Below are 56,507 nucleotides of genomic sequence, written 5' to 3'. Positions count from 1 at the left end.
CACCGCGCTCATCGGTGTGGTGGTGAATCTGATCGCGACGGTCATGATCAGCCGCGCCAATCGGACCAGCCTCAATGTCGAAGGCGCGTTCCAGCACCTGCTCACCGATCTCTACGGGTTCATCGCCACGGCCATCGCGGGCGCGATCATCATGTTCACCGGCTGGGTGCAGGCCGACGTGATCGCCACCCTGATCGTGGTCGTGCTCATGGTGAAGGCCGGTATCAGCCTGGTCCGCGCCTCCAGCCGCATCTTCCTCGAGGCGGCCCCGGAGAACCTGGATCCCACCGTGATCGGCGCGGCCATGGCCGGCCGCGATCACGTGGTCGAGGTGCACGATCTGCACATCTGGGAGATCACCTCCGGCTCCCCCGCGCTGTCCGCGCACGTCCTGGTCGAACCCGGCTACGACTGCCACGCCGTCCGAGAAGACCTCGCCCACTTCCTCTCCCACGAGCACCACATCGACCACGCCACCCTCCAGGTCGACCACGCCCAATCGGACCTGCTCACCCTGGGCCGCGACACCGAATCGCACTGCGAACAGTCACACGGCGAAACCCACAAGACCCTGCGCTGAGGCTTTCCGTCGCCCGAGGCGACGACTGATCTCGCACCGTTCGGGTAACTCGCCGGGGACGGGCGAACTCGCCCACACACCCAACCGGAGACGGCCGACGCGACGAGCGCGGCACCTGAGTCGGGCTCGATGGCGCGGAGAGGCGGAAGAGCATACTGGCGGTCGTGTTTGGTATCGATACACCGTTGACCGTTGGTTCGCTGCTGACGTCGTGGCGGTGGGATACCTCGACCGTGGTGATCACCGCGGTCATCGGGGCCGGGTATCTGCTGGCCTGGACGGCGGCGCGGCGTAAGGGCGTAGAGCTTCCGGTTCGCGGGCGGGCCATCTGTTTCGGTGTCGTCGGGCTCGCGCTGTGGCTTTATACCGGGGTCGGGGCGCTCGGGGTGTACTCGGACACCCTGTTCTGGGTTCGGGCGTTGCAGACGCTGCTGCTGCTCTATCTGGTGTCGTTCGGGTTGGCGGCGGGGACGCCGTTGACGGTGCTGCGCGGTGCGCTCGGGGACACCGGTCGGGCGCGGATGGATCGAATCCTGAACAGCCGCTTGGTGACCGGGCTGACCTTCCCGCTGGTCCCGTCCGCCGCGATGCTGCTGACGCCGTGGCTGCTGTATTTCTCGCCCTGGTACGAAGCGGTGCTGCGCAATGGCGTGATCGACGCGGTGACGCGAATTGCCCTGGTGGGCATCGGATTCCTGTATTTCTATTCGCGCCTGCAGGCGGATCCGGTGCCGCGCCGGTACTCGCAGGCGGTATCACTGCTGATCACGGTGGTCGAATCGCTGGCGGACGGCATTCTCGGCATCGTGGTGTGGCTGGGCCCGATTCTGGCGGCCGGGTATTACGCGGAGGTCGGCCGCACCTGGGGGCCGAGCCAGCGCATGGATCAAACCGCGGGCGCGGGCATTCTGTGGCTGCTCGGCGATGTGCTCGGAATTCCATTCGCGCTCATGCTCATGCGCGCCTGGTCCGATGACGAGAAGCGCAAGGCCGCGCAGGTCGACGCCGAACTCGACGCCGTCGCCGCACAGGCCCAAGCACCCGCGAACCGCACCGATGCGCCCGCGCATACGGCGGACGCCCCGCCGAGCACCGGCCTGTGGTGGGAGAACGATCCGCAATTGAGTCAGCGGTTCCGCCGCCGCTGAACGCGCAACCCCGTTCTGTGCCATCGTTGTTCGGGTGTTCGGCACGCGGGTGACAAGAATTCGATGGCGTCCCGAGGCAGGCCGGTTGGTCACCGTGATGGCCGTCTGCTTCGGCGTGACCGTGGTGATCACGCGCCTGTATCTGATGGCGGCGGGCTATCCGAAGATCGGTGGCAGCACCTATCGCATCGCGCACGCGCTGTTCGGTGGGTTGCTGCTGGTCATCGCCTGTCTGATGCTGCTGCTCACCTCCTCCCGATCATCCCTGACCACCGCGGCGGCGCTGGCGGGCGTCGGGCTGGGCCTGTTCATCGACGAGGTCGGCAAATTCATCACCGCCGACAACAATTACTTCTTCCCGCTCGCCGCCCCGATCATCTACCTGGCGTTTCTGCTGATCACCGCGGTAGCCCTGTTCGCCGCACGACACCGGCATCGCCCGCCGCTGCTGGTGCTCGGTGAAGTGACGGTCGCGATCGGCCAGCTGACCGGCGACCGCATGAGCGCCGATGAGCGCACCACCCTGCTCACCGAGCTGAAGTCGGTGGACCGCACCGGTTTCAGTCCCGATCTGTGCAAGCTCACGGACGCGCTGACCAGCTATCTGAACACCGCGCATCCGGATACGCGGCCCGAACCGCAAATTCGCCGGGAGGCCAGGCTGGAATGGCTGGAACGCCATCTGCTCCCGCTGCCGCTGCTCCGCATCGTTTTGATCATCGTGCTGCTCGGTCACGCGGTGTGGACGCTGGTGCACCTGGTGCTCGCGGTCGTCATCATCTCCGGCCGCCATATGCCGTGGACCGAACTCGATCATCTGCTGGACGTTTCGCAGCATCGCGGCTGGAAGTCGCTGTCCGGCCTGGGTATTGCCGCGGTGGCCGAAATACTGGTCGGTGTCGGCTGCGCGGTGGGCGCGGTGCTGTGGCTGCGCGGACGCGAGGAACTCGGTGTGCGCCTGGGCATCTGGTCCAGTGTCATCTCGCTGACCGTGGTCAATGTGATGGCCAGTTATTTCAGTCAATTCCTGACCGTATTCACCGCGCTGGCGGAGGCGCTGCTGCTCTGGTTGCTCATCCGCTACCGCACCCGCGCCGGAGTCGGCGCGGTCGCCGACCGGAACGACCTACTCGCTGCGCGCACCTGACCGACCGCGTTACTGTTGGGCGTGAACAGGTTTCGGCAGAGTTCGCATGCGGCCGGCTCGCGCGGGCGCGCCTTCCGAGGCGCGGAAGCGGCGCTCTGCGCCGGTGCGGTGGCCATTACCGCACTCGCGGCACTGATCCTGTCGGCCTCGGCCGGAAGCGGTGCGACCACCATCAGCACCCTCGGCATATTCGCCGGGCTCACCCTCGCCGCGCATCTGGCGGTGCGCCGGTGGGCGCCCAGCGCGGATCCGGTGCTGCTGCCGTGCGTGGTGCTGCTGAACGGGCTGGGGCTGGTGCTCATCGACCGGCTCGATCATGAGAATCCGCTGGAGAACGGTGCGCAATCCAGCGATGCCGCGCACCAATTGATCTGGACCGGAATCGGAATCGTGCTCTTCGCGGGAGTGCTGCTGGTGGTGCGCGATCACACCCGGCCCGCCGAATACGGTTACACCTGCGGGCTCGCGGGCCTGGGCGCACTGCTCATCCCGGCGCTGCTGCCCGCGCAGTACAGCGAGGTAAACGGCGGTAAGAGCTGGATTCTGCTGCACGGCTTCTCGATTCAGCCCGGTGAGTTCGCCAAGGTGCTGCTGCTCATCTTCGTCGCCTCGTTCCTGGTGGCGAATCGGGAGCTGTTCACCACGGCGGGACATCAATTCCTGGGTATGACCTTCCCGCGACTGCGCGATCTGGGCCCGCTGCTGCTGGTGACGGCCATGTCGCTGCTGGTGCTCATGTACGAGAAGAATCTGGGCTTCTCACTGCTGGTGTTCGGGACCGTGCTGGCGATGATCTATATCGCCACCGATCGGGTGTCCTGGCTGGTCATCGGTTTCAGCATGTTCGCGGTGGGCGCGACCATCGCGTATATGGCGTTCCCGCACGTGCGGGTGCGCGTGGAGGTGTGGCAGGACCCGTTCGCCACGTATTACACCTCCGGATACCAGATTTCGCAGGCGCTGTTCGGCATGGCGACCGGCGGGCTGCTCGGCACCGGAATCGGCGCGGGGCGGCCGCAGGAGGTGCCGTTCGCCAAGACCGACTTCATCATCTCGACCATCGGCGAGGAACTCGGGCTGATCGGATTGGCCGCGGTGATCTCGGTTTTCGCGATCCTCACCGTGCGCGGTTTCGTGGCGGCTCTCGCCACGAGGGACGCGTTCGGCAAACTACTCGGCGGCGGACTGGCGTTCTCCATCGGCTGGCAGCTGTTCGTGGTGGTGGGCGGAGTGACCAAGTTGATTCCGCTGACCGGTCTGACCACGCCGTTCATGTCGTACGGCGGTTCGTCGCTGCTGGCGAACTACATCATCGTGGCGCTGCTGATCCGGATCTCGCACGATGCGCGCACGGCTCCCCCGCCGCCCGCGCCCCGGCCGCCGGTGGCGATCGCCGAGGCGCAGACCCAGCATGTCTCGCGGCGGTGGCTGGGGAAGGCGCAGTGAGTTATTCGCCGGAGGGTTCGTCGTAGGACGAGGTGCCCTCGTCCAGTAGTGGCTCCTGCTTGTAATGCGCGGGGGCGAGCAGGCGCAGCACGTGGTACCCGGTGATCACCACGAGCGTGCCCAGCGCGATACCGCTGAGTGTGAAGGTATCGGTGAATTTCATGCTCACATTGCCGATGCCGATGATCAGCCCGGCGGCCGCGGGCACCAGATTGAGTGGATTGCGAAGGTCCACACCGGCATTGGTCCAGATCTGCGCGCCCAGCAGGCCGATCATGCCGTACAGGATGACGGTGATACCGCCGAGCACACCGCCCGGAATGGCCGCGACCACCGCACCGAATTTCGGGCACAGGCCGAACAGCAGCGCGAAACCGGCTGCGGCCCAATAGGCCGCGGTCGAATAGACGCGGGTGGCGGCCATGACGCCGATATTCTCCGAATAGGTGGTGTTGGGCGGACCGCCCACCGCGGTGGACAGCATCGAGGCCGCACCGTCGGCGGCGATGGCGGTGCCCAGCTTGCCGTCCAGATTGTCGCCGGTCATCTCGCCGACGGCCTTCACATGTCCGGCGTTCTCGGCGACCAGTGCGATCACCACGGGTAGCGCGACCAGGACCGCCGACCATTCGAACGAGGGCGCGTGCAGTTGCGGCAGGCCGATCCAATCCGCGTGCGCGACACCGGACAGGTCCAGCCGCCAGTGATCGGTGATCGCACCGGTGCCATCGGCGGAGTGGATCTTGCCGAATATCCGGTCCAGCAGCCAGGAGAAGACGTAGCCGAACACCAGGCCCAGGAAGATCGCGATGCGCGAGAAGAATCCGCGCAGTGCGACGACCGCCAGCCCGGTGAACAGCATGACCAGCAATGCCGTCCACTGATCCTGCGGCCAGTAGGTGGACGCGGTCACCGGTGCGAGATTGAAACCGATGAGCATGACCACGGCGCCGGTCACCACCGGCGGCATGGCCGCGTGAATGATGCGCGCCCCGAACCGCTGCACCGCCAGGCCGATGAGAAACAGCACCGCACCGACCGCGAGGCAGGCTCCGGTAACCGTCGCGCTATCGCCGCCCTGTGCCCGAATGACCGCCGCGACACCCACGAACGACAGCGAGCACCCGAGATAACTCGGCACCCGGCCCTTGGTCGCGAGCAGGAAGATGGCCGTGGCCACCCCGGACATCATGATCGCGAGATTCGGGTCCAGGCCCATCAGGATCGGGGCCACGAAACTGGCCCCGAACATGGCCACCACATGCTGTGCGCCCAGCCCCAATGTCCGAGGCCAGGACAAACGCTCATCGGGCCGGACCACCGCACCCGGTGCGGGCGTGCGCCCGTCCCCGTGCACGCGCCAGCGGACACCCAAATCCATGAACAGCCCGCTTTCTACCTAGGCCGGAAACCAATTCGGGCAAATAGTAATCCGAGCAAACCCCCAGCTGACACCACACGCGCCCGCGCGGCCCTACCTCAGCCCGTACCGCCGCGCCACCGCCCGAGGCAGGGCATAGGGATTGGCGTCCGGCCGCTCATCGGCCGGACGACCGGCGTCCACCGATCGCGGGGATGCGGCGGCGGCATCGGAGGGCGCGGCAATGAGGGTGCGGCGCAGCAGGTCGGCCACGGCCGGATCCTGGATCAGTTCGCGGCGTTGTTCGGCCGCCCGCGCCAGAGCCTTCCGGTGCGCTAGATCGTGAGTGGTCGAAATGGCTTGGGCCAGGGCTTGATCGGCTAGGTGCAGGGCGGTGATGCGGCCGTCGGCGGTGACCTCGATGCGCACGTCCGGTGCGGATGCGGTGGCGCGGATGAGTTCGACGGACTGCTGTACGCGCCGGGCCTTGCGCGCTATCTCCTCGAACCGGCCCTCCCCTGACCTGGACATGATCACCACGGTAGGCGCGGAAACAGGGCAGCGCATCGGCTCAGCCGACTTCGCACCCCAACACGCCGTAGGGTTTTTCGGATGCGAATCAGCGTGGCATTGAGTGGGGAGCGGCTGGACTCGCGGCTGGCGGGGAAGTTCGCCGGGGTGGGTTTGGTGCGCGGGGAGTATGTGTTCCGGCGGGCGGGTCGGTATCCGGGGGCGGAATCGGTGCGCGAGCTGTTGACGCCGTATCTGCGCGAGGTGGTGGCTCAGGCTGCGGGGCAACCGGTTTGGTATCGGTTCACCGAGGTCACCACCATCGAGGCGAATGTACTCGCGGGGGTGGAGGAGGTCGTCGACGATGAGACTTTCCCGCTGCTCGGCATGCGCGGCATCCGGCGGGCGCGGCGGTTTCCGGAGCACTTCCGCGCGGAGATCACCGGGGTGGCCGCGGCGAACGATGGGCTCGGGGTGCTGCTGCCCTTCGTGACCGATCCCGAAGAGGTCGACTGGGCGGTGGCGGAGATCCGCGAACGCGCGGCCGGATTGCGCATCGGCTCCATGATCGAAACCCCTTCGGCGCTCTTGCAATTGGATCGCCTCATCGACGCGGGCGTACAGCACGCGCTGATCGGGGTGAACGATCTGTCCTCGCTCGTCGACGCTCGGCTGCGCGCCCGGGGCGTCGCGCCCACCGGCGGCCTGATGTCGGCGATAACGCTGGCGCGCAAGGTAACCGAGCAGCGCGGCGTGGAACTGTCGGTGGCCGGATACCTGTCGGCCGAGCTGATCGACGGCTGCCGCGCGGCCGGTGTGGACGAATGCGTGGTGCACTATCACGATCTGCCGCGCCTGTTCGGCGCGGAGTGGGCGGACCTGCCCGAGCTCGAATTGCTCACGGAGATAAAGGCGAAGACGCAGCGCGATATCGCCGAGCGGCCGCGCACCGTCACGGCATGACGCGAATGCGCTGCATCATGTCGTGATCGGCGTGGTCGAGATTGTGGCAGTGCCAGACGTAGCCGCGAATCTCGCCCGCGCCCGAACCATGGTCCATACCGGCCATTTCCGCGGGCGCGATGGCTTCGGCCCCCGGCGGGACGGTCAGTGCGACGTCCGGGTCGAAGCCCAGCTCATCGACCGCGGGCCAGTGCACCAGCACCCGGGTAATGGTGTCGGTGGGGCATTCGACGGTGTCCTTCCAGCCGAATTCCCAAGGCGGCGGCGCCTGTTGCGGTCCGATGGCGTACGCATCGGCCGACGGGGCCCACCGGATGCCGAACGTGGGCGGCAGATTGGCGAACCAGTAGGCCGAGGTCAGGATGGGCTGGCGGCCGATCACCCGCATTCGCGCCAGATGCAGGTGAATGGGGTGGTCGAACGGAGTCGTATTGACGATGTCCCACTGCTCGACCGCACCCGCCGCCGCCATATCGACATCGTCGCTCAGGAACGCGAGATTGTTGAGCGACATGAGGGTCGGGAACACCGCCGCCGCCCGCGAATCGTCATTGAGCCCGATGAGCGTCACCGTGCGCACCGATTCCGGCGGCCCGAGCGGGGGCAGCGCGTCGGGCAGTCCCGCGCCACCGCGCAGCCGCGCCGGAATCGCGGCGGCCGGTCCGTCCCCCGCCACCGTGAACCGCATGATGGGCCGCAGCTCCGGCACCATGAAAACGGTGTTGCCCAAATCATTTCGGGCGGTATTGATCAGATCGACGGTCGTCCCGTCACCGAAGGCACTGAAGTCGACCAGCAGATCCACCCGCTCCCCCGGGCTCACCCGAATGGACGGTGTGGGCACGGGGGCGTCCAGCAGCCCCAGATCGGTCCCGATGGCCCAGCACGGCATGCCATTGGAGAACTCGAAAATGTATGGGCGCGAATTGGATCCGTTCAACAGCCGGAACCGATAGAGCGTCCGCCGCACCTGGAGCCGGGGCCAAGCCATACCGTTCACGCAGCCCACATCCCCGACCTGCCCGGACTGATTGAACCCCTGCGGAATATAGGTGCCGACCATGGGTTGCAGACTGCCGTCGGCATTGAAGGTCCGGTCCTGCACGATCAGCGGTAGCTCGAACTCGCCGCTGGGCAACCCGAGCGGGTTGTCCGCGCGACCGGTATCGAATTCGTCCCGCAGGTAATACATTCCGGCCAGTCCGGCCTGAATGTTCAACCGCGTGATGCCCATCGCATGGTCGTGGTACCAGAGTGTCGCGGCCTCTTGCCGATTGGCGTAACTAAATGTGGGCCCGCCCCCATTGCGCCAGGCGATGAGCGGATGCCCGTCGTCATCGGGCGCGTTCGCCCCGCCGTGCAGGTGCACGGTGAATCGCGGATCGGTGCGATCCAGTTCGGTCACCCCGTGCATGGTCAGATCGACGTGCGGGGCGAGCACATGGGTGCCGAGTTCATTGCGGAACGCGATGCGCGCCACCCGATCCCGTCGCGCCTCCAGATTCGGTCCGAGCACCGGCCGACCGAAACCCCAACTGCGCGTTTCCGGTAGATCCCGGTGATAACGATGCACACCGGAAACGGCCGCCAATTCCCCTGCGGCCGCACGCGTCTCGGGTATCGGCAGCTCGTCCACGAACGGCTGCAACGCGGGCGAGTGATAGTTGAGCGGTGTGACGACCGGTGCGGGCAGCGGTGGAATCGGGACGGGCGGCGGTGGCAGCGGCGACGGAGCGGCCGCCGCCTTCGCCATCAGGCCGAAGCCCACCGCACCGAGAGTCCCGAGTAGGAACCCCCGTCTCGGCAGGTTCTCGTTCATATCCTCGTCGATCCGCCCGGCCCGGCGGGTGCGCCGGGCTCGTTTTCGACTATCCCGATTCTTCGGCGTGAATCCTCGAGATTGCCGCGTCCGCGTCGCTTTCGTTACGCAACGGGACTATCGGCCGGATCGGAGCGGGTATTAGCCCAGCCGCTCGATAATGGTGACGTTGGCGGTGCCACCACCCTCGCAGATGGTGAGCAGGCCGTAGCGCCCGTTCACCCGCTCCAGCTCATTGAGCAGCGAGGCGAACAGCTTCGCGCCGGTCGCGCCGAGCGGATGGCCCAGCGCGATCGCGCCGCCGTTGACATTGACCTTGTCCGGGTTGGCGCCGGTCTCCTTGATCCAGGCCAGCACCACCGAGGCGAAGGCCTCGTTGATCTCGATGACATCCATATCGTCGATGGTCAGACCGGTCTTCTCCAGCGCCCACTTGGTGGCCGGAATCGGTGCGGTGAGCATGTAGATCGGATCCGCGCCGCGCGCGCTGACATGGTGGATGCGGGCGCGCGGGGTGAGCCCGTACTCCTGCACCGCCCAATCCGAGGCGAGCAGCGTGGCGGCCGCGCCGTCGGAGATCTGGCTGGCGAGCGCGGCGGTGACGCGGCTGCCCTCGGCGAGCGGCTTGAGCCCGGCCATCTTCTCCATGGTGGTCTCGCGCGGGCACTCGTCGATCCAGAAATCGCCGACCGGCACGATCTCGCGATCGAAGCGGCCGTCGACGATGGCCTTGCGGGCGCGCTCATTGCTGCGCAGCGCCCACTCCTCCATGTCCACCCGGGAGATATCCCACTTCTCGGCGATCATGTGGGCCGAATTGAACTGCGACACTTCACCGGTGCCGTAGCGGTGATCCCAGCCCTGCGCACCGACGAACGGGGAGTCGAACCCGTACGCCTGGCCCGCGAGCATGGCCGCCGAGATCGGGATGGCGCTCATATTCTGAATGCCGCCCGCCACAATGATTTCCGAGGTGCCGGACATGATGGCCTGCGCGCCGAAGGTGATGGCCTGCTGCGAGGAACCGCACTGCCGGTCCACGGTCACACCGGGCACCGATTCGGGGTAGCCCGCCGCCAACCATGAAGTGCGAGCGATATTTCCGGCCTGCGGTCCGATGGTGTCGCAGCAGCCGAACACCACATCGTCCACGGCCACCGGATCGAGATCGGTGCGGCCCATCAGCCCGCGCAGCGCCGCCGCGCCCAGATCGGCCGGGTGCACGGCGGCGAGCGAACCGCCCCGCTTACCCACCGGGGTGCGCACGGAATCGATCACATACGCCTCACGCATGGGCGAATACTGGCGGCGGGACGGTGCTGACATGATCTGCTCCTACTGCTGACTGCGGGCTGTGCTGTGGCTCGGGAGAGCCTGTGGCGGTGGGACTAGCGCGCGTCGGGGCTGGTGAGCCCGTCGAGCACGATGGTCAGGTATTGCTTGGCGAGGTTGTCGACGGTGATCCGGCCGCCGGGCTGGTACCAGCGCACCGAGACCCATACGGTGTCGCGCAGGAACCGGTAGGCCAGTTCGATATCCATTTCCGGGCGGAAACTGCCGTCGGCCACGCCATTGGTGAGCACCTGGTACCAGAGTTCGCGGAACTCACGGTTGTACTCGTCGATATATTCGAATCGTGGTGTGCCGCTGAGCCGTTTGGCCTCGGCCTGGTAAATGGCGACGGCGGCGTGCCACTGGTCGAACGATTCGTAGGACGCGATCACCAGGGCTTCGAGGGTGTCGCGGGCGCTCAGGCCGGAGCCGACGATCTCGCGGTAGCGGCCGAAGAGGTCGTCGAGGAAACCGCGCAGAATTTCGTCCACCATCGCTTCTTTGGAATCGAAGTGGTGGTAGAGACTCCCGGATAGAATCCCCGCGGCGTCGGCGATATCGCGAACCGTGGTGGCGCGCAGACCTCGTTCGGCGAACAGGCTGGCGGCCAGGCCGAGCAGCTCGCTACGACGTGCCGACTTCGAAGGCTCCTGGGGTGGGGTCACGAAGCCCAATATACAACCAAGCATTTGCTTGGTCGAGTCCGGGTTTATCTGACGGAGTACCGCAGTGGTGAGGAGACGGAGAGGTCCGCCAATAATCGGTCGCAGATGATTATCGGGGAGATTCCGGCGCGGGCCATGCGGGCTACGAGGGCCAATCTTCGTTCGGGGCTGTCCCATTCGACGGTGAGGGGTTCGAGGCCGGGGCCGGCGTCGACGGTGGCCATGACGCGGGCCGGGGTGTCGTCGTGGGCGGGTTCCTCGGTGATTTTCAGGACCATTCCCCGCTGCCATGCCTGATATGTCTCCATATCTGCGCCTTCCACCAGCTTGTCGGTGGCGGCGCACAGGCCCTTGGCTATGCCGTCGGCGAAGGTGGTGCGGTCGTAATGCACGCGGCCGCAGGTGCGCACCACCTCGAGGAGGTCGGAGCGCACTTCGCGCAGGAGCTCGGTCTGTTTTCGGCGGTGCTGTTCGGCCTCGGACAGCGGATGCCAGGATTCGCGGGCCAATCCGATGCGACGGGCTCGCTCCCGATCGCGGATCAGGTCCCGGCGCAGGGCGGCTCGCGGATCCCGCAGAATCTCGCCCTCGTCGACGGCATGCTGTTCGAGTATCTGCGCCGCGCGCATGGCGGTGGCGCGTTCGGAATCGTGGTCGAGTAATTCCGCGCCCAGGGTGAGCGCGGCCATAACGACATTGTCGAGTCGGCGGCGCGCGAGAACCACCTCGCGCACCAACTCGAGTTCCTCGGGATTGGGTTCTTCTGTGGCTTGTTGTTGTCGGCGATCCGGACCCATGGGTCGCGCCCTTCGACTATGCGGAACCGGCCTAAACCAGGATTGCACAACGGGCCGATCCGCGCCCCAGCCATTTTGCGCCGCCGATAATTCAGGCAGCGTTCAGACCCCGAAAAACGCACCGGCACGCCCATATCTGGCGTGCCGGTGAAAAATACCGCAACCGGGTGACACGGCTTTCCACATCACCGCGGATATCCGAATTGGTTGCGTTCAACCGAAATCGGAAGCACCGCGCCTAATCAGGCACGCTGACTGGAAATGGAAACCACTTCACCCGTCAGGTAGGTGGTGTAATCGCTGGCCAGCATGGCGATGGTGGCGGCCACCTCCCACGGTTCGGCGGCCCGGCCGAAGGCCTCACCGGCGGCCAGGCGATCCAGCAGATCACCCGAGGTGACCTTGTCCAGGAACGCGTGCCGGGCGATGCTCGGCGCGACCGCATTGATGCGCACGCCGTATTCGGCGGCCTCGACGGCCGAGCAGCGGGTCAGCGCCATCACGCCCGCCTTGGCGGCGGCATAGTGCGCCTGCCCGTGCTGCGCGCGCCAGCCGAGCACGCTGGCGTTATTGACGATGACGCCGCCGTGGCCCGCCTCGCGGAAGTACTTGAGCGCGGCCCGAGTAGCGCGGAACGTGCCGTTCAGCGTGATGTCGATGACCTTGTCCCACTGCTCGTCGGTCATATCGACGACGGGGGTCTCACCACCGAGCCCGGCATTGTTGACCATCACGTCGATCCGCCCGAACGCGGCGACCGCACCGGTGATGAGCTGATCGACCTGTTCGGTCGAGCTGACATCGCAGGGCACGGAAGCGACTCTGCGGTCCGGGAATTCGGCCTGGAGCGCTTCCTCGGTCTCCTTCAGACGACGCTCGTGCCAGTCGGAGACGACGACGTCCGCGCCCTCGGACAGCAGGCGGCGCGCGGTGGCCGAGCCGATACCGGTTCCGGCGGCGGCGGTCACCACGGCGACCTTCCCGGCCAGCAGGTTGTGGCCCGGGGTGATTTCAGGAGCGATGGACAGGTCGGTCACGGACGAGCCTCTCGGGGAAGTCCGAGCACACGCTCGGAGATGATGTTGCGCTGCACCTCGTTCGAACCGCCGTAAATGGTGTCCGCGCGGGTGAAGAGGAAGAGCCGCTGCCAGGCATTGAGGTCATCGCCCTCGGCATCGGCGATCAGGCCGGGCGCACCGAGTACGTCCATGGCGAGTTCGCCGAGATCGCGATGCCAATTGGCCCACAGCAGTTTGGTCACCGAGGCCGAACCGGCGGCGGTGCGGGCATCGACGGTCGCACCGTCGTGACCGGACTCCAGGGTGCGCAGCACGTGTGCGCGCAGCACCCGCAGTCCGACCCACGCCTTGTCGAAACGGTCTGCGATGACGGCGTTTTCGAGTGCGCCGTTCTTGCGGGCGACGGCCTCGAGGTCGGCGAGTTCGCGGGCGTACCGGATCTGCTGGCCGACGGTGGAGATGCCGCGCTCGAAGGTCAGCGTGCCCATGGCGACCTTCCAGCCGTCGCCGGGCGCGCCGACCACCAGATCGGCGGCGGTGCGGGCATTGTCGAAGTAGACCTCGTTGAATTCCGCGGTCCCGGTGAGCTGGATGATCGGCCGCACCTCGACGCCCGGCTGCTTCATCGGCACCAGGAGGTAGGACAGGCCGTGATGGCGGGTCGAACCCTTCTCGGTGCGCGCGACCACGAAGCACCAGTCGGACAGGTGCGCGAGCGAGGTCCACACCTTCTGTCCGGTGATGGACCATTCGTCGCCATCGAGGTACGCCGAGGTGCTCACCGCGGCGAGATCGGAGCCCGCGCCGGGTTCGGAGTAGCCCTGGCACCAGAGTTCGGTGACATTGCGGATACCGGGCAGGAAGCGGCGCTTCTGCTCCTCGGTGCCGAAGGCCAGCACGGTCGGGCCGAGCAGTTCCTCGCCGAGGTGCGAGACGCGGCTGGGTGCGTCGGCCTTGGCGTATTCCTCGTGGAAGATGACCTGCTGCGCGAGGGTGGCGTCGCGGCCGCCCCATTCCTTGGGCCAGCCCAGGCAGGTCAGTCCGGCGGCGGCGAGGGCGCGGTCCCATTCGAGACGCTCCTCGAAAGCCTCGTGCTCGCGCCCGGGACCACCCAGACCGCGCAGTTCGCGGAACTGTCCGTTCAGGTTCTCGGCCAGCCATTCCCGCACTTCGGTGCGGAATGCGGCGTCCTCGTGAGAGGTGTTCCCACTGGCCGGTTCGGGGGTCTGGATCATGCTCACCTCCGTAGAGTAACCTACCAAGCACTTGCTTTGTTAGACCCATTCCCGGACGCTCGGAGACGCCGTGACATCCCCACCGCAGACCACTCCGCTCGCGCTGCACGCCGCCGCGAACGCATACGGTTCCGCACCCGCCGTGTCCGACGGTGCCGTGCGATTGAGCTGGGCACAACTGCTCGACTCGGTCCGCGAGACCGCACGCGTGCTGATCGCGCGCGGTGTGCAACGCGGCGACAAGATCGGCATCTGGGCTCCGAACACGCACCACTGGGTGACCGCGGTGCTGGCCACCCACTACGTGGGCGCGGTGATCGTGCCGTTGAACACGCGTTACGTGGCCGATGAGGCCGCCGATGTGCTCGGCCGGGTGGAGGCCAAGGCGCTGTTCATCGCCGGCACCTTCCTGGGCCGCGACCGCCTCGCCGAACTGCGCGCGGACGCACCGGAATTGGTCATCGACACCGTCATCGTGATTCCCGCTGAGCGGGAAGAGACCGTCGAGAACGCCATCGCGTGGTCCGAACTGCCGAAGCTGGCCGCGGCGGTCAGCCTCGAGGATGCCATCGCGCGCGCGGAATCGATTCGGGCGGAAGATCTTTCGGACATCCTGTTCACCTCCGGCACCACCGGGCGCAGCAAGGGCGTGCTGATCTCGCACGGTAAGGCGCTCACCAGCGCCCGCGCCTGGGCCGACTGCGCCACCCTGAGCAGCGATGACCGCTATCTGGTGGTGCCGCCGTTCTTCCACAGCTTCGGATACAAGGCGGGCATTCTCGCCGCGCTGGTCACCGGCGCGCACATCATTCCGCAGGCCACCTTCGATGTGCCCGAGACCATGCGACTGATCCACGATGAGCGGATCAGCGTGCTGACCGGACCGCCGACGATTTTCCAGACCATTCTCGAACATCCGGCGCGCGCCGAGGCGGACCTGTCCACGCTGCGGGTCGCGGTCACCGGCGCGGCCACCGTACCGGTCGTGCTGATCGAGAGAATGCGCAGCGAGCTGAAATTCGATGTGGTGCTGACCGCGTACGGGCAGACCGAATCCGGCGGCTTCGGGCTCATGTGCCGTCCCGAGGATTCGGCCGAGACCATCGCCAATACCTGCGGTCGCGCCATCGACGGTTTCGAGGTGAACCTGGCCGACAATGGTGAACTGCTGCTGCGCAGTTCACAGATCATGGTCGGCTACCTCGATGACGCGCAGGCCACCGCCGACACCATCGATCGGGACGGCTGGCTGCACACCGGCGATGTCGCGGTGATCGACGACCGCGGCTATGTGAAGATCACCGACCGGCTCAAGGACATGTACATCTCCGGCGGCTTCAATGTGTATCCCGCCGAGGTGGAGCAGGCCATGGCGCGGTTGAACGGGGTCGCCGAGACCGCCGTCATCGGTGTGCCGGACGAGCGCATGGGCGAGGTCGGCAAGGTGTTCGTGGTGCGCAAGCCCGGCGCCGAACTGACCGCCGAAGACGTACTGGCGCATGCCAAGACGCTGCTCGCCAATTTCAAGGTTCCGCGGTTCGTCGAGTTCCGCGATCAGCTGCCCTACAGCGCCGCGGGCAAGGTCCTCAAGCGGCAACTACGTGAGGAGAAGGCGTGAGCGCACACGACAGTGTGGATCCGGGGCCCATTCCCGATGAGGGCGAGGTCGTCCTCTACGAGAAGCGGGGGCCGGTCGCGGTCGTCACGCTGAATCGGCCGGACTACCGCAACGCGCAGAACTCGGTCATGACCTACGCGCTGGACGCCGCCTTCGTGCGCGCGGTCGAGGACGCCGAGGTCAAGGTGATCGTATTGGCCGGGGCCGGAAAGCATTTCAGCGCCGGGCACGATATCGGGACGCCGGGGCGCGATCACCACATCAAGTACGAGAACCAGGCGGCGCTGTGGTGGGACCACACCGATCGGCCCGGCGGTGATCAGCGGTTCGCGCGCGAGTCCGAGGTGTACCTGGGCATGTGCCGGCGCTGGCGGGAGATCCCCAAGCCGACCATCGCCATGGTGCAGGGCGCGTGCATCGCGGGCGCGCTCATGCTGGCCTGGTCGTGCGACATGATCGTCGCCTCCGAGGACGCGTTCTTCTCCGATCCGGTGGTGCGCATGGGTATTCCGGGTGTCGAGTACTTCGCGCACCCGTGGGTGCTCGGCCCGCGCCGCGCCAAGGAGATCCTGTTCACCGGTGACCGCTTCACCGCCGCACAGGCTTACGAGTGGGGCATGGTGAATCGCGTTGTCGCACGCGAGGATCTGGAGACCGAGACCTTCGCGCTGGCCGAGAAGATCTCGGCCATGCCGCAATTCGGCCTGGCGCTGACCAAGAAGGCCGTCAACCAGTGCGAGGACCTGATGGGTATGCGCGCGGGCATGGATTCGGTGTTCGGGCTGCACCACTTCGCGCACGCGCACAATGCCGAGGTCGGCGCGGACTCGCTGGGCGGGATGAACGCCAAGTCCATGAAGGCCACCGCCACAACCACAGATGCCGCAGGAAAGAACGGGGCGAAGTAAGTGGATCTCGAATTCGACGCCAAGACAGAGGAATTCCGCACCGAGGTGCGCGAGTTCCTGGCCGCCAACGTGCCCGCGACGCCACTGCCGTCGATGGACACCGAGGAGGGCTTCGAGGCGCACCGGGCGTGGGAGGCCAAGCTGGCCGAGGCTCGGTTGTCCTGTGTCGCCTGGCCCGCCGAATACGGCGGCCGGGACGCGTCACTGACCGAATGGGTGGTCTTCGAGGAGGAGTACTACGCCTCCGGAGCGCCCGGCCGGGTATCGCAGAACGGCATCTTCCTGCTCGCGCCGACGCTGTTCGAGCACGGTTCGCCGGAGCAGCTGGCCCGGATTCTGCCGAGAATGGCTCGCGCGGATGACATCTGGGCGCAGGCCTGGTCGGAGCCGGAGGCCGGTAGCGATCTCGCCGGTATCCGCTCCAGCGCCAAGCGCACCGAGGGCGGCTGGATTCTCAACGGCCAGAAGACCTGGAGCTCGCGGGCCTCGTTCGCGGACTGGGGTTTCGGGCTGTTCCGCTCCGATCCGGAAGCGCAGCGGCATAAGGGACTCACCTACCTGATGTTCCCGCTGACCGCCGAAGGCATTACGGTGCGGCCGATTCCGCAGCTGGACGGCGAGCCCGGATTCGCGGAGATCTTCCTCGACAATGTGTTCGTGCCGGACGCCGATGTCATCGGTGAGGCCAATAACGGCTGGAAGGTCGCCATGGCGACCTCCAGCAATGAGCGCGGGCTCTCACTGCGCTCCCCCGGCCGGTTCAATGCCACCGCCGATAAGCTGATCGACCTGTGGCGCACCGTCGCCGACGAATCCGATACCGCGCTGCGCGATCAGGTCGTCGACGCCTGGGTCGGCGCGGAGGCGTACCGCCTGAATACCTGGGCCACCGTCACCCGGCTCGCCGACGGCGGTCAGCTGGGCGCGGAATCGTCGGTGAACAAGGTCTTCTGGTCCGACCTCGATATCGCCATGCACGAGACCGCACTGGATCTGCACGGTGCCGCGGCCGAACAGGAATCGGCCTGGACCGACGGTTTCCTGTTCTCGCTGGCGGGTCCGATCTACGCCGGTACCAATGAGATCCAGCGCAATATCATCGCCGAACGCCTGCTCGGGCTGCCGCGCTAGTCACCCGGAGGACGACATGCGATTCGCACTTACCGCCGAACAAATCGATTTCGCCGCCAGCCTGCGCAAAATGGGCGAGGCGGCCAAGACGCCCGGCGTCGTACGCGCCTGGGGCGCGGGCGATTCCGCGTCCGGCCGGGCACTGCTGAGCCAGCTCGCCGAGGCCGGTGCGCTGGGCCTGACCATCACCGAGGACAACGGCGGCTTCGGCGCGGGCCCGGTCGAGTTGATCGTGGCCTTCACCGAAATCGGCCGGGCCGCCGTGCCGGGACCGCTGGTGGAGACCGCCGCCGCGATTCCCGCACTGCTGCAGGCACTTCCGGATGCGGCCGCAGCGGCGGAATGGCTGCCGCAGTTCGCCGAGGGCGCGAAGCTGGGCACCATCGCCATCGGTCCAGACGCGGGTGGCTCGGCCGCCGCGACGGCCGGAGCCAGCGCGCTCGCCGCCTCCGGCACGCCGGTCGCACTGGACGCCGATATCGCCGACCTGGTGCTGCTCGCCGCGGGTGATCGGGTTTCCCTCGCCACCGCCGGTGCGCAGGCCAAGTCTGTCGACGCGGCCCGCCGCCTGTTCCCAGTGACCGCCGAGTCGGTGCTCGCCGAGGGCGAAGGCGTCGGCGCCGCAATCGATCTCGCTTTCGATTCCGCCGCCCTGGCCGCCGCCGCGCAGCTGCTCGGCGCGGGCCGCGCGCTGCTCGACACCAGCGTCGACTACGTCAAGCAGCGCCAGCAGTTCGGCAAGCCGATCGGCCAGTACCAGGCCATCAAGCATCACCTGGCCAATGTCTCCATCGCCCTGGAGATGGCGCAGCCGCTGCTCTACCGCGCCGCCCTCACCCTCGAGGCCGGAGCGGACGCCGGCACTCGCGCCCGCGATATCTCCGCGGCCAAACTGGCCTGCGGTGAGGCGGCGTACCAGGCGGCGCGCATCGGCTTGCAGGTGCACGGCGCGATCGGCTACACCGCCGAATTCGATCTGTCGCTGTGGCTGACCAAGGTCACCGCGCTCCGTTCCGCCTGGGGCACACCGGCTTTCCACCGCGCCCGCATCGCCGCCGCCCTGCGCGCGGGTGCGGCGGCGTGAACCACCTTCAGCTACGGCACGACACGATGGGAGCCGACGCATGAGCATTACGGCTGAGCAGCAGGAACTCGCCGGGACCGTGCGCGCGGTGCTGGCCAAGCACGGCGACAGCGCGGCCATGCGGCGCGGGCTGGAGGCCGAGCGCGGCTATGACGAACAACTGTGGAAGCTGCTGTGCGAGCAGGTGGGCGTCGCGGCGCTCGCCATTCCGGAGGAGTTCGGCGGCGTCGGCGTCGGCCTGGTCGAATCCCTGCTGGTGGTAGAGGAATTGGGCCGCACGCTGGCCGCGCCGCCCATGCTCGGCTCGGCCGTGCTCGGCGTGCAGGCGCTACTGCTCGCGGGTGACGCCGAAGCCAATGAGCGGCTGCTGCCCGAGGTCGCCGAGGGTGTGCGCACGCTGGCGCTGTGCTGGGCCGGTCCGTCCGGCTGGGATTCCTTCGGCGTCCGCGCCGAGGGCGAAACCGTCTCCGGCACCGCCCATTACGTCCTGGACGGTGCGTACGCGGACACCCTGCTGGTGCTCACCGCCGATGGCCTCTTCGAGGTCGACGGTGCGGCCCTGGGTGTGACCCGCACGGTCGTGCCCACCATGGATCCGACCCGTCGCCTGACGACCATCGAGTTCGCTTCGGCTCCGGCGCGTGCGCTGGGCGCGGTCGACCTGCCGCGCCTACGCGAAATCGCCTGGGCCGCAGTGACCGCCGAGCAGCTCGGCGCGGCCGAGCGCTGCCTGGACATGACGGTCGAGTACAGCAAGTCCCGCGTGCAGTTCGGCCGTCCGATCGGCAGCTTCCAGGCCCTCAAGCACCGCATGGCGGATATGTACGCTCTGGTGGAGTCCACCCGCTCGGTCGCCTACCTGGCCATCGCCGGGCTGGCGAACGGCACCGCCGAAGCCGTCGATGTGGCCTCGGCCCGCATCCACGCCACCGCCACGCTCAATTCGGTGGTCTCGGAGACCGTGCAGCTGCACGGCGGCATCGCCATCACGTGGGAGCATGACGCGCACCTGTTCTTCAAGCGCGCGCACGGTGACGCCCAGCTCTTCGGCACCCCGGCCCGTCCGCTGGCCCGTCCGGCGTAGGCGGAGAACCCCTCGGCTCAGGCCGGGATCGGCGCAAAGGCGCTGGTCCCGGCCTTGTGCGTTATTTCACTCGAAAATATCCTTAGCCTTGTTAACTATTTAGTTAGCTTGTGCAACAATCTAGGGAGCAGCTGCGACACAACCGCACTCCTAGATGAGGAACTGGCCTTGAGCACAATGTCGGTTACGCGGCCCGCCATCGACGGACCTGCCAACACCAGAGAAACCAAACAACCCAAATCCGTTTGGGCCGTGGCCTTCGCCTCGGTCATCGCGTTCATGGGGATCGGCCTGGTCGATCCCATTCTCAAGCCGATCGGCGAACAACTGCACGCTTCGCCGTCCCAGGTGACGCTGCTGTTCACCAGCTACATGCTGGTCACGGGCTTGGCCATGCTGATCACCGGTGTCATCTCCAGCCGCTTCGGCGCGAAGAAGACCCTGCTCGCGGGCCTGGCCATCATTGTCGTATTCGCCGCTCTCGCAGGCGGTTCCGGCACCGTGAGCCAGATCGTCGGCTTCCGCGCGGGCTGGGGGCTCGGCAATGCCCTGTTCATCGCGACCGCGCTCGCCACCATTGTCGGCGCTGCCAGCGGGGGCACCGCCCGCGCCATCATCCTGTACGAGGCGGCGCTCGGCATCGGCATCGCGACCGGACCGCTGGTCGGCGGATTCCTCGGCCACTTCAGTTGGCGCGCACCGTTCTTCGGCGTCTCGGTGTTGATGGCCATCGCCTTCATCGCCCTGGTGGCGCTGCTGCCCGAGGCCCCGAAACCCGCCAGGCCGACCTCCATCACGGCACCGTTCAAGGCCCTCGCCTACCCCGGTCTGCTGCTGGTCAGCGTCACCGCGCTGCTCTACAACTACGGCTTCTTCACCCTGCTGGCCTACACCCCGTTCCCGCTGAATATGGGCACCTATTCCATCGGCTTCATCTTCTTCGGCTGGGGTCTGCTGCTCGCGTTCTCCTCGGTCTTCCTGGCTCCGAAACTGCAGCGCGCCTTCGGAACCGTGCGCATGATGGCGCTATCGCTGGCGCTGTTCGCGGTGGATCTGGGTGTCATGGCCGCGTTCGCCGACCATAAGCCGGTCCTGGTGATCGGCACCGTGATCTCGGGCCTGTTCCTCGGGGTGAACAACACCCTGATCACCGAGGCCGTCATGGAATCGGCCCCCGTGGAGCGCGCCACCGCCTCGGCCGCCTACAGCTTCGTCCGCTTCGCGGGCGGTGCGGCCGCTCCCTACCTGGCGGGCAAGCTCGGCGAACACCATATGGCGCTGCCCTTCTGGGTCGGCGCGGCCTGCACCGCCGCCGCAGTTGTCGTCCTGGTCTCGGGCCGGAGTCTGCTGGCGCACATGGACACTCGCGCACCCGGCGCGCACACCCCCGCCGAGGCCCAGGCCATCACCCTCGGCGAGGACTGAACCGCTCTCAGTGCCGCAGCACTTCCACCTCGTGGACGGGCGGCTTCCTACCGAAGCGTTTGCGCAGCGGATAGAGGGCGGCCACGACCAGGAGGCTGATTGTGGAGGCCAGCAATTGGTTTCGCTGATCGGGGTTGGCCGCCATGGCCACGAAGACCGCCAGGATGGCGATGATCACGGCCCAGGAGATGTAGGGGTAGCCCCACATGCGATAGGTGAGCGCGGAGGGGTCCTCGCGGCGGAGGCGGGCGCGTAAACGCAACTGGGAGAGCATGATCGCCACGTAGATGAAGGCCAGGACGACGCCGATGGAGTTCACCAGGAAGGTGAAGACCTGGTCGGGCGAGACGTAGGAGGCGATGACCGCGCCCCAGGCCGCGACCGTGCCGAGCAGTACCGCGCGGGCCGGGACACCGCGCTTGTTCACGGTGACCAGGGCGGCGGGGGCGTCACCGTCACGGGTGAGGACGTAGAGCATGCGGGAGGAGACGTAGATGGCCGAATTCAGCACGGAGAGAACGGCTGTCAGGATGACGACCTGCATGATGGTGCCCGCGGCGGGGATGCCCATACGGTCCAGGGCGCTGACGAACGGGCTCTGTAGTACGTGGGCGTCATTCCACGGCAGGATGGTCACCACCAGGAAGATCGAGGCCACGTAGAACAGGCCGACCCGCCACAGCACGTTATTGGTGGCCCGGGCCACGGCCTGGCCGGGCTCCTTCGATTCCGCGGCCGCGACCGTCACGATCTCGGTGCCGCCGAAGGCGAACATGACGATCACGATGGCGGAGAAGATGCCGGTGATGCCGTTGGGTGCGAAACCGCCGAATGCGGTGAGGTTGCCGAAACCGCTCTCGGCATCCGGCCACAGGCCGAAGACCCAGGCCGCGCCGATCACCAGGAACAGCACGATGGCCACGACCTTGATCGAGGCGAACCAGAATTCGAACTCGCCGAACGATTTCACCGACACCAGATTGACCGCGGTCATCAGGGTGAGCAGTGCGGCCGAGAGCACCCACTGCGGCAGCTCGATCCAATTCGACAGGATGGCCGCGCCCGCGACGGCTTCCGCGCCGACCAGGATGACGTAGAGGTACCAGTACAGCCAGCCGATGGTGAAGCCGGCGAACGGACCCATCGACATGCGCGCGTATTCGGCGAGTGAGCCCGCGACCGGGCGAGCGACCACCATTTCGCCGAGCGCCCGCATGACACAGAGCACCAGCAGTCCCGCGGCCGCGTAGGAGAGGATGGCGGCGGGTCCGGCGGTGCCGATCACCGAACCGCTGCCGACGAAAAGTCCCGCGCCGATCGCGCCGCCGATGGCGAGCATGGTCATATGGCGGCGGCGCAGCCCGGTCCGCAGTCCCTGCTGCTCGGTGCTGAGCGTTTCCGACATCTGGCCGCCTTCATGTTGTTGCTCGGTTGTTGCCCGAACACCATAGCGGGCCTGCTCCTTCCACTTCGGAGTACCTTCGGGAGGTATGTCCGAAACGAAGACGGATCAGGTGCGCGTGCTGCCGTGCGCCAAACGAGTACGCGTCTATCTGGGCGGTCAACTGGCCGTCGACACCATCAAATCCAGGCTGGTGTGGGAGCACGCCTACTTCCCCACCTACTACTTCCCGGCCGATGAACTGCGGGTCAAACTCGAGCCGACCGGCGATACCCGCACCGCGAATCACCTCGGCACCCCCGTCGGCTTCGATGTCATCGCCGACGGCCATACCGCGCCGGGTGCGGCCGTGCGCTACCTCGACTCCCCCACGCCCGAACTACAGGATCTGGTCCGTCTCGAGCCCAAGGCCATGGACGCCTGGTTCGAGGAGGACGAGCCGATCTACGGTCATCCCCGCGACCCCTTCCATCGGGTCGACATCCTCTCCAGTTCCCGGCATATCCGCGTCGAGATCGCCGGGCAGACCGTGGCCGAATCCCGCAACCCGCGCATTCTGTTCGAGACCGGGCTGCCCGCGCGCTACTACCTGCCGCTCACCGATATCCGCCTGGACCTGCTCGAGGACTCCGACACCACGACGCTCTGCCCGTACAAGGGCAACGCCGAATACTGGAGCGTGCAGCTCGGCGAGGACATCTACCGCGATATCGTCTGGATCTACCGCACACCCACCGCGGAGAGTCAGAAGATCGCGGGCTTCGCCAGCTTCTACAACGAGAAGGTCGACATCTGGGTGGACGGCGTGCGTGAGGAACGACCCGACTCCCCGTTCAGCTGACCGGAAATCGGCGTGACCGAGACAACCGCCGCCCGGCAGCCGCTCGGTGCCCGGCAACGGCAGCTCAATGCCCGGCAACGGTCACGCCCGCGAGCAGCGACCGGGTGGCCGCGTGCGCGGGTTCCGCGAAAACCGTTGCGGTGCGGCCGGATTCCACGACCCGACCGGCGTCCAGCACGGTGACCGTATCGGTGCGATCGGCTATCAGCTCCAGATCGTGCGCGATGAGCACCAGCGCCACCCCATGCTCATCGCGCAACCCGCACAGCAAATCCATGATCGCGTCGGCGGTCCGGCGGTCCAGTGCGGAGGTGATCTCATCGCAGATCAGCACCTCCGGCTCGGCCGCCAGCGCCCGCGCGATGGATACCCGCTGCCGCTGACCACCGGACAGTTCGTGCGGATAGCGTTGCGCGAAGCCGGATTCCAGCTCGACCTGCTCCAGTAATTCGGCTACCCGCGCCGCCACCGCACTCGACCGCCGATGCAACCGCAGCGGCCGCGCCAGCGTCGCCCCCACGGTGCGACTCGGATTCAACGCACCCAGCGGATTCTGCGGCACCAGCTGAATCCGCCTGCGCTGCTCCCGATTCCGCCGCTGCCACTGCCCCCGCAGCGCGATCCCGTCCAGGGCAATGCTCCCCGCACTCACCCCGTGCAACCCCACCACGGCCCGCGCCAGACTCGTCTTCCCCGATCCGGATGGACCCACGACACCGACCGCGGACCCGGCCGCCACCAGGAGATCGACATCGTGCAGCACCCGCGTGCCACCGGAGAACTCGACGGCCAGGCCACGCACCGAAAGCAGCGGATCTCGTTCCACCACAACGGGTTCCGAATCACTGGCGGATAGTGAGGTGAGGTGCGCGGTTTCCGAAACCGGCGAGGTCGGCTCGGGCGGGGATGCACCCGGGTTCAGGTCGACGACATCGTCGGCGATACGGGCCACCAGCTCCGGATCGTGGCAGGCGAAAACGATGGTGAGCCCACGGGTCCGGGCGAGGCGGACGAGCAGGTCGCCTATCTCGTCGCGGAGGGCCGGGTGCAGTCCCGCCGTAGGTTCGTCCAGCAGGAGCAGCTCCGGGTGCCGGGCCAGGGCTCGGGCGAGCGCGACGCGGCGCTGCTGGCCTCCGGAGAGCGCACCGGGACGACGCGTGGTGAAGGCGGGCGCGGTGGGGAGCTGAACCTCGGCGAGCAAGGCCGGGAGTTCGGCGGGGTCCACCGCGAGCTCGCGAATGAGGGTGCGGACCTTCATACGCGGATTCAGCCCCGAGCCCGGGTCCTGCCCCACGAAAGCCATTCGCGTACGCCGCAATTCCCGCAGATCTCGATCGGCAGCGGCGAAGATGTCATAGCCCAGCACCTCGACGCTGCCCGCTACGCGCGCTGAACCAGGCGGCAGCAGACCGGTCAGACCACGCAGCAAGGTGGTCTTGCCCGCCCCGGACGCTCCGGTGAGCGCGACCAATCGACCGGCCCGCGCTTCGAAACTCGCCTCGCGCAGCAGGAATCGCCCATCGGCCGCCACCGACAAGCCGTCGACCCGCACCACGGCCCGCTGCGGATCCACTTCGGAAGTCGTCATGGGCGCACCGCTTTTCGGCCGTGTTGGGGTGTGAGAGCGGCGGCGGCCAGATTCACGCTCATGGTGAGCAGGCCGATCAGGAGGCCGGGGGCGACCACCGGCCAGGGATTGAGCATGATGCCGGGGCCGTTCTCGCGGATCATCAGGGCCCAGTCGGCGGCGGGTGGGTGTGGGCCGATTTGGAGGAATCCGGCGGTTGCCACCAGGTAGGTGGCGGCGACGAAGCGCAGGCCGAACAGGGCCAGCAGGGTGGCGCGAAGATTCGGCAGCACCTCGCGGAAGATCAGGTGGCCCAGGCGTTCACCGCCCGCCGCCGCGGCTTCCACGTAGCCGGACGCGGCGATGGGGGCGGCCGCACCGGCGACCAGACGCACCGCGTACGGCACGCCGAGCAGGACCGCGGCCAGCACGATCGTGTAGCGGCCACCGTCTCGCCAGGCCAGCGCGATGAGCAGCAGGCCGAGCACCGCGGGCAACAGCATGAGCAGATCGGCGGTGCGGTCGATCACCCGTCCGATCCCGGGTCGGAGCGCACCCAGCGCACCGAGCACCGCCGAGATCGCGGTCACCAGGGCCGCCGCCACCAGCGCGGACACCACCAGTTCGCGCCCGCCACCGAGCAATCGGCTGAGCACATCGCGCCCCAGCAGATCCCCGCCCAGCGGTGCGCCCGCACCCGGTTCCGCATACGGTCTCGTTACCGGCGTATCGATGGCATGCGGGGCCAGCACGGGTCCCACCAGCGCGAGCCCGATCAGCAGCAGCGCGGGCAACAGTCGAATCGCTGTGCCGGAGAGCAGTCTTCGTCTCATGGCCGGCACCTCTCGCCGATGCCCGGCTGATTTCTGCCGTACCGGGCCGATGCCCGTGGCCCGCCGCTCATCGACGGCCTCCCGCCAGAACATCGCGGGTGATGTCCGCGATCAGCAATACAACGGTGATGACCGCGCCGGTCAGTGCGGTGACACCGGCGACCAGGGGTGCGTCGCGATCGGTCGCGGCGGAAGCCAGGACCGTGCCGATGCCCGGATAGTTGAAGACAACCTCGACGGCGACCGCGCCGCCCAGCAGCATGCCGGTCGAGGTGGCGAGACCGGCCACGATGGCGGGCAGCGCCCCCGGCAGCACATGCCGCAGCAGCACCCGCTCGGGTGAGAGCCCTTCCAGGACAGCGGCTTCCACGTGTGGTTCGCGAGCCTCATCGGCGAGTGCGGCCCGCGCGATCCGTACATTCCAGCCGGTCTGCGGAATGGCGAGCGCGAGCACCGGCAGCACCAGCATGTCCCATGCCGCGGGCGCGCCGTCGGCTCCCGCCAGCGTGACGGCGGGCAGCCACCCCGTCCACAGTGACAGCACCGCGACCAGCGCGATCGCCACCACGAATTCGGGCAGCGCCAAAACCGCTGTCGCCGTGCCGGATACCACCCGATCCACCCAGCCCCCGGGTCGCAGGGCCGCCCATCCCGCGAGCGCCAGCGAGCACAGCGCCGTCAACGCCAATGCCAGCCCGCCCAGCAACAGGGTGTTCGGAAACGCCCCCGACACCAGTTCTCGCACCGGCACCCCTCGCGCCGAAATCCCGAGATCCCCGCGCGGCAACCCGCTCATCCAATCCCAGAACCGTTCCAGCACCGGCCGATCCAGCCCCAACTCGGCCCGCCGCCGCGCCACATCGGCGGCGCTCTCCCCCCGCTCCGCCGTCGCCCGAGCCGCATCCCCGGGCAACAGGTCCACCGCCACGAACACCACGGCGAGCAGGATCCACAGCAGCACAGCCCGTTTCGCCACCACCATCACGAAACCCGACACCGGCCGCCAGGTGGTCGCCAGCCACGACCGCCCGATTGGGACGAGCGGCCGCCGACTCCCGTCGCCCTCGTCCACCGCGCTCCTACCGCGCGGCTTCGAGTAGCCGACGGCGACCGGCAGCGGGCCGAATCGAACCGTCCGCCGCGCCGAGAATCGCTTCGACTGCCGTTCGCCCGGCCCCTCGGCGTCCGGCGTCACTTCGCCGCTCGCGCTCGCTCGCGACGACTGCCCGTCGATGTGGTCGTACTCGGACTCCGATCGGTCACGGCCTGTCGGTCGATCGGACGCCGAGTCGCCCGGTCCCTGTGCCGGAACCACGGCGTGCGACGAGTCACCGCTCAAGGTGGTCGGGGCATCGAACGACGCCGTCCCGCCGGGTATCTCGGCAGCGGGTGTGACCGGCGGTGTGCGCGCCGACTGGGCGGCGGCACTCGGCCCGGTGGAGTTCAGCTCGCCAGCCATGTGCGTTCGAGTTGGACTCGGCCGTAGCCGGGGAGGGTGGGCAGACCTTGGACGGGGGTGCGGGCCAGGTCGATGCCGTCGGCCATGCCCCAGAGCAGATAGCCGGAGCGGTCGTATTCGATCTGCTGCAGGGTGCGCAGCAGGGTGGTGCGGGCGGCGGGGTCGGCGGTGGCCACGGCGCGCTGGTAGGCGGCGTCGAATTCGGGCTCGCTCCAGGCGGTTTCGTTCTGTCCGCTGCCGGTGATCATGGTCTTGCTGGCGAAGAACAGGACGGAGTCGTTGGTGCCCCAGTAGCCGGTGTAGAGGTCGCCGTGCAGCCAGGTGGAATCCCAGAACGCGCCGGATTCCTGTTTCACCACATCGATCTTGACGCCCGCCTCGCGGACCTGGGTGGCGAACAGCGCCGCGGATTCGGCCAGGCCGGAGATGTCCTCGGTGGTGTACAGCTGATAGGTCTTACCGGTGTCGAAACCTGCTTGGGCGAGCAGTGATTTCGCCCGGTCCAGGTCGCGGGCACGCTGCGGGATATCGCGGGCGTAATCGGGATCGCCGGTGCCGAGGATATCGTTGGCGATGCTGCCGTATCCCGAAAGTGACTGCGCTACAAGCGCTTTACGATCCACGGCCAGGCGCAGCGCCTCCCGGACCCGGGAATCGGCGTAGGGACTGCCCGCCGCGGTGCGCATGACGATCGGCATGGCCATATCGTTCGCCCGGCGCTGGATGCGAATATCCTTGCGCCCCTGTGCGGTGCGCGCGGCGACCGCGCCCGCATTGGAGGCCAGGTCGATCTGCCCGGCGAGCAGCGCCGTGGACATGGCCTGCGGGCTCTCGAAAATACTCACCTCGATGGCGTCGAGGTACACCTCGCCGCCGTACCAGTCGGGGTTGCGGACCAGCCGGGCGTTGCCGCCGCGGAACCAGTCCAGCTTGAAAGGCCCGGTGCCGGGCGCGTTCTCGATATCGAGGGTTCCATTGGGCACCACGAAGGTGGTGAGCCGGGTCAGCAGCGGCAGGTCCGCGTTCGGATAGTCCGAGACGAGCACGACGGTGCCCGGCCCGTCGGCCGTGATGCTCTCCGCGCGCACACCCGGCAGCCGGGAGGCTCCGGCGGGCGTATTGCGCAGTCGCCGTAGCGAATACACCACGTCATCGGCCGTAACAGGTCTGCCGTCATGGAATGTCGCCCCGGGCGCGAGCGTGAAGCGCCAGGTCTTCAGGTCCGCCGAGGACTGCCAGGACGCGGCCAGCCGCGGTGTGGTGACGGGCTTGTCCCCGGGCACGGTGAGCGTGTCGTAGCGCAGGCTGAGAATCAGGTAGTCGCTCTCATTGGCCTGCGACCCGTGCGGATCGCGCGTGATCGCTCCGGTTCGCCCGAGCGCACCGACCCGCAACGTGCCGCCGCGCCGGGGCGGACCCGACACCTCGCCGGACCCGGTGGAGTCATTGCCCCCGCAGGCCGCGAGCAGTGCGATGAGGCCGAGTCCGCCACCGGCCTGGAACATCTGACGCCTGGACAGGTGCAACGTCGTCCTCGATTCAACACGGCTACTCGGAGGCTAAGGTTTGCCTACCCTTTCACCTAATCGAGGATAAAATCAACCACCCCGGTCGCGCAGCCGGACCGCGATAACCGTCGGACCTACTGTGGATGCCATGAGCATCGAAAGGCCGAAGCTGGCAGCGGAATTGGATATGGCCCCGCACCCCGAGGGCGGCTGGTACCGGGAAACCTGGCGCAGTGCGGTCGAATTCGAGCCCGAAGGCTATGACGGCCCGCGCTCCAGCGCGACGGCCATCTATTTCCTGCTGCTGCCGGGTGAGAAATCCGCGCCGCACACGGTGCGCTCGGATGAGATCTGGTTCTGGCATCGGGGCGGCCCGCTACTGCTGAACATCGGGGGCGAGGAGATCGTCCTCGGACCCGATGTCGAGCAGGGGCAGCGGCCCCAGGCGGTGATTCCCGGCGGTGTGAGCCAGGCCGCCCGTCCGGCGGGCGACGACTACGTGCTGGTGAGTTGTGTCGTCGCACCGGGTTTCGACTTCGCCGACTTCCGTCTGGACTAGTCGTCTATTTCGAGCAGGCCCTCGGCCACGGCGTGGTCGATGGTCTTCTCGAGGTTCGGGCAGGAATCCGGTTTGCCGAAGGTCGGCCCGGCCTCGGCCATCTTGCGGAACACCGGGCAGTGTTCGGCCGGATTGACCGTCCACTGCACGGTTTTCTGGTTGCTGCTGTGCTTGCGCACCAGCACCTCGGTGCCGCAGGACGCACACGCGATCGGTGTCATCCCGGATTCCATGTAATGCTCTTTGTCCAGCACCGTCTGGGCGCGCACCTGCGCCCGCCGCTCCGGACGGTCCGCGAAATCGGGTGCTTTCGCCCAGGCGGTCATCAGACGTTCGCCTCCTCGGAAGCCGCGGCGGCTTCGGCGGCTTCGCGCTTGCGGCGCATGTTCTCTTCGACCTCGACGCCCCAGGCCTCATTGGCCTTGGTGGTGTCGACCTCGAATTCGAAGCGCTGCTGCGACTTAGGATCGATATCGGCGACGTCCACGTAGAACTGGTCGTACCAGCGGCGCAGCTGATAGACCGGGCCGTCCTCCTCGGTGAGGAGCGGATTGTCGATCTTGGACTTGTGCTTCCAGATCTCGACGTCCTGCAGGAAGCCCTCGGAGACGCCGTCGGTCATCTTGCGAGCGAAGCTCTCGGCCTGCTCATCGGGGAGGCCCTTGGGCTTCTCCAGCGTGACACCCCACTGCAGCACGAACGAATCCTGCGTGACCGGGTAGTGGCAGTTGATCAGGACCGTCTTGACCTCGAAACCGCTGTAGCTGTTCAGCAGCGGATTGATCATGTAGGACGGACCGAAGTAGGACGCCTCGGACTTGAGCAGCGAATCGATCCCGGCCTCGGCGGCGGCGCCGATATCGGGACGGCCCTTGGTCTCCAGGAACTGCGTTGCGACGTGACCCTCGAGAACGTTCTTGAAGTACGTCGGGAAGGCGTAGTGGATATAGAAGAAGTGCGCCATATCCACGACGTTGTCGATGATCTCGCGGCAGTTGGCGCCCTCGATGAGCAGCGAATGCCAGGTCCACGGGGTCCAGTCGCCGGACAGCTCCTCGAGCGGATTGCCGTCCTTGTCCTGGAAGGGCCCGTCGATGTACGGAATCGTGACCGCGTCGGTGGGCGCGCTGCCCTCGTGGTCGTGCCAGACGAACAACTGACCGTTGCGCTCGAGCGTGTGCCACGAGCGGGTGCGAGCCAGCGGCGGTACGCGCCGGGCATAGGGAATGCCCGTGCACTTGCCGTCGCCGCCCCAGCGCCAATCGTGGAACGGGCAGGCGATGGAATCGCCCTTGACCTCACCCATGGACAGGTCGCCGCCGAGGTGCCGGCAGTAGCCGTCGAGGATCTTCAGATCGCCCTTGCTGTCCATGAAGACGACCAGCTTGGTACCGAAGGCCTGAACCGAGTGCGGCTTGCCGTCGCGGAAGGTGCTGGCGAGTCCCAGGCAATGCCAGCCCCGGGCGTAGCGGGTGGGCATCGCACCCACATCGATCTCGCGAACCTTCCCACGGGGCCCCGGTGGGGTTGTTGACATCGTGATCCTCCTCTGGAAGTACTAGAACACGTTACAAAAATGCGGCGCTTCACGCCAGTTGTTCGTCCAATCAATGGACAAAATGCCTCGTGAGGCGAACGACGCGTGCGCGTGGCATATAGCGGCCACCTGTTCTCGACAGAAATAAGAACGTGTTCTAGTCTCAGAGACAAACGAGAACCGCCCGATTCACCAGGCAGGAGCAACTGGCGCGATGACGCAAGAAGTAGTTGAGCGGGTCGAAGCCCTGCTGCCCACTCTCCGCGAGCGGGCCCAGCAGGCCGAGGATCTCCGGCAGATCCCCGAGGAGTCCATCAAGGACCTGCAGACCGCCGGATTCTTCAAGCTGCTGCAGCCCAAGCAGTGGGGCGGATACGCCGCCGACCCCGTCGTCTTCTACGACACCGTCCGCAAGATCGCCAGCGCCTGCGGCTCCACCGGCTGGGTCGCGGGCATCATCGGCGTGCACAACTGGCACCTGGCGCTGTTCGATCAGCGTGCGCAGGAAGAGGTCTGGGGCGAGAACACCGACGTCCGCATCTCCTCCTCCTATGCGCCCATGGGTGCGGGCGTGGTGACCGAGGACGCCTCGGGCTACACCGTGAACGGTTCCTGGGCTTGGTCTTCCGGCTCCGGCCACGCGGACTGGGTGGTCGTCGGCGGCCCGGTGATCAAGAACGGCAAGCCGGTCGACTTCGGCAGCTTCCTGATCCCGCGCAGTGAATACGACATCAAGGATGTCTGGCACGTGGTCGGCCTGCGCGGCACCGGCTCCAACACCGTCGTGGTGGAGAATGTGTTCGTACCCAAGCACCGGTTCCTCAGCTTCCGCGCCATGGGCGAGCTGAAATCGCCTGGCCTGGAGCAGAATACCGATCCGGTGTACAAGATGCCGTGGGGCACCATCCACCCCACCACCATCTCCACCCCGATCGTCGGCATGGCCTACGGCGCGTACGAGGCGCACGTCGAGCATCAGGGCAAGCGCGTGCGCGCGGCCTACGCCGGTGAGAACGCCAAGGACGATCCGTTCGGCAAGGTGCGCATCGCCGAGGCCGCCAGCGATATCGACGCCGCCTGGCGTCAGCTGTCCGGCAATGTCGCGGACGAATACGCGTATCTGCTTCGCGGCGAAGACGTTCCGTTCGATGTGCGGGCTCGCGCCCGCCGCGATCAGGTGCGCGCCACCGGCCGGGCCGTCGCCTCCATCGACAAGCTGTTCGAGGCCTCGGGCGCCACCGCGCTCGCCAATGGCACTCCGCTGCAGCGCTTCTGGCGCGATGCGCACGCCGGGCGGGTGCACGCGGCCAATGACGCCGAGCGCGCCTACGTCATGTACGGCACGCACGCTTTCGGGCTGCCGATCACCGACACGATGGTGTAGTCCATGACCACTGTTGAGGACATCACCTTCGAGTCCACTTCGAAGTACGCGCAGGTCCGCCCGGATCTGAAGCTGCACTATCACGAGGCGGGCGTCGGCAACGGCCCCACCATCGTGCTGCTGCACGGTGGCGGGCCCGGTGCGTCGTCATGGTCGAACTTCGCCAAGAACATTCCGGTGCTGGCGCGGGACTTCCACGTGCTCGCCGTCGATCAGCCCGGCTTCGGGCTGTCCGATAAGCCGACCGAGCATCCGCAGTACTTCGTGCACTCGTCCTCGGCGCTGAAGGATCTGCTCGATACCCTTGGCATCACCGAACGCGTGCACCTGCTGGGCAATTCGCTCGGCGGCGGCGCGGCCACCCGATTCGCGCTCGACTATCCCGATCGCGCGGGCAAACTGGTGCTGATGGGTCCGGGTGGGTTGTCCACCAACCTGTTCGCGCCGGACCCCACCGAGGGCGTCAAGCTGCTGTCGAAGTTCAATTACGAGCCGACGCGCGAGAACCTCGAGGCGTTCCTGCGGATCATGGTCTTCGACCAGAAGCTGATCACGCCGGAACTCATCGACGCGCGCTTCGAATCCGCCAGCAAGCCCGAATCATTGGAAGCCACCCGCGCGATGGGACGCTCCTTCGCCGGGGCCGACTTCGCCAAGGGCATGATCTGGCGCGACGCGTTCAAACTGCGGCAGCCGGTGCTGATGATCTGGGGCCGCGAGGATCGGGTGAACCCGATCGACGGCGCGCTCGTAGCTCTGAAGATGGTGCCGCGCGTGCAATTGCACGTATTCGGCGGCTGCGGGCATTGGGCGCAGCTGGAGAAGTTCGACGAATTCAACCGCCTGGCAACCGACTTCCTGCTCGGCGTCAAGGAGAAGTGAGCATGAGCATTCGAGCACTCGGATACATGCGCATCGGGGCCACCGATATGGCGGCCTGGCGTGAGTACGGGCTCAAGGTGCTCGGCATGATGGAGGGCACCGGACCCGATCCGGATGCCCTCTACCTGCGCATGGATGATTTCCCGGCGCGCCTGGTGATCGTGCCGAGCGACGTTGACCGGCTTCAGGTTTCCGGCTGGGAGGTGACCGACGGCCCCGCGCTGCAGGTCCTTCGGGAGAAGCTCTCCAAGGCCGGCGTGGCGTTCCGCGAGGGCACCAGGGAAGAGGTCGCCGACCGTCGCGTCGAGGCGCTGATCTCGTTCCAGGATCCGTCCGGCAATGTGCTGGAGGCGTTCCACGGCTCGCAGTACCTGGCGCGGCGTTTCATCAGCCCGTACGGGCACAAGTTCGTCACCGCCGAACAGGGTCTCGGGCACGTCGTGCTCACCTGCGACGACGATGCCGCGGCACAGGCGTTCTATCAGGACATCCTGGGCTTCCGGCTGCGCGACTCGATGAAGCTGCATCCGCAGATGCTCGGCCGCCCCGCCGACGGCGATCCGGCCTGGCTGCGGTTCTACGGCTGCAACCCGCGCCATCACGCGCTGGCGTTCCTGCCCATGCCGAATCCGACCGGCATCGTGCACCTGATGGTCGAGGTGGAGAGTTCCGACGATGTCGGCATGTGCCTGGACCGCGCCATGCGCCGCAAGGTGAAGATGTCGGCCAGCCTCGGACGGCATATCAACGATAAAATGCTGTCGTTCTATATGAAGACGCCGGGCGGATTCGATATCGAATTCGGCTGCGAGGGTTTGGAAGTCGAGGACGAGTCCTGGATCGCGCGGGAATCCACCGCGGTGAGCCTGTGGGGTCACGACTTCACCGTCGGATTCAAGTAAGCGAAGAGGCGGCCATGACAACGACGGACGATCAGCCCGAGATCGACGCACGGCAATTCCGGAATGTGCTGGGGCAGTTCTGCACCGGCATCACCGTCATCACCACCTTCGACGGGGAGGGCGCGCCGATCGGGTTCGCCTGCCAGTCGTTCGCCGCACTGTCCCTCGACCCGCCCCTGATCGTGTTCTGCCCCACCAAGGCATCCAAATCGTGGGCGGCCATCGAGGCCAACGGCAAGTTCTGCGTCAATATCCTCGCCGAGGAACAGCAATCGGTGTGCGCGCGTTTCGGCTCGCGCGAACCGGACAAGTTCGCCGGAGTTCCCTGGAACACTTCAGCTTTGGAGCTTCCGGTGCTGGACGACGCCCTGGCCACGATCCAGTGCACTGTGGATCAGGTCGTCGACGGCGGTGATCACTACATCGTGATCGGCCGCGTGCAGGCCCTGTCGGAATCCACCGATTCCGGCAGGCCCCTGCTGTTCTATCGCGGGCAGTACACGGCCATCGAGCCGGATAAGACGGTGCCCGCGCCGTGGCGTGCGGATCTGGAGCATTTCCTCACCACCACCACGCTCGATACCTGGTTGTGAGCTGATCGAGCCGACTGCGCCAGCGCCCCTGTGGAATTCATCCACAGGGGCGCTGTGCATTGTGGACAACTTGTGCACACCTGTGGAATTCAGGCCGCAGTACGTGCTTGACGGCGGTATTGCCCAGGGGCGAGGCCGTATTCGCGCTTGAATGCTTTGCCGAAGGCGAATTCCGAGCTGTAGCCCGCGCGGGCGGCGACGCGATCCATCGGCAGATCGTCCTCGCGGAGCAGGCGGGCGGCGGTGGTGAGCCGCCAGCGGGTCAGATACGCCAGCGGGGGTTCGCCGACCATGGTGTTGAATTTGCGGGCGAACGCGGCGCGGGACAGGCCGGACGCATCGGCCAGCGATTGCACGGTCCAGGCGGCGGCCGGATCGTCGTGCATGGCGGCCAGTGCCGGGGCGACCGCCGGATCACGCAGTGCCGCAGCCCATCCCACCGCTTCCGAGCGCGGCCGCTCTTCCACCCAGGCGCGCAGGATGTACAGCAGCAGCGAATCGATGAGTGCGGGCACGATACCGTGCGAGCCGATCCGCGGATTATCCAGCTCGGCGCGCAAAAGCGTGATGGCGGCGGCCAATTCGGGGTGACGGCCGTCCCGGGCGGGTAGATGGATGAACTCGGGCAGCTGCCGCAGCAGTGGATGCGGGCGCTGCCCGTCCAGGTGATAGTTGCCGCAGAGCAGGCTGGTCGCCGGACCGTCCCCGCCGATCCGCACCGCGCCGATCGGCGGCCGACCGGAGTACTGGTCGGGACGCGATACCGCGGCCGGGGTATCCGGATGGTCGGCGAGCACATGCCCGGAACCGTCCCGCACGAACACCACATCGCCGGTGCCGAGCGCGATCGGTTCGGTGCTGTGCGCGGTGGGGTAGATCCAGCACGAACCGTGCAGCACCACATGGAATCCCGCGCCCGCGGTCTCCGGCAGGGCCAGCCCCCAGGGGGCGCGGCCCTCGGTGCGCACCGAATTCGGCGCACCGGTTCGCATGGAGGCCAGCGCCTCGCTCAGCACATCCATGCCGTTCTCCTTCGGTTCGGAGCCCGATTCCGCGTCGAGCTCCGGTTTCATTATTGGACGACGATAAGTCCGGGGCATCCTCAGTCGACCGTGAGCACGATCTTGCCCACCGTGCGAGCTTCGGCGACGATCTCGTGCGCCTTGCCCACCTCCGCCAGCGGCAGGGTTTCGGCGATGGTCGGGCGCAGCTTGCCCGCGTCGACGAGTTCTGCGATCGCTTCCAGCGCAGCGTAATCCGGCTCCACCGAGACGCCCGCGAAGCGCCGCCCCGCCGCCTTGACCGTCTCGGCCAGCTCGGCGTTCGGGTGCTCGAGAATGCTCACCAGCACCCCGCCCGGCTTCAACACCGTCAGCGATCGCGCGCCATCGGCGACCGAATCGAACACCACATCGACATCGTGCACCGCTTCGGTGAAATCGGTTGTGCGGTAATCGATTACCTCATCCGCGCCGAGCCCGGTTACATATTCGTGCTTCTCGGCACTGGCCAGCGCGATCACATACGCACCGTGTGCCTTGGCGATCTGCACCGCCAGATGTCCGACGCCACCGGCGGCCCGGTGAATCAGCACCCGATCCCCCGCCTTGACGCCCGCCCGATCCACCAACCCCTGCCACGCGGTCAGCGCGGCCAACGGCAGCGCGGCCGCCTCAACATGACTGAGCGACTTGGGCTTACGAGCAACCTGCCGCGAAGGCGTGGCCACATACTCGGCATACCCGGTCGCGGCACGCGGGAAGAACGGCATCCCGTACACCTCGTCACCGACCTCATACCGCGCCCCCGGCCCCGCGGCCTCGACCACCCCCGAAATATCCCACCCCACCCCGAACGGCGGCTGCCCCAACAACGGGAACGCCCCCGACCGCACCGCCACATCCACCGGATTCACCGCACTGGCGCGCACCCGAACCAGCACCTCACCCGACAGCAACTCCGGCTTCGCGACCTCGACCACCTTCAGCACCTCGGGCCCACCGAAGCTCTCCTGAATAACCGCACGCATCGTCTTCTCCTCTACCGCTGGTCTCCGGCCATTCCGGCGAACCGAACGAGGACTACGTTATGCGGATCGAACAAGACGATGAATAGCTGAAAATCTCGACTATTTATCCGCAAGTCTCACCCTAGTCCAGGGAGATCAGCCCCAGCTGAGCCGCCCGCACCCCCACCTGAAAGCGCGTACCGACCTCGAGCCGCACCATCAGATCCGCGACGACGCGCCGATAGGTCCGCAGCGAAACCCCCAATTCCCGAGCCGCCACCTCATCCTTGACCCCATGCGCGAGCGCATCCAGCACCGCCAGCGACCTCTCATCGAAGCTCGGCTGCCCGACGTCCTTGCGGCCCTCCACCCGGGCCGCCGCCTCCCACGTCATGGTCGCGAACTGATGAATGGTCCCGATCAACACCGGATCCCGCACCAGCACCACATACGGATCCACCGCCCCCACCCCGCTCCACAGCACCGCCGCCCGCCGATCGATGATCAGCGCATTGCGAAACCCGGTGCTGGACACCCGAATAACCGGCCCCACCGCCGAATCCGCCAGCAACGGCAACCGATCCCGAGACTCCAGGAAGTCCGGCGAATACAAAACCCGAACCCGCTTCCCAGCCCCCGTCAACTGCCGAACAGCACTGTGCCCCAACACATAATGCCGCTCCCCCCGCAACGACCCCGACACCGCCACCACAGCCTCACTCCGCACCCCGCGCAACAACCGCCGCACGTCCCCACCCAAATCCCCACTGGGCCGAACCCGGACAACCCCCGGCACATTCACACTCTGCTGCCGCATCCCCCCATCATCGGCCCCGAAACACCCGTTGGCCAGCATTGGCACTTTCCTGCCAATGGCCGCTACCAGCCGCGACGCTAATCCGCGAGGGCCGCGGCGAGGTCGGCGTTGGTGGGTTCTATGAGGACTGTGCCGTTGGGGAAAACCACTACCGGGATGTTCTTGCGGCCGTTGGCGAGGGCGATGGCCTTTTCGCGGGCCGTGTCGTCGTGTTCGACGTCTACCTCGGTGAAGGGGATGTGGTTTTCGCGCAGCCAGGTTTTCGCTCGGCGGCAGTCGCCGCACCAGTCGGCTCCGTAGAGGACGATGTCGGTCATGGGTTGACAGTAGAGGACAAGTCATAGGGTGGGATCACCGCAACCACAGAGTTCGGTTAGGGTGCGACCCTAGAATTCGGGGCATGTCCTATCAGGAGCGGATTACCTTCGATCCGGCCGTCTGCGGTGGCAGGGCGGTGATTCGAGGGATGCGCTATCCCGTGGAGCTGGTGCTCGAGCTGCTCGCGGCGGGGGTTTCGGTCGAGGAGATTCTCGGCGATCATCCCGATTTGGAAGCCGATGACGTGTTCGCGGCGCTCGGATACGCGACGCTGGCTGTCGCCGTTCCTTGACTGCGCGGTTGAGCGGTGCGTGACGACGAACTGGGCCGCAACCGAAAGTGGTTGCGGCCCAGTTCGTTATGCCAGCGGATCAGGCGGTGACCGCCGCCTGCTCGCGCTGGAGTTCCAGGGCGATATCGATGAGCTGATCTTCCTGGCCGCCGACCAGCTTGCGCTTGCCCGCGCGCACCAGCATCTCCGCGGCGGAGACGCCGTAGCGCTCGGCCTGACGCTCCGCGTGCCGCAGGAACGAGGAGTAGACGCCCGCGTAACCCATCATCAGGGCCTGGCGGTCCAGCAGGCATTCGCTCGGCATCGCCGGGCGCACAACGTCTTCCGCGGCATCGGTGATGGCGAAGAAGTCGACGCCGGTCTTGACGCCGAGCTTGTCGCAGACGCCGATGAACGCCTCGACGGGCAGGTTGCCCGCGCCCGCGCCGAAGCGGCGAGCCGAACCGTCGATCTGGGTCGCACCCGCGCGCACCGCGTACACCGAGTTGGCGACAGCCAGACCCAGGTTCTCGTGGCCGTGGAAACCGACCTGCGCGTCATCGCCGAGTTCGGCGACCAGCGCGGAGACGCGATCCGAAACCTGTTCCAGCACAAGGGCACCGGCGGAGTCGACGACGTAGACGCACTGGCAGCCCGCATCGGCCATGATGCGCGCCTGCTTGGCGAGCAGCTCCGGGGTGGTGGAGTGCGCCATCATGAGGAAGCCGACGGTCTCGAGACCCAGATCCCGTGCGTAACCGAAGTGCTGGATGGAGACATCCGCTTCGGTGCAGTGGGTGGCGATGCGGCAGATGGACGCACCATTGTCCTGCGAGATCTTGATGTCTTCCTTCACGCCCACGCCGGGCAGCATGAGGAAGGCGATCTTGGCCTGCTTGGCGGTCTCCGCGGCGGCCTTGATCAGTTCCTGCTCAGGGGTTTTGGAGAAACCGTAGTTGAACGAGGAACCGGCGAGGCCGTCGCCGTGGGTGACCTCGATGACCGGCACGCCGGAGGCATCGAGGGCGCCGACGATATCGCGGACCTCGGTGACGGTGAACTGGTGGCGCTTGTGATGCGAGCCGTCGCGGAGCGAGGTGTCCGTGACACGCACATCGAGTTCGCCCGAGAAGGGCTTCAGCACATTGCTCATGGTTGAGTTCTCCCTTACACCCGAGCCGAGAGGATCTGATCGGCCAGCACGTCGCCGACCTTGGTGGCCGCAGCCGTCATGATGTCGAGGTTGCCCGCGTACGGCGGCAGGAAGTCGCCCGCGCCCTCGACCTCGACGAAGATCGAAACCTTCGCCAGGCCACCGGAGACCAGCGAGGGGTCGTCGAACTGCGGGTCGTTGAGCAGGCGATAACCGGGCACGTACTCCTGGATGGACTTCTCCATGCGGAAGATCGACTCGCTGATCGCATCGCGGTCCGCGTCCTCGGGAATCGCGCAGAAGATGGTGTCGCGCATGATCATCGGCGGCTCGGCCGGGTTCAGGATGATGATCGCCTTGCCACGCTCGGCGCCACCGATGCTCACCACGCCGTTGGAGGTGGTCTTGGTGAACTCGTCGATATTCGCGCGGGTGCCGGGACCGGCCGACACCGAGGAGACCGAGGCCACGATCTCGGCATAGGACACCGGAACGACCCGAGAGACCGCGTTGACCATCGGAATCGTCGCCTGGCCACCACAGGTGATCATGTTGACGTTCATGGCGTCGCGCAGCGAATCCAGGTTCACCGGCGGGATGACGGCGGGGCCGACGGCCGCGGGGGTGAGGTCGACCGCGCGAATGCCTGCGGCCTCGTATTTCGGCGCGTACGCGCGGTGCACGTAGGCCGAGGTGGCCTCGAACAGCAAATCGGGCTTCTCATCGAGGGCGAGCAGCCAATCCGCGCCCTCGGGGGAGGTTTCGAGTCCCAGGCCGCGAGCGCGCTTGAGGCCCTCGGACTCCGGGTCGATGCCGACCATCCAGCGCGGCTCGATCTTGTCCGAACGCAGCAGCTTGTACAGCAGATCGGTGCTGATGTTGCCGGACCCGACGATCGCGGCGGTGACTTTGCTTGCGGTCACGGCTTTCTCCTACTTCGGTGAGCTCAGCTGAAAGACAGGTGGACGGAGCCGAGTCCGGTGAACTCGGCGATGAACTCGTCACCCGGACGGGCGTCGATGGCGCGGGTGCAGGACCCCGGCAGGATGATGTCTCCGGCCTTGAGGCGCACGCCGAACTGGGCGACCTTGCGGGCCAGCCATGCCACCGCGATGGTGGGGTCGCCGAGCACGGCATCGGAGCGGCCCTCGGCGATGACCTCGCCATTGCGGGTCAGCACGGCGTCGATTGCCTTGATATCCAACTGATCCGGGGCCACGCGCTGCTTGCCGAGGACGAATCCGGCCGAGGAGGCGTTATCGGCGATGGTGTCGCACAGGCCGATCTTCCAGTCCTTGATGCGGGTATCGATCAACTCGATGGAGGGCGCGTAGGCGACGGTGGCCTTCAGCACGTCTTCCTCGGTGCAGTCCGCGCCGGGCAGATCCGCGCCCAGAATGAAGCCGACCTCGACCTCGACGCGCGGGTACAGGAATTTGGCGGTGTCGACCGGAACGTCTTCGAAGACCTCCATCTCCGCGAGGAGATGTCCGTAGTCGGGTTCGTCCACGCCCATCATCTGCTGCATGGCCTTGGAGGACAGGCCCACCTTGTGGCCCACCACCTTGGCTCCGCCCGCGAACCGCCGACGCATATTGATCAGTTGGATCTCGTAGGCATCGACCACGTCGATGTCGGGATGCCGCGCGACCAGGGGGTCGAGCGCGATACGGTCCCGTTCTGCTACGGCGAGTTCGTCCGCCAGTTCCTTACGAAGCGCGTCGGTCAGCACGCTGTTTCCTTCCGTACAAGGGGCTGGCCGGTGGCCAAGCAGTTACGAGACTAGAAACTGAAACGAGTTTTTGTGAAGTAAATCGCCTCAGCGGTCCCACCTGCCAGACCAACATAGACCAAACCAGGATTGATTCTATAACGTGTTCTACATGACTGATCGGGATTACGACGTGGTGGTGGTCGGCAGCGGTGCCGCCGGTATGACCGCCGCCCTCACCGCCGCACACCGCGGTCTGCGCGTGGTGCTCATCGAGAAAGCCGCGCATTACGGCGGATCCACCGCCCGCTCGGGTGGTGGTGTCTGGATTCCGGGCAATAAGGCGCTCAAGGCTTCGGGACGTCCCGACGACCGCGAGGAAGCCCGCACCTACCTGCGCAGCATCATCGGCGATGTGGTGCCCGCCGACAAGATCGATACCTACATCGACCGCGGCGCGGAGGCTTTCGACTTCGTGCTGGACCACTCCGCACTGAAGATGAAGTGGGTGCCGGGCTACTCCGACTACTACCCGGAGGCACCGGGCGGCAAGGCGGACGGCCGCTCCTGCGAACCCAAACCGCTGAACCTCAAGATCCTCGGCGCCGAACGCTTCAACCTGGAACCGCCCTACTCCAAGGCTCCGCTGAATGTGGTTATCCTGCAGGCGGATTACAAGAAGCTGAACCTGCTGCGCCGCCACCCCATCGGCTTCGCCACGGTGCTGCGCGTCGGAACCCGCTGGGCCTGGGGCAAAGTCACCGGTAAGGCGCTCGTGGGCATGGGCCAGGCGATCATCGCAGGTATGCGCAAGGGCCTGCTGGACGCGAATGTGCCTGTGCTGCTGAACACTCCGCTCACCGGACTGGTCATCGAGAACGGCGTCGTCACCGGCGTCGAGGCCGAGCAGAACGGCGAGACCGTCCGCTTCAACGCCAAATACGGCGTGATCCTGGGCGCGGGCGGCTTCGAGCACAACGCCGATATGCGGCACAAGTACCAGCGTGAACCCATCACCACCGAATGGACCACCGGTGCGGCCGCCAATACCGGCGACGCCATCCGCGCGGGCCTGGATGCCGGTGCGGCCGTTGACTTCATGGAAGACGCCTGGTGGGGTCCCACCACGCTCAAGGGCCAGGGCAAGCCGTGGTTCGCGCTCGCCGAGCGCAATCTGCCGGGATGCATCATCGTCAACGACGAAGGCAAGCGATTCGGTAATGAGTCCGCTCCTTACGTCGAGGCTGTGCACACCATGTACGGCGGCGAATACGGGCAGGGTGATGGTCCGGGCGAGAACGTGCCCTCGTGGCTGGTGTTCGACCAGCGCTACCGGAGTCGCTACATCTTCGCTGGTCTGCAGCCCGGTCAGCGTTTTCCGTCCCGCTGGATGGAAAACGACAACATCGTCGTGGCGCCGACCTTGGCCGAACTCGCCGAGAAGCTGGGCGTGCCCGCCGATAGCCTGACCGCGACCGTGGAGCGCTTCAACGGCTTCGTGGACAGTGGCGTGGACGAGGACTTCGGCCGCGGCAATAGCGCCTATGACCGCTACTACGGCGATCCGACCATCAAGCCGAACCCGTGCCTGAACAAGCTCGAGGTGGGCCCGTTCTACGGTGTCCGCATGTACCCGGGCGATCTCGGCACCAAGGGCGGTCTGGTCACCGATAACGACGGCCGCGTGCTCCGCGAGGACGGCACGGTCATCGACGGCCTCTACGCCGCGGGCAACACCTCCTCCCCCGTCATGGGCCACACCTACGCGGGTCCCGGCGCGACCATCGGACCCGCGATCACCTTCGGCTACCTCGCCGCGCTCGATATCGCCGCCAAGGCGAAGAACGGCGCGGCCGTGACGGCCGACCAGAACTCCTGAACTGTCCCAACCCAGTTCAGGACGGGTTGGGCGCGAGTCGGGTCACGTCGTGCTCGCGCCCAGCCCACCCCCTGCCCGCCGCACCGCCGGAACCCCCTGCCCGGTGGCGCGGCGGGCATCAAAACTCCAAGACCTACGGCCGCCCGGTGGGGATGGGCAGGTGCGATCGCCTTCGGGTGAGCCCGCGCCGAAAGTCCCGGCGAGCGGGCGCGGTGCTTGCTCGCGGGCCGAACGGGCCGCAGGATCGGACCCGATGGGTCCGCGGACGGTCGCGGCAGCATGGCCCTTCGCGGGTGAGCGCCCCACTTATTCACGAGGAGAACTTCATGCCCATCGATCCGAATATCGCGCTCGGCGCGGTGCTGCCGTCCGTCGACTTCAGTTGGACGCCGTCGGATGTGCAGCTGTACAACCTGGCGCTGGGCGCGGGTGCGCGCTGGACGGAACCGGCCGAACTTCGGTACCTGGATGACCGCAATCCGCAGGTTCTGCCCTCTTTCGCAACCGTCGCACCGTTTTTCCACGAAACGGAGCCACCCAAGGTGCAGTTCCCGGGTGTCGACATCGACCTCGCGAAGGTGGTGCACGGCAGCCAGGAGATCGTGGTGCACCGGCCGATTCCGGCGGCGGGCAAGGCGGTTTTCGAGCGCCGGATCAGTGAGATCTGGGATAAGGGCTCGGCCGCGGTGATCTGGCAGGAGCACACCGCCACCAGCTCGGACGGCGAATTGCTGTGGACCGCGCGCTCTTCCATCTTCGCCAAGGGCGAGGGCGGTTTCGGCGGCGATCGCGGACCGTCGGCCAAGGCCGAACTCCCGGACCGCGCACCGGATTTCGATGTGCTGACCCCGACCCTGCCGCAGCAGGCGCTGCTGTACCGCATGTGCGGTGACCGCAATCCGCTGCACTCGGATCCGGAATTCGCCCGTAATGCCGGATTCCCCAACCCGATTCTGCACGGCCTGTGCACGTACGGCCTGGTCCTCAAGGCCGCCACCGATACCGCGCTGGGCTCGAATGCCGCCCGCGTCACCGGATTCCGCGCCCGGTTCGCCGGAGTTCTCTACCCGGGTGAGACGCTGCGCACCCGCATCTGGGAGACCGAGGGCGAACTGCTCATCGCCGCGACCGTGGTGGAGCGCGATGACGCGCCGGTACTGGCCGATGTGGTGCTGACCCACACCGTGTAAATCCCCCGAAACAGCCGGGCCGCTACCGATTTTCGGTCGCGGCCCTTGCTGATTCGGGCCACCGTAAGAATTCCGGGAGATCGGAATATTTCAATCGCCATAGTGCATTCGACGGTCCGGGAGTGCGACCTTCGCCCGATTCGCACCCGTGCGAGCCGTAGCGTTCAGCTGGACCCTGACACAGCGTTCGGCTGGCGCGACGCAGCGTTCAGCTGGCGCGCGACACCCGTCCGCGGTTCTCGCGCGCGAACTGCCCGGGCGACTGCCCCTTCCAGGCGCGGAAGGCCGAGGTGAACGCGGACACGCTGGCGTAGCCGAGCCGAATCGCGGCCTGCTCCACCGTCATTCCGGTGATGAGCAGCTCCTCGGCGAGCAATCCGATGGTCTCGGTGGTCAGTTCGCGGAAGGTGGTGCCCTCATCGGCGAGCCGGCGGCGCAGGGTGCGCACGCTCAGATCGAGTTCCGCCGCGATCCGGGATTGATCGGCGATACCGCCCCGGCTGATGAGCAATTGGCGCACCCGCCCGCTGATGCCGACCCGGCTGCGGCGGCGCTGCATGAGATCGGCGCACTGCTGTTCGTAGAACCGCGCCGTGGCCGAATTCGCCTGCGGCAGTTGCAGACTCTGAATGTCGGCGGGACCGGTCACCACCGAGCGGGCGGTGTTGAAGGTCACCTCCTCGACCCCCAGCATGGCCCCGAACATCTCGTAGACCGGATGCGGCGGAAAGGCCACCGCGACCCGCGTGATGGGCGGCCGCATGGGCAGCACATCCTGCTGAATCGTCCAGATGGCCGCCACATCGCGTTCCACCGCGAAGCGCCGCACCTCGCGCGGAACACCGCTGTCGTCCCGGACAATTGAGACATCCTGCCCGTCGATGACCAGATGATGCCGGGCGACGGTGAAGGACAGATCCGCGTAGCGCAACGCCAGACCGACCGCGTCACGCACGGTCGGACAGCTCATCAGCGCGAAGCCGAGCACGCCCAAGCTGGGCGGATGGCACAGCAATCCGGCCATCAGACCCATGCCGGGTTCGTCGCCGACCTCGGCCACCACATTGCGCATCAGCGCCAATTCCTGCCCGAGGGTGATCTCGGCGGTGGAGTCGAGCAGATCGCCTTCGCGAATTCCGGTGCCGCGCAACAGCGCAGGCGTGGGTATCCCCCGTCCCGACGCGAATTCGACCAGCAGTGCCGCACTGGTTATGGAACGCAACTGCGCCTGGCCGTCGGTCACAGGAAAATCTTCGCAAACTCTCGGCGTACTTCGGGCCGGAACCGGCCGGTAAGTTGCTGTTATAGGCCGAAATTCGGCTGTTTCTGACCTATGAAGTACTGGAACAAGTAACGCTCGCGGCCTTATGGTGAATATCTAGCGAACTACCCCCGATTCAACCGATAGACATGGAGAAGGTGAACCAATGGCCGGCTGGCAGGTGTTCACAGCCACCCTGGCAATGCTCACGATCATGGCCGTCACGTTCGTGAGCCTGCATCAACCGCATCGTGATCCGGACAGACTGTCGGTGGACCGGATCCGCGAGCGAATCAGCAATGAGCACACCGCATCCGCCGATCCCATCCTGTCCACTTCCGTCTGGTCGCACGGCGCACCCGATCACGAACTCGATGTGACCGAGGCGCACCGCACCATGCAGCAGCACCGCCGCTGCGTGGTCGGCGAGTGCGATCGCAAGGGTGCGGCATTCCGCGCCCTCGTCGACGCCGGGCGCATCAAGCCGACGCGGATGCCGCCGGCCCTGCAGTAACCCGGGTCGGCCCCGCGGTAACTCCGAAAGTCCTCACCCGCCGGAACGTTCGTCCACCAGTCCTCGAATGATCAAGGCGTACAGCAGAATCACCGCGATCGGCGCCACGATCGGAATCCAGGACAAGCCCGCAGGCAATAACGTCGCCGTTCCGGCGGCCACCGTGAAGATCAGGGCGCCCGCCACCGAGGGGATGGTGGTGGGCACCACCCCGATCGGAGCCGACACCGTCGCGGTATTGAGCAGGTAGGTGGTGGCCACCAGGCCGATCGCCCCGGCGACCAGCGCGCCGGTCTCGACGAAGGCGAGTACGGCCAGTGCGGCCAGCACCGCGCCGACCGCGCTCACCCGCCACCGCCAGCCCGCGATCGCGAGCACGACCGTCGGAATGGCCGCCCACGGCAACACCAGGGCGACACCGAGCGCGAGTAGCAGACCGGAGAGCACCGCGAGGAATCTGGTCATCGGCGCACCCGCACGGTCCGGCGCTGCTGGGGCAGCAGGCGCATGATCTGATCCAGGCGCGCGTCCTCGGGCCACGGCACGATATCCACGCCGACCGTGCTCATATCGCGGTACATGGAGGTGCGCTCCAGCTGCCACATGCGCGCCAGCGTGGAATCCAGGCCGTCGGAGAACGGCGGGCCGCGCAGCACGTCCACCACCACCACGACGTGCCCGCGCTTGCGCAGATCGATGAGCGCCAGCGCGAATTGGGTGTCCAGCAGCGTGGAGAAGGCGACCACCACCGCGCCGATCGGCACGCCCGCGTGCGGGGCCAGCGAGCCCTGGGTGGCGATATGTTCATCGCCCACGTCCAGCACGGTGTCGACGATGCGATAGAACTGGCGGCGGCCGATATCCGGGCGCAGCCAGCGCGGCGAACGACCCAGGCAGACAACGGCTGTCCGGTCACCGGCCTGCAGCGCCGACTGCGCCACCTGCGCCGCGCCGCGCACCGAGAGCTCCAGCGAGTCCGAGGCCGGGCCCGGGGCCTGCAGCGAGGTGTCTACCAGCACAACCACATCCGCCGCGCGATTGGTGAAGCGCTCGGTCACGAACAGGCGTCCGCGCCGTGCGCTCACCGCCCAGTTCACCGTGCGCAGCTGATCGCCCGGCGCGTACGCGCGCACATCGGCGAACTCCACGCCCGGACCGTGCCTGCGGGTGAGATGCGTGCCGATCCGCTCGGGAAGTTCGGTGCGCGGCAAGCGCATTCGCTGCGGATCGGTGATCGGGTACACGTATACGTCACCCGCGGGCAGCTGCACCGAGGCCACCGCCAGCCCCGCCGGACTCAACGCCGTCACCCGCACCGGAATCGGATACCGGCCCCAGCGCGGCGCGGACAGCGCGATGCGCATCCCGGCGGGCGCTGCCCCGGAATCGAACGCCTCCTCCACCTGGGTGTCCATCCCGGCCACCCGCTGAGAATGCATGCGCAGCAACGCATGTCCGCTCTCCACGAAGGCGGCCGCGGTCAACACCACTTCCTCGGTCTCGAAACAGCGCAGCACCCCGACCCCGTCCACCTGAATCCTGGTGCGCGACAACTGCAACGGCGCGGTCGCCAGCACCCCGAGCATGGGCGCGGCGAACACCACCAACTGCCACTGCCCCAACACGATCGCCGCCACCAGCGCGGCCACCGACACCACCGCCAGCATGAACACCAACGGCGCGGGCCGCCAGCGCAATTCGGTCGAGGAGGCCGCACTCTCATCGCGATGCTTCACAAGCGCCCCGCAGACCGCTCGGGTCGCCGCGCCGTCTCGATGCCCTCGCGACGCAGCCTCATTCCGGCGCGCTCAGCAGAACTCGCAGGGGCGGGTCCCACCCGGGCGGCAGTGGGACACGCGGTGTGCGGCGGGTTGGGTAATGCGGGGTGGGAGTTCATGTTCGGCCTACGCGATCCCTCTCATGCCTGGTTGGCGCGGGGTACCGGGAGGCGGCGCAGGAGTTCGGCGATGACGTCCTCGCCGCGGATGCGGCGGACCCACATTTCGGGGCGCAGCGTGATGCGGTGCGCCATGGCGGGGATGGCCAGGGCCTTGACGTCCTCGGGTACCACGTAGTCGCGGCCATTGAGAAGGGCTCGGGCGCGGGCCATTTGGACCAGGTCGAGTTCGGCTCGGGGGCTGGCGCCGACCTCGACCTGTGGGTGGCTGCGGGTGGCGGCGGCCAGGGAGACGACGTAGCCGACCACATCGGGGTGCACGGTCACGAACTCCACCGATTGGCGCATTTCCATCAGGCCCTCGGCATCGACCACCTGGCCGATCTGAGCGGGCTGCGAACCGCGCTCCAGCCTGCGGCGGATCATCTGCATCTCATCGGTCTCGGAGAGATAGCCGAGCCGCAATTGCAGTGCGAAGCGGTCCAATTGGGCTTCGGGCAGCGGATAGGTGCCCTCGTACTCGATCGGGTTATCGGTCGCCATGACCACGAAAGGCTGTGGCAGCGGGAAGGTTTCCCCGTCGATCGATACCTGGCCCTCGGCCATCGCCTCCAACAGCGCGGCCTGGGTCTTGGGCGGGGTGCGGTTGATCTCGTCGGCCAGCAGCATATTGGTGAAGACCGGGCCGCGCCGGAAGGTGAACCGGCCCGAATGCATGTCGTAGATGGTGGAGCCGATGAGGTCCGCGGGCAGCAGGTCCGGGGTGAACTGCACGCGGGTGAAGTTCAACCCCAGCGCCGTCGCGAACGAGCGGGCGATGAGCGTTTTGCCCAGACCGGGCAGATCCTCGATGAGGATGTGCCCGCCGGACAGTACGGCGATCATGATCAGCTGCAGTTCATCCCGCTTGCCCACCACCACCCGGGACATCTCCCGCAGCACGGCATCGGTGCGCTTGACGGTCACGTCCATCGGTGAGGTCATATCAGTACTCGCATATCGAAAAACCCGTTCACATGTTCTGGAGGCGGCGCAGGATCTCGTCCAGCGCCGGTCGGCCGGGTGCCGGATTCGTCTGGTCACGCAGCGCCGAATTGGCGGGATCCACCCAGCGCCACAGTTCGGGTCCGAACTGCAGTTGCCCGGCGGTCTCGGTGGCGCGCCGGTTCTTGGCCATCCGATGGCCGCTGGTCAGTTCGAACTCCTTCGCGAGCAGCGGCCGCAGATGCCGGTCCCAGTCCGCGCGGCTGCCCTCGGACCGATCCGCCAGCATCTGTGCCCGAGCCTGCCAGCGATTGAGCATTTCCGCTGGGCCATTGTCGATCTCGTGATCTTCCGGACTCGCGGGCTGATACCGGCGGGCACGGTCCAGCAGCGACCAGACCAGCAATCCCAGCACCCCGGCGACCGGAATGGCGGCCACCGGGAGCACGGTGGTGCGGTCATTGTGCAGTGCGAACATCTCGAACAGACCCGCCAGCAGCAGGCCGCCGACCACTATCGCTATCCGGCTCATGCGGTTTCCGCCTGTCCCTGTAGATCGGCCAAGACGATGCGCAGCAGCTGTTCGGCTCGCATGCGCTGCCACTCCAGCATGGAGTGCGGGCTGAACCGGGCTTCCTCGAAGAGCGCCACCAACTCTCGCGCCGAGGCATCGTGCAGGAAGCCGCGATCGAAGGCGCGCGCCAGCACCTCCGAGGGGGTGTCCGAGGCCAGCGGAGCCACCTCCCGCGCCTGCGCCAGACCGCGTTCCATGGCGACATAGCAGGCGATGATGGCGGTGCGCGGATCCTGACCCGGCGCGATCATGGCCGCCAGGCCCATCTCCGCGACCTTGGCCAGTGACACCGCTTCGGTGGGCGAACTGGGCACGATACCGGCGATTTTCGGTTCCGGGCGGCGCGTGGAGCCGACCGCGACCACCACCAGTCCGGTCATGGCCACCAGTACCAGCGCGATCGCACCGACGGCCACCAGGACCAGCACGGTACCGCTGAGCGGTGGATCGGGCAGCGATTCCGGTGGCGGGGCCAGGGTGTCCACCGGCTGGGTGCCGCCGGTGGTCGGCGACGGGGTCGAAAACGTCTGATCCGCGGGTTCTTTGCGGCCGGGACCGACCAGGTAGATCGACAGTACCGCGGTCGCGACCAGCGCGATGGCGGCCAGCGCGATCAGCACCAGCAGTCCGAGCCGGGGCAGTCCGGTGCGCTCGCGCTCGCGATCCGGATCGGGTTCGGGCATCGAAAGTGGCAGCCGGTGTTGGCTATTGATCACGCCCGCGGCCAGGATCACCACCGAGACCAGCAGCAATACCGGCATGAGCGCCAGCGTCACCGCCGACGGCGCACCCGGCGCGGAGGGTCCGCCGGTGCCGGGGATGTAGCCGCGCAGCGCGAAAACGGCGAGCATCAGCAGGGCGATCAAGCCGATCACCCGCGATGCCAGCGTCCCCACCCCAGTCACGTGTACCCCTAACCAGAGTCCTGCAAATCAGGCACATAGTTACATGCCGGTAGGTCCGGTTGGGGGGAATTGCGAAACACCGATTACATGCGAATCCTGAATATATTCGCGCTCGAGGTTCGGTGACCGCATCGCACGTCCCGTGGTAGTGGGCCGGACAATTCACGTGTTCCGCTCATAACCAACCGCACTGAATAGATCCGATCGGAAGGACCGGACCGCATCCGAGCAGCGGCGGCTCGGCCACCCGGGGCGGCCGAGCCGAGACGTCCGCATCGGGCTACGCGGAGCGGCGCACCCGGGCCCGCAGTCGGGTCAGCGCCGAATCAGCCAGTGTGGCAGGTGCTTCCACACCCCGTCGGGAGCCCCGCAGCATGCCCGGACGCAGTGCCTCCGGCGCGCTGACGGCCGCGGACTCACGGGATTCCGCGCGCGCCACCGGATTCCGGGACTCGACCAGGCGGCCCAGCGCCCGGAAATCCCATCCCGCAGCCAGCCACGGCTCCGGATCGAGGGCATTGCGGGCATCGATGAGGGTGCGACCGCGCGCCACCGTGCGCAGGAAGACCGGATCAAGGTCCCTGAACTCACTCCACTCGGTGAGGTGCAGCACCACATCGGCCTCGTGCAGCGCGGCCGCCGCGGTGGCCGCGTAGATCAGCTGCGGGGCGACCGCGCGCGCCGGGACCGTGGCCGCCGGATCGAACGCGGTGACCTGCACGCCCGCGGCCTGCAAGCGCACCGCCACATCGAGCGCGGGCGAATCGCGCACATCGTCCGACAGCGGTTTGAAGGCGATGCCGAGAATGCCGACCCGATGGGAACCGCTGGCGTGCAGCAGATCCAGGGTCTCGCGCACCACCCGTTCGCGGCGGCGCAGATTGATGGTGTCGATATCGCGCAGGAAGTCCACGGTCTCGGCCGCGCCCAGTTCACCGGCGCGGGCGATGAGCGCGCGCACATCCTTGGGCAGACAGCCGCCGCCGTAACCCAGTCCGGCACCGAGGAATTTGCGGCCGATCCGATCGTCATGCCCGAGCGCGTCCGCCAGCAGCGTCACATCCGCGCCGGTGAGCTCGCACAGTTCGGCCATCGCGTTGATGAACGAGATCTTGGTCGCCAGAAAGGCATTCGCGGAGACCTTGATCAACTCCGCGGTCGGCAGATTGGTGATCACCACCGGCGATCCACCCCCGATCGGGGTCGAATACACCTGGCGCAGCGCCCATTCCGCATCCGGCGTGGTCACGCCGAACACCAGCCGATTGGGGCTGAGCGTGTCGTGCACCGCATGACCCTCGCGCAGGAATTCCGGATTCCAGGCCAGATCCACCGAGATCCCGGCCGGGGTCAGCTCGGCGATACGGGCGGTGAGCGCCTCGGCGGTGCCGACCGGCACCGTCGACTTGCCCACGATCAGGCAATTGCGGGTCAGATGCGGCACCAGGCCCTCGATGGCCCCGTACAGCTGGGACAGATCCGCCGCGCCATTGGTTCCGGGCGGCGTTCCGACACAGAGGAAATGGACATCGGCGAACCGGGCGGCCGCCACCAGCGAGGTGCCGAACCGCAACCGGCCGGATTCCACGTGCCCGGCCAGCAGTTCGGGCAGTCCGGGCTCGTGGAAGGGCACCCGCCCCGCCGAGAGCGCGGCCGCCTTGGCCGGATTGTTGTCCACCCCGAGCACTTCGAAGCCGAGTTCGGCCATGCCCGCGGCGTGCGTGGCACCGAGATAACCGGTGCCGATGACGGAGATGCGCAGCATCAGGATGCCTCCTTGGAGAGCGGGCTGCGGAGGTCGCCATCGCCTGGCAGTCGGCGGCGTTCCGCGATCACTTCGCGGTAGTGGCGAATCAGCAGATCGTTCACGGCCGCCCAGGAGCGGTCGCGCACGCTGCGCTGAGCGTTCTGCGCGGTCTGCGCGCGCAACTCGGCATCGTCGACGAGACGGCGAACCAGGGCTGTCAAAGCCTCGGCATCGCCCGGGGGATAAAGGAATCCGGCGCCGGGCGCGACCACGTCGATGGGGCCGCCGGAGCGCGGCGCGACCACCGGCACGGCGGAGGCGAGGGCCTCCTGCGCTGCCTGGCAATAGGTTTCGTGACGTCCGGTGTGCACGAACACATCCAGCGAGGCGTAGGCCGCGCCGAGTTCCTCGCCGTGCAGCACACCCAGGAAAGCCGCGCCCGGCAACAACTTTCGCAGCCGCTTCTCCTCCGGGCCGCCGCCGACGATGACCAGGCGCACATTCGGCAGCGGCAGCAGGTGCGCGAGCAGCTCGAGCTCCTTCTCCGGGGCCAGGCGGCCGATATAGCCGATCAGCAGTTCACCGTTGGGGGCCAGCCGCTTTCGCAGATCCGCCGAGCGCCGGAACGGGCCGAACTGCTCCAGATCGACCCCGCGCGGCCAGCGCGCCAGGCCCGGCACACCCATCAGCTCGAGTTGCCGCAGGCTTGCGGTGGAAGGCGCGAGCGTGCGATCGACCTGCAGATGAATGCGCCGGGTCAGCGCCGTCATGGTGCGCACACCGCCGGGCAGGTCATAGCGTTCGGCGAAACCCACAAGATCGGTCTGATAGATGGCGACCGTCGGCACGCCGAGCTCGCCGGCCACCCGGGCCGCCTGATATCCCAGTGTCGCGGGCGAGGCGATGTGCACGACATCGGGCTCGAATTCCCGCATGACCTTGCGCAATCGGCGGCGCGTCTCCAGGCCGATCCGGAAGTCGCGATAGAACGGCAGGCGCGCCCCGCGCACCACGTGCACCCGGAATCCGGCGTACACGGCCGGACCCGTCGGGGCCATCAGAACTGCTTCGTGCCCCCTGGCGGCGAGGTGATCGAGCACCCGCCGCACCGAGTTGGTGACGCCGTTGACCTGGGGAAGGAAGGATTCGGCGACCACCAGCACGCGCAATCGGCCGCCGGGGATGCTCGGGTGGCGAGGCGCTGTGCCCTTGGCCTGCTCGCGGATTCGCATCGGTCCCCTCCGGTTCGGTGCTGCCTCCTGAATGCACGGTAGGAAGTCACTTGCAACGCACGCACCCTTCCGCGTAGACGGCACATGAACCGTTCCCGTCGATCAAGTCGACGTGTTCACCCGAGCGTCGCCACCGCGTCGCGCGCCGGTACCGAGAGCTCGCCGAGGCGGCTCAGCGTCCGGTACAGATCGGGGACCCGGGCCACGTCAGCACCCATATCCGCGAGCGGAACCCGCGCGTACACGGACAGTTCCAGATCGGCGTCGTAGAGCACGTCGACCAGATTCACCAGCCGCATCACCCAGTCCGGCGGCACCGAATCCAGCGGCGGCACCTCGCACAGGGTCCACGTCCGGAACCGCCGCGTCAGTTCCAGGAAATCGGCCGCCGACACCGGGATTCCGCACAGCTCGGCGAAATCGACCGTCAGCGCCCCGTTTTCGGCGGCGCGCGCGTGCATCAGGCGATGGGCGACGGGAACCTCCGCGCGCCCGGTCGCCGGGCACTCCCCCACGAGGTACCGCCCGGCCGCGAATCCGGTGTGCCTGCCACCGAGCCGCCGGTAATCCTGGGGACCGTTCACCGAGAGCACATCGAGGTGTTCCAGGATCCGATCGATGGTCGGCACGAACATGGGATGCCACAGCGGATTCGGCATCAGCTCCCGCGGCGGGTAGTTCGAGGTGACCACGAGCGTGATGTGCCGGGCGAACAGCAGATCCAGCAGCCGTGCCACCAGCCGGGCATCACCCGCGTCGTGCACGTGGAATTCGTCGAAGCAGATCAGCCGGGCGTCACCGAGCAGGGCCGCGGCGGCGGCATCGATGCCGCCGTGCTCGTGGATGCCCGCGTTGAGCTGTGCGAAGAAGCTGTGGAAGTGGAAGCGCCGCTTGCGTTCCGAGGGCAGGGCGGCGAAGAACCGGTCCATCAGCATGGTCTTGCCGCGCCCCGGGCCGCCGTACAGGTACAGCCCGCGCGGCCGATGCCACCGCTTCCCCACCCGCGCGGCGATCTCGTCGAGTCGATCGGCGGCCACCCGCTGATCGTGGTCGAGAACGATATCGCTGATCTGCACGGCAACCTCCTGCGCCCGAATCACCTTCCTCTATATCTATAGAGGCATTCGCGGCCGCACAGAAGGGAAGGTGACCACTTACACAGACGAGGTCAGAGTTGCTGCGTGATACGCATATCCGGCCACGGCGGACGCTTGAACACCGCCGCCGTCGCGAACGCCGCCGCCACGAATCCGGTCAGCACCGCGATCAGCGCGATCCGCCCATCATCCTCGACCGGCTCCCACTTGACCTCACCCCCGTGCACCACGAACACCCCCAGCGGCCGCGGACGCGGCCGGAAGAGCCCCCCGGTTCCGGTCACGGTGATGATCGTGGCCCCGTCCACGGTCTGATACGGCTCGCCGTAAACCAGCGAATGATCCACCGCCGGAAGCTCTTTCATCCGATCCTGCAACATGACCGATCCCCTTCCCGAACATACGTCCCCCCAACGTACGCCCGGGCCGGGGCTCGGCGACTACGGAATTCGCACCAATCCACACGGGGCGCCAGTATCGAATTCATATGCGGAGTATTGCTGCAATAGTTGCTGGAGACATATCGTGGTACATATGAAAACAATGATCGATCTGAACGACGAAGCCCTCGCCATGGCAGCCAAGGAACTAGGGACGACCACCAAGAAGGACACGGTCAACGCGGCCCTCGAATTCGTGGCACAACGCCGCCGCCGAATCGAACAGGTACTCAACGATCCGTACGGCTTCGGGGTCGGACCGGACATCGATGATCCGGAAGTCATGGGTAAGGCGCGCCGTTGATCGATACCACGCCACTGCGCCTACATCTGATCGATACCTCGGCAGCGGCCCGCCTTCGGCATGAGGCCGTCCGGACAGTCCTGACCGGGCTCATTGCCGACCGAGCGGCCGCGACATGCGTAACAGTGGACCTCGAGGCCGGCTATTCGGGCCGCAACCTTGCCGACGTTCAAAACATCGCCCAGCGCCGCCGAGCCCTCTATGTGAACTTGCCCATCAACGAGGCCATCGCGGACCGCGCCCGCGAGGTACAACAACTCATGGCCCGTCCGGGATTGCACCGCGCCGCAGGCATTGTCGACCTCCTGACCGCAGCGGTCGCCGAATACCACGGCGCAGTCCTAGTCCACTACGACGCCGACTTCGAACATATCGCCACCGTCACCCGGCAGCCTCACGTTTGGGTGGTCCCATCCGGGAGCGTCGACTGACTATGCCGGATATCTAACGCCAAGACGCGACAACACCTGCGACAGAACAACCTTCGACACACTACTCATTCGGGCGACATGGAGACGCCGGTCATTCCCGAGTCATGCTTTCACCGGTGACCGGATCCTGTTTGGGATGTGCCGTCATGGCGGTGGTGAGCTTGCCGCCGAAATCGTAGGGGCCCACCGTATCCAGCTCGGGGGTCATCTCAGGCGTGCTTGACTACCGCGCGGGCAGCAGTACGACTTTGCCGGTGACGGTGCGGGATTCGGCGAGGGTCAGGGCCTGGGCGGCCTGGGTCAGGGGGAAGCGGGCGGCGATCTGGGGGCGCAGGTCACCCTTGGCGGCGAGCGCGAAGACGGCGGAGAGGTCGGTGGCGAGCTTGCGGCGGAACGTGCTCGCGCGGCGCTGTCCGGCCCAGATGTTGTAGAAGTGCGCGCTGCGCTTGTTGGGCAGGGCGTTCCAGAGCATCAGGCGGGCGAAGAGTTTCAGGACCGGGAGGCGGGAGTTGCCGGTGTCGTCCTTGGTGGAGGCGGTGCCGTAGGCCATCAGGGTGCCGCCGGGGGCGAGCAGGGTGAAGGAGTCCACGATGCCGGGGCCGCCGACGTGGTCGAAGACCGCGTCGACGCCGTTCGGGGCCAGGGCGCGGACCTGGGCGACCACGTCGCCGCGGTAGTCGACCGGGGTCGCGCCGAGCGCGGTGACCTGGTCGGCATTGCGGGCCGAGGCGGTGCCGATCACCTTCACCCCCGCGGCCAGGGCCAGCTGCACCAGCGTGGAGCCGACGCCGCCGTTCGCGCCGTGTACCAGGATCGTCTGCCCCGCACGCACTTTCGCGTAGCGGTGCAGCATCTGCCAGGCGGTGATGCCGTTGACCACGAAGGTTTCGGCGGCGTCGGCCGGGAGTTCGGCCGGAACCTCGATCAGATCGGCGCTGTCCAGCAGCACATGACTGGCCCAGCCGCCGACCTTGGTCAGCGCGGCGACCCGCTTGCCGACCAGTCCGGCATCGGCGGGCGATCCGACCTCGACGAC

56 protein-coding genes and 1 pseudogene (2 of these 57 only partly in view) are annotated in these 56,507 nt (G+C 67.0%); 23 read left to right on the top strand and 34 right to left on the bottom strand.

Annotated features, from left to right (window positions below):
* The 4 genes from AB0L82_RS19910 to AB0L82_RS19895 all read left to right on the top strand — a co-directional run.
* Positions 1–580, top strand: partial view of a cation diffusion facilitator family transporter gene (locus tag AB0L82_RS19910; protein ID WP_364637818.1) — the 3' portion only. Its footprint begins 404 nt before the window's first position; only the last 580 of its 984 coding nucleotides appear in the window; its start codon lies off the left edge, out of view; the stop codon is at positions 578–580.
* A gap of 185 nt (positions 581–765) precedes the next feature.
* Positions 766–1,728, top strand: coding sequence for a cytochrome c oxidase assembly protein (locus tag AB0L82_RS19905; protein ID WP_364637816.1), 963 nt, complete (start codon positions 766–768; stop codon positions 1,726–1,728).
* 49 nt (positions 1,729–1,777) lie between these two features.
* Positions 1,778–2,875 (top strand): hypothetical protein, encoded by a 1,098-nt coding sequence (locus AB0L82_RS19900; RefSeq protein ID WP_364637814.1) that lies wholly within the window; start codon positions 1,778–1,780, stop codon positions 2,873–2,875.
* A gap of 114 nt (positions 2,876–2,989) precedes the next feature.
* The gene (locus AB0L82_RS19895) at positions 2,990–4,321 is read left to right on the top strand and encodes an FtsW/RodA/SpoVE family cell cycle protein (RefSeq protein WP_364638034.1); all 1,332 of its coding nucleotides are present in this window, start codon (positions 2,990–2,992) and stop codon (positions 4,319–4,321) included.
* Position 4,322: 1 nt separating this feature from the next.
* On the opposite strand, the gene AB0L82_RS19890 is transcribed toward AB0L82_RS19895, so the two are convergent.
* Entirely contained in the window at positions 4,323–5,702 is a 1,380-nt protein-coding gene (locus tag AB0L82_RS19890; protein ID WP_364637812.1) for a solute carrier family 23 protein, read from the bottom strand.
* 93 nt (positions 5,703–5,795) lie between these two features.
* Positions 5,796–6,212: a YbaB/EbfC family nucleoid-associated protein gene (locus AB0L82_RS19885; protein WP_364637810.1), complete on the bottom strand. Its 417-nt coding sequence runs from the start codon at positions 6,210–6,212 to the stop codon at positions 5,796–5,798.
* 81 nt (positions 6,213–6,293) lie between these two features.
* Between AB0L82_RS19885 and AB0L82_RS19880 the strand changes: the two genes are divergently transcribed.
* The gene (locus AB0L82_RS19880; protein ID WP_364637808.1) at positions 6,294–7,154 is read left to right on the top strand and encodes a putative PEP-binding protein; all 861 of its coding nucleotides are present in this window, start codon (positions 6,294–6,296) and stop codon (positions 7,152–7,154) included.
* On the opposite strand, the gene AB0L82_RS19875 is transcribed toward AB0L82_RS19880, so the two are convergent.
* The 6 genes from AB0L82_RS19875 to AB0L82_RS19850 all read right to left on the bottom strand — a co-directional run bounded on the left by AB0L82_RS19875 (position 7,144) and on the right by AB0L82_RS19850 (position 14,021).
* The gene (locus AB0L82_RS19875) at positions 7,144–8,973 is read right to left on the bottom strand and encodes a multicopper oxidase domain-containing protein (RefSeq protein ID WP_364637806.1); all 1,830 of its coding nucleotides are present in this window, start codon (positions 8,971–8,973) and stop codon (positions 7,144–7,146) included. The two genes, AB0L82_RS19880 and AB0L82_RS19875, sit on opposite strands and share 11 nt — an antisense overlap.
* 141 nt (positions 8,974–9,114) lie before the next feature.
* Positions 9,115–10,266 carry an acetyl-CoA C-acetyltransferase gene (locus AB0L82_RS19870; RefSeq protein ID WP_364638031.1) on the bottom strand — a complete coding sequence of 384 codons (1,152 nt, stop codon included), beginning with the start codon at positions 10,264–10,266 and terminating at the stop codon, positions 9,115–9,117.
* A gap of 95 nt (positions 10,267–10,361) precedes the next feature.
* A complete protein-coding gene (locus AB0L82_RS19865) occupies positions 10,362–10,994 on the bottom strand; it encodes a TetR/AcrR family transcriptional regulator (protein ID WP_364637804.1) in 633 nt (210 codons plus the stop codon).
* Positions 10,995–11,014: 20 nt separating this feature from the next.
* A complete protein-coding gene (locus AB0L82_RS19860) occupies positions 11,015–11,704 on the bottom strand; it encodes a hypothetical protein (RefSeq protein ID WP_364637802.1) in 690 nt (229 codons plus the stop codon).
* 305 nt (positions 11,705–12,009) lie between these two features.
* Positions 12,010–12,804, bottom strand: a complete 795-nt coding sequence (locus AB0L82_RS19855; RefSeq protein ID WP_364637800.1) for an SDR family oxidoreductase — start codon at positions 12,802–12,804, stop codon at positions 12,010–12,012.
* The gene (locus tag AB0L82_RS19850) at positions 12,801–14,021 is read right to left on the bottom strand and encodes an acyl-CoA dehydrogenase family protein (protein WP_364638028.1); all 1,221 of its coding nucleotides are present in this window, start codon (positions 14,019–14,021) and stop codon (positions 12,801–12,803) included. The genes AB0L82_RS19855 and AB0L82_RS19850 overlap by 4 nt, the downstream gene beginning before the upstream one ends.
* Positions 14,022–14,091: 70 nt before the next feature.
* Between AB0L82_RS19850 and AB0L82_RS19845 the strand changes: the two genes are divergently transcribed.
* The 6 genes from AB0L82_RS19845 (at position 14,092) to AB0L82_RS19820 (ending at position 21,271) form a co-directional block, all read left to right on the top strand.
* Complete coding sequence (locus AB0L82_RS19845) at positions 14,092–15,639, top strand: FadD3 family acyl-CoA ligase (RefSeq protein WP_364637798.1); 1,548 nt, start codon at positions 14,092–14,094, stop codon at positions 15,637–15,639.
* Positions 15,636–16,547 carry an enoyl-CoA hydratase gene (locus AB0L82_RS19840; RefSeq protein WP_364637796.1) on the top strand — a complete coding sequence of 304 codons (912 nt, stop codon included), beginning with the start codon at positions 15,636–15,638 and terminating at the stop codon, positions 16,545–16,547. The genes AB0L82_RS19845 and AB0L82_RS19840 overlap by 4 nt, the downstream gene beginning before the upstream one ends.
* Positions 16,548–17,678, top strand: a complete 1,131-nt coding sequence (locus AB0L82_RS19835) for an acyl-CoA dehydrogenase family protein (RefSeq protein ID WP_364637794.1) — start codon at positions 16,548–16,550, stop codon at positions 17,676–17,678.
* Between the two features lie 16 nt (positions 17,679–17,694).
* On the top strand, positions 17,695–18,762 hold the full coding sequence (locus AB0L82_RS19830; RefSeq protein ID WP_364637792.1) for an acyl-CoA dehydrogenase: 1,068 nt from the start codon (positions 17,695–17,697) through the stop codon (positions 18,760–18,762).
* A gap of 40 nt (positions 18,763–18,802) precedes the next feature.
* Complete coding sequence (locus AB0L82_RS19825; RefSeq protein WP_364637790.1) at positions 18,803–19,846, top strand: acyl-CoA dehydrogenase family protein; 1,044 nt, start codon at positions 18,803–18,805, stop codon at positions 19,844–19,846.
* 177 nt (positions 19,847–20,023) lie between these two features.
* Positions 20,024–21,271, top strand: a complete 1,248-nt coding sequence (locus AB0L82_RS19820; RefSeq protein ID WP_364638025.1) for an MFS transporter — start codon at positions 20,024–20,026, stop codon at positions 21,269–21,271.
* Positions 21,272–21,278: 7 nt separating this feature from the next.
* Here the strand turns inward: AB0L82_RS19820 and AB0L82_RS19815 are convergent, their stop codons facing one another.
* Positions 21,279–22,676, bottom strand: coding sequence for an amino acid permease (locus AB0L82_RS19815; protein ID WP_364637788.1), 1,398 nt, complete (start codon positions 22,674–22,676; stop codon positions 21,279–21,281).
* Between the two features lie 85 nt (positions 22,677–22,761).
* Between AB0L82_RS19815 and AB0L82_RS19810 the strand changes: the two genes are divergently transcribed.
* Positions 22,762–23,514 (top strand): DUF427 domain-containing protein, encoded by a 753-nt coding sequence (locus tag AB0L82_RS19810; RefSeq protein ID WP_364637786.1) that lies wholly within the window; start codon positions 22,762–22,764, stop codon positions 23,512–23,514.
* A 64-nt stretch (positions 23,515–23,578) separates the two neighbouring features.
* Here the strand turns inward: AB0L82_RS19810 and AB0L82_RS19805 are convergent, their stop codons facing one another.
* The 4 genes from AB0L82_RS19805 to AB0L82_RS19790 form a co-directional block, all read right to left on the bottom strand.
* Entirely contained in the window at positions 23,579–25,102 is a 1,524-nt protein-coding gene (locus tag AB0L82_RS19805; RefSeq protein WP_364637784.1) for an ATP-binding cassette domain-containing protein, read from the bottom strand.
* A complete protein-coding gene (locus AB0L82_RS19800; protein ID WP_364637782.1) occupies positions 25,099–25,914 on the bottom strand; it encodes an ABC transporter permease subunit in 816 nt (271 codons plus the stop codon). The genes AB0L82_RS19805 and AB0L82_RS19800 overlap by 4 nt, the downstream gene beginning before the upstream one ends.
* Positions 25,915–25,981: 67 nt before the next feature.
* Positions 25,982–27,373: an ABC transporter permease gene (locus tag AB0L82_RS19795; protein WP_364637780.1), complete on the bottom strand. Its 1,392-nt coding sequence runs from the start codon at positions 27,371–27,373 to the stop codon at positions 25,982–25,984.
* A complete protein-coding gene (locus tag AB0L82_RS19790) occupies positions 27,358–28,899 on the bottom strand; it encodes an ABC transporter substrate-binding protein (protein ID WP_364637778.1) in 1,542 nt (513 codons plus the stop codon). Before AB0L82_RS19790 ends, AB0L82_RS19795 begins: the two co-directional genes overlap by 16 nt.
* 130 nt (positions 28,900–29,029) lie before the next feature.
* On the opposite strand from AB0L82_RS19790, the gene AB0L82_RS19785 reads away from it, so the two are divergent.
* A complete protein-coding gene (locus AB0L82_RS19785) occupies positions 29,030–29,440 on the top strand; it encodes a cupin domain-containing protein (RefSeq protein WP_364637776.1) in 411 nt (136 codons plus the stop codon).
* Here the strand turns inward: AB0L82_RS19785 and AB0L82_RS19780 are convergent.
* Positions 29,437–29,766: a hypothetical protein gene (locus AB0L82_RS19780; protein ID WP_364637774.1), complete on the bottom strand. Its 330-nt coding sequence runs from the start codon at positions 29,764–29,766 to the stop codon at positions 29,437–29,439. The two genes, AB0L82_RS19785 and AB0L82_RS19780, sit on opposite strands and share 4 nt — an antisense overlap.
* Positions 29,766–30,977, bottom strand: coding sequence for a Rieske 2Fe-2S domain-containing protein (locus tag AB0L82_RS19775; protein WP_364637772.1), 1,212 nt, complete (start codon positions 30,975–30,977; stop codon positions 29,766–29,768). Before AB0L82_RS19775 ends, AB0L82_RS19780 begins: the two co-directional genes overlap by 1 nt.
* A 214-nt stretch (positions 30,978–31,191) precedes the next feature.
* Between AB0L82_RS19775 and hsaA the strand changes: the two genes are divergently transcribed.
* The 4 genes from hsaA to hsaB are packed head-to-tail and all read left to right on the top strand — an operon-like array spanning position 31,192 to position 34,738.
* Positions 31,192–32,361 carry a 3-hydroxy-9,10-secoandrosta-1,3,5(10)-triene-9,17-dione monooxygenase oxygenase subunit gene (gene hsaA / locus AB0L82_RS19770; RefSeq protein WP_364637770.1) on the top strand — a complete coding sequence of 390 codons (1,170 nt, stop codon included), beginning with the start codon at positions 31,192–31,194 and terminating at the stop codon, positions 32,359–32,361.
* A gap of 3 nt (positions 32,362–32,364) precedes the next feature.
* Complete coding sequence (gene hsaD, locus AB0L82_RS19765) at positions 32,365–33,243, top strand: 4,5:9,10-diseco-3-hydroxy-5,9,17-trioxoandrosta-1(10),2-diene-4-oate hydrolase (RefSeq protein WP_364637768.1); 879 nt, start codon at positions 32,365–32,367, stop codon at positions 33,241–33,243.
* A gap of 2 nt (positions 33,244–33,245) precedes the next feature.
* Positions 33,246–34,145 (top strand): iron-dependent extradiol dioxygenase HsaC, encoded by a 900-nt coding sequence (gene hsaC / locus AB0L82_RS19760; RefSeq protein WP_364637766.1) that lies wholly within the window; start codon positions 33,246–33,248, stop codon positions 34,143–34,145.
* Between the two features lie 14 nt (positions 34,146–34,159).
* Positions 34,160–34,738 (top strand): 3-hydroxy-9,10-secoandrosta-1,3,5(10)-triene-9,17-dione monooxygenase reductase subunit, encoded by a 579-nt coding sequence (gene hsaB, locus AB0L82_RS19755; RefSeq protein ID WP_364637764.1) that lies wholly within the window; start codon positions 34,160–34,162, stop codon positions 34,736–34,738.
* Between the two features lie 89 nt (positions 34,739–34,827).
* On the opposite strand, the gene AB0L82_RS19750 is transcribed toward hsaB, so the two are convergent.
* The 4 genes from AB0L82_RS19750 to AB0L82_RS19735 form a co-directional block, all read right to left on the bottom strand.
* Entirely contained in the window at positions 34,828–35,811 is a 984-nt protein-coding gene (locus AB0L82_RS19750) for an AraC family transcriptional regulator (RefSeq protein WP_364637762.1), read from the bottom strand.
* Between the two features lie 29 nt (positions 35,812–35,840).
* Positions 35,841–36,767 (bottom strand): NADP-dependent oxidoreductase, encoded by a 927-nt coding sequence (locus AB0L82_RS19745; protein WP_364637760.1) that lies wholly within the window; start codon positions 36,765–36,767, stop codon positions 35,841–35,843.
* Positions 36,768–36,888: 121 nt separating this feature from the next.
* The gene (locus AB0L82_RS19740; RefSeq protein ID WP_364637758.1) at positions 36,889–37,359 is read right to left on the bottom strand and encodes a hypothetical protein; all 471 of its coding nucleotides are present in this window, start codon (positions 37,357–37,359) and stop codon (positions 36,889–36,891) included.
* Between the two features lie 281 nt (positions 37,360–37,640).
* On the bottom strand, positions 37,641–37,880 hold the full coding sequence (locus AB0L82_RS19735; protein ID WP_364637756.1) for a glutaredoxin domain-containing protein: 240 nt from the start codon (positions 37,878–37,880) through the stop codon (positions 37,641–37,643).
* An 83-nt stretch (positions 37,881–37,963) separates the two neighbouring features.
* On the opposite strand from AB0L82_RS19735, the gene AB0L82_RS19730 reads away from it, so the two are divergent.
* Positions 37,964–38,173 (top strand): DUF433 domain-containing protein, encoded by a 210-nt coding sequence (locus AB0L82_RS19730; RefSeq protein WP_364637754.1) that lies wholly within the window; start codon positions 37,964–37,966, stop codon positions 38,171–38,173.
* Between the two features lie 79 nt (positions 38,174–38,252).
* On the opposite strand, the gene dmpG is transcribed toward AB0L82_RS19730, so the two are convergent.
* From dmpG to AB0L82_RS19715, 3 genes are read right to left on the bottom strand one after another with little or no spacing between them, the layout of a single operon-like run.
* Positions 38,253–39,305 (bottom strand): 4-hydroxy-2-oxovalerate aldolase, encoded by a 1,053-nt coding sequence (dmpG, locus tag AB0L82_RS19725; RefSeq protein WP_364637752.1) that lies wholly within the window; start codon positions 39,303–39,305, stop codon positions 38,253–38,255.
* A gap of 14 nt (positions 39,306–39,319) precedes the next feature.
* Positions 39,320–40,228 carry an acetaldehyde dehydrogenase (acetylating) gene (locus AB0L82_RS19720; RefSeq protein ID WP_364637750.1) on the bottom strand — a complete coding sequence of 303 codons (909 nt, stop codon included), beginning with the start codon at positions 40,226–40,228 and terminating at the stop codon, positions 39,320–39,322.
* A 23-nt stretch (positions 40,229–40,251) separates the two neighbouring features.
* A complete protein-coding gene (locus tag AB0L82_RS19715; protein WP_364637748.1) occupies positions 40,252–41,037 on the bottom strand; it encodes a 2-keto-4-pentenoate hydratase in 786 nt (261 codons plus the stop codon).
* Positions 41,038–41,188: 151 nt separating this feature from the next.
* Here AB0L82_RS19715 and kstD point away from each other — a divergent pair, with 151 nt between their 5' ends.
* Together kstD and AB0L82_RS19705 are read left to right on the top strand one after the other, a co-directional pair.
* Positions 41,189–42,895, top strand: a complete 1,707-nt coding sequence (gene kstD, locus AB0L82_RS19710) for a 3-oxosteroid 1-dehydrogenase (protein WP_364637746.1) — start codon at positions 41,189–41,191, stop codon at positions 42,893–42,895.
* 326 nt (positions 42,896–43,221) lie between these two features.
* Positions 43,222–44,085: a MaoC/PaaZ C-terminal domain-containing protein gene (locus tag AB0L82_RS19705; protein ID WP_364637744.1), complete on the top strand. Its 864-nt coding sequence runs from the start codon at positions 43,222–43,224 to the stop codon at positions 44,083–44,085.
* A gap of 208 nt (positions 44,086–44,293) precedes the next feature.
* Here the strand turns inward: AB0L82_RS19705 and AB0L82_RS19700 are convergent, their stop codons facing one another.
* A complete protein-coding gene (locus tag AB0L82_RS19700) occupies positions 44,294–45,328 on the bottom strand; it encodes an AraC family transcriptional regulator (RefSeq protein WP_364637742.1) in 1,035 nt (344 codons plus the stop codon).
* Positions 45,329–45,512: 184 nt separating this feature from the next.
* Here AB0L82_RS19700 and AB0L82_RS19695 point away from each other — a divergent pair, with 184 nt between their 5' ends.
* Positions 45,513–45,860, top strand: a complete 348-nt coding sequence (locus AB0L82_RS19695; protein WP_364637740.1) for a hypothetical protein — start codon at positions 45,513–45,515, stop codon at positions 45,858–45,860.
* A 33-nt stretch (positions 45,861–45,893) separates the two neighbouring features.
* Here the strand turns inward: AB0L82_RS19695 and AB0L82_RS19690 are convergent, their stop codons facing one another.
* From AB0L82_RS19690 to AB0L82_RS19650, 9 genes are all read right to left on the bottom strand, one after another.
* On the bottom strand, positions 45,894–46,325 hold the full coding sequence (locus AB0L82_RS19690; RefSeq protein WP_364637738.1) for a hypothetical protein: 432 nt from the start codon (positions 46,323–46,325) through the stop codon (positions 45,894–45,896).
* Positions 46,322–47,596 carry a DUF58 domain-containing protein gene (locus AB0L82_RS19685; RefSeq protein ID WP_364637736.1) on the bottom strand — a complete coding sequence of 425 codons (1,275 nt, stop codon included), beginning with the start codon at positions 47,594–47,596 and terminating at the stop codon, positions 46,322–46,324. Before AB0L82_RS19685 ends, AB0L82_RS19690 begins: the two co-directional genes overlap by 4 nt.
* A 182-nt stretch (positions 47,597–47,778) precedes the next feature.
* The gene (locus AB0L82_RS19680; protein ID WP_364637734.1) at positions 47,779–48,741 is read right to left on the bottom strand and encodes a MoxR family ATPase; all 963 of its coding nucleotides are present in this window, start codon (positions 48,739–48,741) and stop codon (positions 47,779–47,781) included.
* Between the two features lie 28 nt (positions 48,742–48,769).
* Complete coding sequence (locus tag AB0L82_RS19675; RefSeq protein ID WP_364637732.1) at positions 48,770–49,273, bottom strand: hypothetical protein; 504 nt, start codon at positions 49,271–49,273, stop codon at positions 48,770–48,772.
* The gene (locus AB0L82_RS19670; RefSeq protein ID WP_364637730.1) at positions 49,270–50,220 is read right to left on the bottom strand and encodes a DUF4129 domain-containing protein; all 951 of its coding nucleotides are present in this window, start codon (positions 50,218–50,220) and stop codon (positions 49,270–49,272) included. Before AB0L82_RS19670 ends, AB0L82_RS19675 begins: the two co-directional genes overlap by 4 nt.
* A 280-nt stretch (positions 50,221–50,500) precedes the next feature.
* Positions 50,501–51,982, bottom strand: coding sequence for a UDP-glucose/GDP-mannose dehydrogenase family protein (locus tag AB0L82_RS19665; protein ID WP_364638023.1), 1,482 nt, complete (start codon positions 51,980–51,982; stop codon positions 50,501–50,503).
* A 2-nt stretch (positions 51,983–51,984) separates the two neighbouring features.
* Positions 51,985–53,136, bottom strand: a complete 1,152-nt coding sequence (locus AB0L82_RS19660) for a glycosyltransferase family 1 protein (RefSeq protein ID WP_364638021.1) — start codon at positions 53,134–53,136, stop codon at positions 51,985–51,987.
* Between the two features lie 179 nt (positions 53,137–53,315).
* The gene (zapE, locus tag AB0L82_RS19655) at positions 53,316–54,275 is read right to left on the bottom strand and encodes a cell division protein ZapE (protein ID WP_364637728.1); all 960 of its coding nucleotides are present in this window, start codon (positions 54,273–54,275) and stop codon (positions 53,316–53,318) included.
* Positions 54,276–54,367: 92 nt separating this feature from the next.
* The gene (locus AB0L82_RS19650; protein WP_364637726.1) at positions 54,368–54,676 is read right to left on the bottom strand and encodes a hypothetical protein; all 309 of its coding nucleotides are present in this window, start codon (positions 54,674–54,676) and stop codon (positions 54,368–54,370) included.
* 154 nt (positions 54,677–54,830) lie between these two features.
* Here AB0L82_RS19650 and AB0L82_RS19645 point away from each other — a divergent pair, with 154 nt between their 5' ends.
* Both AB0L82_RS19645 and AB0L82_RS19640 read left to right on the top strand, forming a co-directional pair.
* Positions 54,831–55,040 (top strand): type II toxin-antitoxin system VapB family antitoxin, encoded by a 210-nt coding sequence (locus tag AB0L82_RS19645; RefSeq protein WP_364637724.1) that lies wholly within the window; start codon positions 54,831–54,833, stop codon positions 55,038–55,040.
* A complete protein-coding gene (locus AB0L82_RS19640) occupies positions 55,037–55,471 on the top strand; it encodes a PIN domain-containing protein (protein ID WP_364637722.1) in 435 nt (144 codons plus the stop codon). Before AB0L82_RS19645 ends, AB0L82_RS19640 begins: the two co-directional genes overlap by 4 nt.
* Positions 55,472–55,580: 109 nt before the next feature.
* On the opposite strand, the pseudogene AB0L82_RS19635 reads toward AB0L82_RS19640, so the two are convergent.
* Together AB0L82_RS19635 and AB0L82_RS19630 are read right to left on the bottom strand one after the other, a co-directional pair.
* Positions 55,581–55,685, bottom strand: a pseudogene (locus AB0L82_RS19635) (carotenoid oxygenase family protein); the annotation flags it as partial.
* Between the two features lie 9 nt (positions 55,686–55,694).
* On the bottom strand, positions 55,695–56,507 hold the 3' portion of the coding sequence (locus AB0L82_RS19630) for a medium chain dehydrogenase/reductase family protein (protein ID WP_364637720.1). The gene runs 216 nt beyond the window's last position; 813 of the gene's 1,029 nt are visible here — the last part of the coding sequence; its start codon lies beyond the right edge, outside the window; it ends in the stop codon at positions 55,695–55,697.

This window comes from Nocardia sp. NPDC052001 (assembly GCF_040680615.1).
Classification (GTDB): domain Bacteria; phylum Actinomycetota; class Actinomycetes; order Mycobacteriales; family Mycobacteriaceae; genus Nocardia.
The sequence above is the reverse complement of the archived record's forward strand: the minus strand, read 5'-3'. Positions and strand labels throughout refer to the sequence as shown.

What these genes read in the sequence shown, in the direction of transcription:
- AB0L82_RS19705 (WP_364637744.1), top strand. Translation starts at nt 43,222, where the DNA reads ATGCCCATCGATCCGAATATCGCGCTCGGCGCGGTGCTGCCGTCCGTC.
- AB0L82_RS19745 (WP_364637760.1), bottom strand. Translation starts at nt 36,767, where the DNA reads ATGCGTGCGGTTATTCAGGAGAGCTTCGGTGGGCCCGAGGTGCTGAAG.
- AB0L82_RS19675 (WP_364637732.1), bottom strand. Translation starts at nt 49,273, where the DNA reads ATGAGCCGGATAGCGATAGTGGTCGGCGGCCTGCTGCTGGCGGGTCTG.
- AB0L82_RS19735 (WP_364637756.1), bottom strand. Translation starts at nt 37,880, where the DNA reads ATGACCGACATCGTCCTCTACGGAGCCGACTGGTGCGGCGACTGCCGC.
- AB0L82_RS19890 (WP_364637812.1), bottom strand. Translation starts at nt 5,702, where the DNA reads ATGGATTTGGGTGTCCGCTGGCGCGTGCACGGGGACGGGCGCACGCCC.
- AB0L82_RS19830 (WP_364637792.1), top strand. Translation starts at nt 17,695, where the DNA reads ATGCGATTCGCACTTACCGCCGAACAAATCGATTTCGCCGCCAGCCTG.
- hsaC (WP_364637766.1), top strand. Translation starts at nt 33,246, where the DNA reads ATGAGCATTCGAGCACTCGGATACATGCGCATCGGGGCCACCGATATG.
- AB0L82_RS19810 (WP_364637786.1), top strand. Translation starts at nt 22,762, where the DNA reads ATGTCCGAAACGAAGACGGATCAGGTGCGCGTGCTGCCGTGCGCCAAA.
- AB0L82_RS19875 (WP_364637806.1), bottom strand. Translation starts at nt 8,973, where the DNA reads ATGAACGAGAACCTGCCGAGACGGGGGTTCCTACTCGGGACTCTCGGT.
- AB0L82_RS19805 (WP_364637784.1), bottom strand. Translation starts at nt 25,102, where the DNA reads ATGACGACTTCCGAAGTGGATCCGCAGCGGGCCGTGGTGCGGGTCGAC.
- AB0L82_RS19870 (WP_364638031.1), bottom strand. Translation starts at nt 10,266, where the DNA reads ATGCGTGAGGCGTATGTGATCGATTCCGTGCGCACCCCGGTGGGTAAG.
- kstD (WP_364637746.1), top strand. Translation starts at nt 41,189, where the DNA reads ATGACTGATCGGGATTACGACGTGGTGGTGGTCGGCAGCGGTGCCGCC.
- AB0L82_RS19650 (WP_364637726.1), bottom strand. Translation starts at nt 54,676, where the DNA reads ATGTTGCAGGATCGGATGAAAGAGCTTCCGGCGGTGGATCATTCGCTG.
- dmpG (WP_364637752.1), bottom strand. Translation starts at nt 39,305, where the DNA reads ATGAGCAATGTGCTGAAGCCCTTCTCGGGCGAACTCGATGTGCGTGTC.
- AB0L82_RS19780 (WP_364637774.1), bottom strand. Translation starts at nt 29,766, where the DNA reads ATGACCGCCTGGGCGAAAGCACCCGATTTCGCGGACCGTCCGGAGCGG.
- AB0L82_RS19785 (WP_364637776.1), top strand. Translation starts at nt 29,030, where the DNA reads ATGAGCATCGAAAGGCCGAAGCTGGCAGCGGAATTGGATATGGCCCCG.
- AB0L82_RS19680 (WP_364637734.1), bottom strand. Translation starts at nt 48,741, where the DNA reads ATGACCTCACCGATGGACGTGACCGTCAAGCGCACCGATGCCGTGCTG.
- hsaB (WP_364637764.1), top strand. Translation starts at nt 34,160, where the DNA reads ATGACAACGACGGACGATCAGCCCGAGATCGACGCACGGCAATTCCGG.
- AB0L82_RS19695 (WP_364637740.1), top strand. Translation starts at nt 45,513, where the DNA reads ATGGCCGGCTGGCAGGTGTTCACAGCCACCCTGGCAATGCTCACGATC.
- AB0L82_RS19880 (WP_364637808.1), top strand. Translation starts at nt 6,294, where the DNA reads ATGCGAATCAGCGTGGCATTGAGTGGGGAGCGGCTGGACTCGCGGCTG.
- AB0L82_RS19730 (WP_364637754.1), top strand. Translation starts at nt 37,964, where the DNA reads ATGTCCTATCAGGAGCGGATTACCTTCGATCCGGCCGTCTGCGGTGGC.
- AB0L82_RS19850 (WP_364638028.1), bottom strand. Translation starts at nt 14,021, where the DNA reads ATGATCCAGACCCCCGAACCGGCCAGTGGGAACACCTCTCACGAGGAC.
- AB0L82_RS19885 (WP_364637810.1), bottom strand. Translation starts at nt 6,212, where the DNA reads ATGTCCAGGTCAGGGGAGGGCCGGTTCGAGGAGATAGCGCGCAAGGCC.
- AB0L82_RS19690 (WP_364637738.1), bottom strand. Translation starts at nt 46,325, where the DNA reads ATGACCAGATTCCTCGCGGTGCTCTCCGGTCTGCTACTCGCGCTCGGT.
- AB0L82_RS19825 (WP_364637790.1), top strand. Translation starts at nt 18,803, where the DNA reads ATGAGCATTACGGCTGAGCAGCAGGAACTCGCCGGGACCGTGCGCGCG.
- AB0L82_RS19815 (WP_364637788.1), bottom strand. Translation starts at nt 22,676, where the DNA reads ATGTCGGAAACGCTCAGCACCGAGCAGCAGGGACTGCGGACCGGGCTG.
- AB0L82_RS19645 (WP_364637724.1), top strand. Translation starts at nt 54,831, where the DNA reads ATGAAAACAATGATCGATCTGAACGACGAAGCCCTCGCCATGGCAGCC.
- hsaD (WP_364637768.1), top strand. Translation starts at nt 32,365, where the DNA reads ATGACCACTGTTGAGGACATCACCTTCGAGTCCACTTCGAAGTACGCG.
- AB0L82_RS19775 (WP_364637772.1), bottom strand. Translation starts at nt 30,977, where the DNA reads ATGTCAACAACCCCACCGGGGCCCCGTGGGAAGGTTCGCGAGATCGAT.
- AB0L82_RS19750 (WP_364637762.1), bottom strand. Translation starts at nt 35,811, where the DNA reads ATGAAACCGGAGCTCGACGCGGAATCGGGCTCCGAACCGAAGGAGAAC.
- AB0L82_RS19865 (WP_364637804.1), bottom strand. Translation starts at nt 10,994, where the DNA reads ATGCTTGGTTGTATATTGGGCTTCGTGACCCCACCCCAGGAGCCTTCG.
- AB0L82_RS19800 (WP_364637782.1), bottom strand. Translation starts at nt 25,914, where the DNA reads ATGAGACGAAGACTGCTCTCCGGCACAGCGATTCGACTGTTGCCCGCG.
- AB0L82_RS19795 (WP_364637780.1), bottom strand. Translation starts at nt 27,373, where the DNA reads ATGGCTGGCGAGCTGAACTCCACCGGGCCGAGTGCCGCCGCCCAGTCG.
- AB0L82_RS19820 (WP_364638025.1), top strand. Translation starts at nt 20,024, where the DNA reads ATGTCGGTTACGCGGCCCGCCATCGACGGACCTGCCAACACCAGAGAA.
- hsaA (WP_364637770.1), top strand. Translation starts at nt 31,192, where the DNA reads ATGACGCAAGAAGTAGTTGAGCGGGTCGAAGCCCTGCTGCCCACTCTC.